This window comes from Acidimicrobiales bacterium (assembly GCA_033344915.1).
GTDB lineage: Bacteria > Actinomycetota > Acidimicrobiia > Acidimicrobiales > Aldehydirespiratoraceae > JAJRXC01.
Map to the genome: position 1 here is coordinate 1711486 of JAWPML010000001.1, position 55775 is coordinate 1767260.

The window sequence follows — 55775 nt, forward strand, 5'->3', positions numbered from 1 at the left end:
GGGCGTGAACGCCTTGCTCACGAGACGTCGCAGCCGCGTGTGGTCCGGCGGGTCCATGCCGAGGATCGATTCGAACTCGTCGAAGTCCGAGTACTGGTCGACCAGCGCCGCCCTCTCCATGTCGTCGATGTTCGCGTTGCGGTCGTCGACGCTCATCTCCGGATCACGCAGGATCGCGAAGACATCGTCGTAGCGGAACAGCGCATACCCGCCGGTGAGCAGCGCGTGGACCGGATCGGCCTCGCGCATCTCGGCGAAGTGGGACCACGGATCGTCCGTGTATCCGTCCTGGAGCGGGTTGAAGAAGACGGCCGTCATGGCGCGACCGTAGCGCTAGCGTCCATCGCGGTGAACAGGATCCGAGCGACTGAGACAGATGACACACCGGAGGTGATCGCGCCCTGGGACGGTCGCCGGGTGCCCGTCACGCTGCTCGGCGGCTATCTCGGGGCCGGGAAGACGACGGTCGTCAACGCGGTGCTCGCCCACACCGATCGACCGATCGCGGTGCTCGTCAACGACGTCGGCGCGGTCAACGTCGACGCCTCACTCGTGCGCCGGCGCAACGGCGACACGATCGAACTCACCGACGGCTGCGTCTGTTGCAGCCTCGCCGGTGGCCTGGCTGCCGCCTTCGACGGGCTCCGGGCGCGGCCCGAGCCGCCCGACCACATCATCCTCGAGCTCAGCGGCGTGGCCGACCCCGCCCGTGTCGCGCCATGGGCGGACAGCGACGGGTTCCGGCTCGACGGGATCGCCGTCCTCGTCGACGCCGAACAGTTCCTCGACCGGCTCGACGACCCGGCCACCGGACCCCCGGTCGCCACCCAGGCCGCCGCCGCCGACCTCTTCGTGCTGAGCAAGCTCGATCTCGCCGATGCCGACCAAGCGGCGCAGACGCGTGCCCGCTTGGCGGCCGATCATCCGGGTGTGCCGGTCCTCGCGGCCGAGGACGCGATCGCGACGGCGTCGTTTCTCGACCTCGGGACGCGACGCCCCGGTGGCGTCGCCGACACACCGATGCCGGCCCTGTTCGACGCCCACGACGTCGACGTCCGTCCGGTGCCGCGGCCGATCGAGCGGGCGGACTACGAGGCGATGATCGCCGCACTTCCCGATGACGTCTTGCGAGCGAAGGGCATCGCCGAGACGCCGGACGGCACCCGTCTCCTCGCCCAGGTCGTCGGGCGGCGCCGGGTGGTCACCGAACTGCCGCAGGCCGAGTCGCAGGAACCGACCGGCCTGGTCGTGATCACCGCTCGGCGGTGAGATCCTCCCGCCACGGCTCGCCGGGCGGGCCGTCGGCGAGGATCGCGGCGAGCAGATCCGCCAGCGTGGTCGGGTAGACGGGTTCGTCGAGGGCCCGGAGCTCGTCGACGCCGAGCCAGCGCATCTCGTCGATCACGGACAGCTCCAGCTCCTCCAGCAACCGAGGCGCCGGCTCGAACTCGGCGTCGACCTCCACCAGGAAGACGGTCTCGGTCTGGCGGTACCGCTCCCCGGCCAGCGGGAACTCGTTGACCCGCTCCATGACGACCGGGCCCAGATGCGCCACGTCGATGCCGAGCTCCTCGGCGAGCTCCCGCTTGGTGCCGGCGTCGAGCGACTCGCCGGGGTCGAGGCCACCACCGGGTGTGAACCAGAACCCGCCCCGTTCGGTGTCGGCCGGGTCGGTGCCGCGGATGAGCAGGATCCGCCCCGTCGGTGCGAGCACGAGGGCCCGACCGGCGCGCCGTTCGATCACGCGAGCGGCTCGATCACGCGAGCGCCTCGCGGAGCCGGTCGAGGAAGACGAGCTGTCCCTTCACCAGCTTGACCGCAGCGGTGTCGAGATCGAACCATTCGGCCCGGTCGATCTCGGCCACGGTGACTATTCGGCCCGTCCCACGGGGCCACTCCATCTCGAAGGTGTTGCTCGAGATCGACGAGGCGTCGAAGTCGCCGGCCCGAGCGAAGATGTGGTTGGTCTTGCGTCCTGCCTTCGCGGCGCCGAGGTCGAGCGTCTCCCCGGCGGGCGGCGGCGAGCCCATCTCCTCGGTGAACTCGCGTTCGGCGACGGCGAGGAGATCGTGGTCGCCCGGCTCTCGCAACCCCTTCGGGATCGACCAGCCGTGTTCGTCCTTCTTCGCCCAGAACGGCCCGCCCATGTGCCCGATGAGGACTTCCGGCCCTGCCGGGCCGGCGCGGTGCAGCAGGAGGCCTGCGCTCAGCTGTTGAGCGGTTTCATGAACGACCACAGGTGCCCCTCACCGTCATGGGCACCGTACTCGCGGTACCCGTACGGCTGATCGACGGGCCCCATGGAGGCGGTGACGCCGGAGGTGTCGGCCAGTTCGCCGATCTTGTGCATCGGCTCGGCGGTGGGGCTCATGGGAGCGACGGTAGGGCCTCACGTCGCGTGAGGTGCAAGCACTTCTTTCACGCGGGCGCGGATCGCGGGCACCGTCTCCGCCTCGAACCACGGATTCGCCCCCAGCCAGCGCACGTTGCGCGGCGATGGATGGGGCATCACCACCCGGTCCGGCAGGAACGCCTCCCACCGGCGCACGGTCTCGGTCAACGACGCCGATCGATCCGGCAGGTAGCGGGCCTGGGCGTACTGCCCGATGATCACCTGCAGTCGGTCCTCGGGGAGATGGGCCAGCAGTCGCTCGTGCCACAGCGGCGCACATTCCGGGCGGGGTGGCAGGTCGCCGGACCGGCCCTTTCCCGGGTAGCAGAACCCCATCGGGATCAGCGCCACGCGGTCCGGATCGTAGAACTCGTCCTCGCTCAGCCCGAGCCAGCCCCGCAGCCGGACGCCGCTGGGGTCGTCCCACGGCACCCCCGACTCGTGGACGCGGCGGCCCGGCGCCTGTCCGATGATCACGACCGACGCGTGCGACCCCACCTGCACGATCGGGCGGGGGCCCGCTTCGAGCGATGCCTCGCAGACGCGACACGCCCGCACCTCCTCGAGGAGGTGGGAGAGGCTCGTCACCCGTCCGTGGCGTCGATGTCCTCGCGACGACCGTCGGCGTGGATCGCGAAGCGCCCGGCATCGGCACCATGGTTCGGCGCCGGCGACGGCCAGGGCCAGCCGCCGAACTGGGTTGCCTGGTAGTCGCGGTAGGCGTCCTGGATCTCGTCGTCCGTGGTCATCACGAACGGCCCGTAGCGGGCCACGGGCTCGTCGAGTGGCCGCCCCTGCAACAACATCATGTCGATCCCGCCCTCACCGGCGACGATCTCGAGTTCGACGGACGCGTCGACGTGAGCGCCCGTGCCGGCGTCGAGCCGCGTGCCGGCGATCGTGACCGTCGATCCCTCGAACGCGTAGAGCACCCGTTGGGTGCGCGAGCCCGGTGCCGCCGGCAGCGTCCACCGGGCATCCGGCTCCATGTGGAGGTGCCAGATCGCCACGTCCGCTTCGGCCTTCGCCGCCCACGAGTCGGGAGGCGGGGCCGGCGGCTCGGCGTCCGACCGGCGGCCGGCGATCACCGTGATCTCCGTGCGCCTCCTGGCAACGTCCTTCTCGATCACCCGGGGCGTGCGATCGCTCCACAGCATCGTGAAATACGGATCGACCATCTTGTCGGCCGCGGGGAGGTTCAGCCAGATCTGGAAGAGCTCGAGTGGGTTGGGCTCGTCGGTGCGCACGAGGGGGAACATCTCGGCGTGTTGCACGCCGGCGCCCGCGGTCATCCACTGGGTGTCGCCCTCACCGAAGCGGGCGGTCGCCCCGAGCGAGTCCGCATGGTCGACGTAGCCCTGACGCACGTAGGTGATCGTCTCGAAGCCACGGTGAGGATGTTGCGGGAAGCCCGGCACGTCGGACCCGTGGTACATGCTCCATCCGTCCGTGCCGGAGAAGTCGTGACCGATCGAACGACCGGCCAGCGAGGCCTCCGGGCCGAGCGAGCCGTCGCCCCGAGGATACATGTCGTGATGATGGGCGACGAACAGGAACGGATCGATCGTCGGCCACTGGGGACCCAGCGGAAAGGTCTGCCGGATCGGTGAAGTCATGGGACAAGCGTAGAGGGAGTAGACAGGAGCCGATGACGAGCGAGACCATCATCGTCCGCGAGCCGTTGACCGGCCCGGCCGCTTGGCGCGGCGCCGAGCTGTCGCGCGACGACTACGTCTACGAACTGACCGACGCCGAACTCGCCGGGATCGACCGGCTGCGCACCATGCTCGGCCCGACGGTCGACAGCCTGGGCGCGATCGCACCGGAGTCCACTCCCACGCCCGAGTTCGCGGATGCCATCGCCGTGTGGCTCGATCGCTTGGAGAACGGCGTGGGGTTCGTCGTCATCCGCGGACTCGACCTCGAAGGCTGGACCCCACGCGAGGCCGGTCTCGTCTACTACGCGCTCGGACGTCAGCTGGGCGTGCCGGTGAAGCAGAACGACCGCGGTCATCTCCTCGGCCATGTCCGCGACACCGGAAAGGACATCTTCACCGACCCGAGCGCTCGGGGCTACCAGGTCCGCATCGCGCTGCCGTTCCACACCGACACATCGACCGACCTCCTCGCCCTGCTCTGCTACCGGACGGCGAAGGAAGGCGGCGACAGCGCACTCGCGCCACTGCAGACGATCTACAACGAGGTCCTCCATCGGCGACCGGACCTGATCGACACCTTCTATGAGCCCTTCCGCTTCGACTGCCGTGACGACGAGCACCCGGACGGCGGGCCGTTCTACACCCGCGTCCTGGCCTCGGTCGGCCGCGACGGCCGCCTGTCGCTGCGTCACAACTCGGGCTACGCCCGTAGCGCCGCCCACCGATTCGAGGACTGTCCCGAGCTCACACCGCGACAGGACGAACTGCTGAGCCTCGTCGATCAACTCGCGTCCGACCCCGAGATCCACGTCCGCTTCCGCCTGACGGAAGGCGACATCGTGCTCGTCAACAACTATGTCGTCGCCCATTCCCGCACCGCGTTCGAGGACCACGACGACGAGGATCGAAAGCGGCACCTCATGCGACTGTGGTTGGTGCTCCACGAGGGACGGCCACTGGCGCCCGAGTTCGACAACCGGGCCGGATTGATGACGACGGCCGACATCCACGAGGACGGACTCGCTCCCGCCTGACGGTCGTCCGGAAGGTCAACCGAGCACGGCCTCCTCGACCGGGCCGTAGAGCAGCCCGGCCAGCTGGTTGCCGACCACCGAGGAGTCCTCGATCACCATGTAGGCGCCGAACCCGTCGTCGAGCTGTAGCCAGCTCACGGCGCCGTACGCGCCCGGGTCGGTGATCCGGCCCGCCGCCGCGTCGGTCCACCAACCCATCCCGTAGCCGACGGGCGAGTCGTAGACGCGTCCGGTGCGGTTCTCGTGCATCTGCGCGAGCGCGTCCGGCGAGAGCACCTGGGTGTCGCCGCACATGCCGTCGCGCAGGTGCATCAACAGCAGCTCGGCGTAGTCGCGGGCGGTCGTGTAGACGCCGCCCTCCATGTTCGGATTGTCCGTCGGCGGGAGCAGCGAGAGGTCGCCGTCCCAGTCGGGGTACTCGAACGACGCCCCCAGGGGCACCCACGGGCTCGTGTAGCCGAAGTTCTCGAGGCCACAGGGCTCGACATAGATCTCGTCGACCAGCTCGTTCCACGACTTGCCGGACGCGAGCTCGGCGACCGCGCCGGCCACCTGCCATTGTCCGCCGCCGTAGCGGAACTCCGTGTCGGGCGGGACGGTGTCCTCATCGTCGATGGTGGTGGTCAGCAGCGTCTCCGCGCACGCCTGGAGTGTGGTGGCGAAGTTGTACTGACAGAGGAAGTCCGCACCTCCGTCCAACGCACCGGCGAGTCCGACGAGCCCCGAGCTGTTCGACACGAGCTGGGCGGCCGTGATGTCGGGGTGATCGGCGGCCCACGGGGCCAGGTCCGCGATCGGGGCGTCCACGTCGAGGGCGCCCTCGTCGTCGAGGTGCATGAGGACGCCGGCGCTCACCATCTTCGACGTCGACATGATCAGCGACACGCGGTCCTCGCTGAACTCGCCCCAGTAGTCCTCGTGGATGATGCCCTCGTCACGCTCGACGACGATGAGGCCGGCCCCGTTCAGATCGTTCTCGGCAAGGAACGACTCGACGATCGGCGAGATCGCCGAGAAGTCCCGCGCCGACGGTTCCGGCTCCGGTTCGGGTTCCGGTTCGGGGTCGGCGTCGGGGTCGGGGTCCGGCTCGGGTTCGGGTTCCGGTTCGGCTTCCGTGCCGTCGTCGGCGGCGGCACCGTCGTCGGCCGGTGATGCGTCGTTGCCATCCCCGCCGTCGTCGCCGCAGGCGGCAGCGATCAGGGTGAGGACGGCGAGAAGGGCGAGCAGACGACGCATCCGGTCAACGGTAGCGGTGGGCGCCTCGCTGATCGAAGTGAGATCCGGTCGGGGGTCTCAGACCTTGCGCCACACCGAGACGTGTCGCTCGCTCGCCTCGGTGAAAGGCTCGCGTCGCCAGCCCTCCCATCGGTCCACGAGCTCCAGACCCGCCAACCTCGCCATCAGGTCGAGTTCGGACGGGAAGACGTAGCGGAAGGGCGCGTGCTGGACGAGGACACCGTCGTCGGTCTCGACATGGTGGTGGGACTCGAGGATCTGGTTGGGGATGTCCACATAGACGTCGAACCCGGTGTGGCCGCCGCCGTGGTCGAACACCGCGCCCGTTCCCCCGGCGGCAGTCGGCGCAGGTCGGGCACGCCGACCTCGATCACGAAGTGGCCGCCGGATTCGAGATGGGCGGCCGCATTGCGGAAGCACGCGACCTGAGCGTCCTGCGTCGTCAGGTTGCTGATCGTGCTGAACACCAGGAACACCAACCCGAACGGACCGTCGACGGTGGTCGTGGCGAAGTCACCGATCTCGACGTCGATCTCGGCGCCGCCCGGCTTCTCCCGCAGCTTGTCGACCATGGCCGGCGACAGGTCGATGCCGGCGACACGGACGCCGCGCCCGGCGAGCGGCAGCGCGACGCGTCCCGTGCCGATGCCGAGCTCGAGTGCCGGCCGGCCCGCGGCGAGGTCGGCGAGGAAGTCGACGGTCGGACCCAGATCGTCCTCGTGGAACCGACGCGCGATCGCGGCGTCGTATCCGGCGGCGATGTCCGCGCCGAAGTGGTCCGTCGGCGTCTCGTCCATCGACGGAGCCTAAGCCAGCACGAGCGCGGCCCAGTCACCGTTTTCGCGCCGATCGACCTCGCGGAGCGGACGCAGGAAGTCGGCCACCGGGTCGCACTGGGCCGGCGAGATCCCGCTGACGGCGAGCCACCCACCGGCCGCGGTGTGGCCGACGAGTCGGTCGGCGAGCGCCACGATGCCCTCGCGGGCGATGTTGGCGAGGACGACGTCGAACCCGGCGGACGGCACCGGCATGTCGACCATCGCGGTGACCCGCTCGGCGAGTCCGTTGGCCGCGGCGTTGCGCGCCGTCGCGTCGACGGCCTCGGGCTTCAGATCGACACCGACGACGCGATCGGCGCCGAGGCAGGCGGCCGCCAGGGCGAGGATCCCGCTCCCGCATCCGACATCGAGGACGCGCTCGCCGCCGTCGATGCGGTCCACCAGCAGCTCGAGCAGCATCCTCGTCGTCGGATGATGGCCGCTGCCGAAGCCACCCGGTCCGAGTTCGATCGTGGCGGCCGTGTCGGGCGTCGGGTGCTCGGTCCAGGCCAAGCGCACCGCGAGTCGATCACCGATGGTCACGGGCTCGGTTGCCGCGTGCCATGCCCGCAGCGCCGCGCCCCCGTCCGGTCGAGCGACGGCGCTCAGTCCCTCGGCCCGCAACGCGGCTGCCGCAGCCTCGTCACTGCCCGAGTCGAGCCGGGCGAACAGCAGGCAGCGACCGGGATCCGGTTCGAGCACGCGCTCGACGGCGACGCCGAGCGACGAGGCCGCCGCGGTCGCAGCGTCCAACCCCGTCGGCGTCGTGGCGATGACGATCAGCGGCGCTTCACCGTGACCGGCAGCTTGGTGTAGCCGTGGACGAACGAGGAGAACGTGCGCTCCGGCTCCTCCTGCACCTCGATCCGCTCGAAGCGCTGAAGCGCTTCCTCCCAGAGGATGCGGAGTTGGAGCTCCGCGAGGCGGCTCCCCATGCAGAAGTGGATGCCGTAGCCGAACGACAGGTGCCGGTCGGCGTTGGGCCGCTCGAGGTCGATCGCCTCGGCGTTGTCGAAGACGTCCTCGTCACGATTGGCGCTGATGTACCACATCAGGACCTGGTCGTTCTCCAGGATCTGCTTGCCGCCCAGCTCGGTGTCGCGGGTGGCCGTGCGCCGCATGTAGGGCAGCGGGGTCTGCCAGCGGATGATCTCCGGCACCATCCGGGGCACGAGGCCCGGGTCGGCGATCAGCTTGTCGTACTGGTCGGGGTACTGGTTCAGGCCGTAGACGCTGCCCGACATCGTGTTGCGGGTGGTGTCGTTGCCGCCGACGATCAGCAGGAGGAGGTTGCCGAGGTGCGCCATCGTGGGCATGTCCTTGGTGGCCTCGCCGTTCGCGAGCATCGACACGAGGTCGAACCCGGGGTTCTTGCGCCGCTCGGCCCACAATCCTTCGAAGTAGGCGACACATTCCATCAGCTCGGTGATCTTCTGCTGCTGGGTCTCGACCACGCCGCCGGGCTCGGGCACGGCGAAGACGATGTCCGACCAACGGGTGAGCTTGCGGCGATCCTCCAGCGGAAAGTCGAAGAGCGTCGCGAGCATGAGGGTCGTCAGCTCGATCGACACGGTGTCGACCCAGTCGAAGGTCTCCCCCTCGGGCAGCGAGTCGAGCACCTTGATCGTGCGCTCGCGGATCTCGGGCTCGACGTTCTTCAGGTTGCTGGGCGCCGACACGCTGCGCACCGTCTTGCGCTGATCGGTGTGCGTGGGCGGATCCATCGCGATGAACGAGGTCACCCGCTGCAACATCGCGTCGACTTCGGGGCTCGGCTTGAGGCCGAGGTTGATTCCCCGCGCCGACGAGTAGGTCTGCCAGTCGCCGTCGACGGCGCGCACGTCGTCGTATTTGGTGATCGACCAGTAGCGGCCGGCCGTGGAGATCTCGTTCAGGTGAACGGGATCCTCGGCCCGGAGACGGGCGAAGTGGTCGCTCCAGCGGTCCTCCTTGTAGAGGTGCGGGTTCGCCGGGTTGATGTCCGCGATGTCGAGCTCCGCGGCCGCGGGCACGTCTCGGCCGAGGTCGGCCATCTCCATCTCGGGTGTGTAGATGTTCGGGTTGAAGTCGGCCGTGTCCGGCGCCCCGGCGGTCTCGGTCGTTTCCGTCATGTCGCTCCTCGATCGGTGGCCAGTCTGCCTGATCGCTAGGCTGAGCGACACCCGCCCACGGAGGCACCCATGACCTGGACCAAGGCGATCGTCACCGGAGCATCGAGCGGGATCGGTGAGGCAATCGCCCGCCGGCTCGCCGACGACGGCACCCACGTCGTGCTCGTGGCTCGCACCAAGGACCGGCTCGACTCGCTCGCCGGCGAACTCGGCGGGACCGAGCGCGCGACGGTCCACGTCGCCGACCTCGGTGAGCCCCGCGATGTCGCGGAGGTGGCGCAGCTGATCGACACGGATCCCGAGATCGACCTGGTGGTGAACAACGCGGGCTTCGGCACCACGGGGCCCGTCGCCGAATCGGAACTCGACGGACAGCTCGGCCAGATCGACGTCAACGTCCGCTGCCTGACCCAGCTCAGCCACGCGGCCGCGCAGGCGATGGCCCCGAGAGGCCGCGGCGCGATCCTCAACGTGTCATCGGTGGCCGGCTACTCGGCGACGCCGAACTCGGCGGTCTACGCCGCGACGAAGGCGTTCGTCACCTCGTTCAGCCAGTCGCTGCACTCCGAGCTCAAGCGCAGCGGCGTCCACGTCGCGTGCATCGCGCCGGGGTTCACCCGCACGGAGTTCCAGGACCGGGCCGACTACGACGCGTCGAAGCTCCCGGACTTCCTGTGGCAGACCGCCGACGAGGTCGCGGAGATCGCGCTCGATGCCGCCGCGAAGAACAAGGCCCTCGTGGTGCCCGGCGCACTCAACAAGATGATGGTGGGCAGCGTGAAGCCGCTGCCGTCCTCCGTGCAGCGCCGCATCGCCGCCGCATTCGGCAGCTGACCCGGACGACTCGAATTCCGCCCGGGGCGGCGCACCCGGTACGGTCGGCCGCATGAGCGCAAGCAACCGCCAGATCGTCGAGCGATACTGGGATGCCCACTTCCGTCGCGACTGGGACGCAATGGCGACCTTCTACGCCGCCGACTGCCACTACACCGACGTCGGCCTCGACCCCACCGGGGCCACCGGACCCGAGGAGATCGTGCTGCGGCTTCGGCTCGGCATCGAACCCCTGTCGGGCTACTACCACTACCCGAAGCACATGGTCGCCGAGGGCGACGTGGTGATCACCGAACACATGGAGCAGTGGCAGTTCGAGAGCGGCGAGGTGATCGACCACCCGTTCACGTCCGTCATGGAGGTCCGCAACGGCCTGATCGTGCGCTGGCACGACTACTCCCACCTCGGCAACCTGCTCGATCAGGCGCCCCAGTGGTGGCTCGAACACATCGCCGCCGGGTGGCGCTGAGCGCACTCAGCGCTCGAACACGTACTCGCTCGTGATGGTCACATCGGTCTGATCCATCTCCAGCATCCTGGCCACGGTGTCGACCATGCGGCCGATGTTCGCCTGGAACCGCTCCTCGTCACCCACCGCGTCGAAGAACACATACGGGTCACTCATCGCCTCGATGGGGAACGCCTCCTCGACGATCGCGGCCCACGGCTGGGGCGGGCCCGACAGTTGGCGCACGATCTCGTTGCGCACGTACTGAAACGTCGACTGCGTCTCGATCGCGCAGGGGCGCTGCTCCTCGTGCCAGATGCGGAGGAACTCGTCGGCGTCGAGGCCGGCCTTGCGGACGATGCCCGTGACCTGGACCATTCCCGGCGTCCGCTCCCCCAGCGGTGCCAGCCGATCGGTGTTGACGATCGGACGAGATTCCACCACGAGGAACGCCGCCAGGTCCGCGGCCACGCCGCTCAGGACCGCCTCGATCGGTCCGCGGTCCTCGCTGCACTCGACCCAGTAGGACACCATGGCCGACTTCGGAGGCGGCGCCGGATTCATCCGCAACGAATCACCGTCGACATCATCGTCCTCGACACAGATGGTGAGCTTTCGCGCCCCGAGTTCGATGAGCCGGGCGGAGCGGCCCAACAACGCGTCGGCATGCTCCTGTTTGCCCTGTCCGTCCGATTTCCACAACACGGTCACGATCTTCTCCATGCGCCGCATCGGAGCACAGATCACGGCGCCGTGCCCGACCGGCGAAATTGACGACGGATCCGCCGGACGGCGAGGCTCGTCGCCGCGCACGAGACCCGCGGGAGGCCGCACCCATGAACATCCGACGCTCCCGACTCCGCGTGACCCTCCTCGCCGTCGTCCTCTTCGCAGCGGCGTGCAATCAGCCGATCGAGATCGTCGGCGAGGGCGACGTGATCTCGACCAGCGGCACCCGCGACTGCACGCTGGCCGACCACACCGCCGGCTCGACCAACTGCACGGAGAACGCGATCGTCGGCGCCTACGACGAGACCTACACCGGCGTGGCGGCGTCCGGATGGCACTTCCATCGCTGGGCCAACTACTGCCCGGACGCGACGGACAACACCTGCAGTTTCGATGTGGAGGCGGACATCATCACCGCCGCGCAGGGGATGACGGTGCCGCCCCTGGTCGCCATCTTCCGGCCGGATGTCATCACGGGATTCGACTCCCTGTTCATCGGACACAGCTTCTTCGTCCCCTTCGCCTACGGCATGTCGTCGCACGCCCCGGACGCCGGCTTCACGGATCACACCCAGGACGTCGTCTTCTCCGGCGGCTCGAGCGGCGCACCCGAAGCGCTCTGGAACAACACGACGAAGCGCAACGAGATCCAGGCGATCCTCGACACCGGCGACGTCGAGCTGTTCGGGATGACGTATCACCCGAGCTATCCGTCGCTGGACGGCTATCGCCTGTGGGTCGACTACGCCCTCGACCAGAACCCGGACACCCGATTCTTCGTCGCGCTCCCCTGGCTGACGAACCCGGGCTCGTTCACCGCCAGCGAGTTCGGCATCATCTGGCACGCGGCCGAAGTGGCGATCAACCACGACATCATCGACAACCTCCGGGCCGAGAACCCCGGCGTCGACTTCTACGGCATTCCCTACGGTCAGGCGGCCGTGGAGCTCTACGAGCTCTACGACGCGGGGGAGCTGCCGGATGTCGACAGTCTCGTCAGCGGATCCGGCGACGCCATCTTCCGCGATTCCTTCGGCCACGCCGATGACATCCTCGAGGAGCTGGGTCGACTCGTCTGGCTCCGGGCCATCTACGACGTCGACCTCTCGACCTACGACTACGACCCCGGCTACACCGTCGACCTCCTCGCCCTCGCCGATGCGATCATGGACGAGCACGACCCGGCGTACGACGCGCCCTAGTCAGGCGTCGCCGAGGAGGGGGTACAGTCGCCGAAATGAGCGGCCTCCCTCTCGAGCCGAGCGCAGCCGATCGCGACGAACTCAGCCGCGGGGTCCTCGAGTTCCTCCACCGGTGGATCGACGAACGGGACGGGGCACCGGCGTCGTGGCCCGAGCCCGACGGCGCGCTCCTCGACTCGCTGCTGCAGGCGCCGACCGACGACGGGGTTCCGCTCGACCAGCTGCTCGACGCAATCGGGCGGGCGGCCGACACCGGGTTCGACACCGCCGGCGGGGCGATGCTGTCGTACATCCCGAGCGGTGGCATCTACACCGCCGCCCTCGGTGGCCTCCTCGGTGCCGTCACGAACCAGTACACCGGCGGTGCCCATGCCAGCCCGGGGATGACCGCGATCGAGGAGTCCGTGGTCCGCTGGATGGTCGAGCTCTTCGGCCTTCCGACGACGGGCGGTGGCGTGTTGCTGTCCGGTGGCTCGATCGCGAACCAGGTCGCGGTCGTGACCGCCCGCTCCCGGCTCGGCGACGACTTCCGCGACGGCGTCGTCTACTGCTCGACGCGCACGCACCACTCGGTCGAGAAGGCCGCCCGCATCGCCGGCATCAACACGGACCGGATCCGCCTGATCGCGTCCGACGAGAACCGCCGGCTCGAGATGGACGCCCTCGCACGGCAGGTGGCCCAGGACAGAGCCGACGGACTCCGTCCGATGCTGATCGTCGCGAACGCAGGGACGACGGACACCGGCGCCATCGACCCCCTCGACGCGTGCGCGGACATCGCGGCGGAGTCCGGCGCGTGGTTCCACGCCGACGCGGCCTACGGCGGCTTCTTCCAGTTGACCGAGCGCGGCCGAACCCGCATGCGCGGCATCGAACGGGCCGATTCGATCACCGTCGACGCCCACAAGTCGCTCTTCCTGCCGTTCGGCGTCGGGGGTCTGCTGGTGCGCGAGCGCGCCACCGTGGTCGAGGCACACCAGGGACGGGGGGCCTACATGCAGGACGTCCCGTCGACCGACCTGCCGCACTACATGGAGATGGGCCCGGAGCTCACCCGACCGAACCGTGGCCTCCAGGTCTGGCTCGCGCTCAACCTGCACGGCATCCAACGCTTCCGCGACGAGCTCGATCGGATGCTCGATCTCGCCGAGCATGCCGCCATCCGCCTGGCGTCGATCCCCGGGGTCGACGTGCTCGACGACCCGGAGCTCTCCGTGGTCGCATTCCGAGCGTCGTCCGGCGACGACGCCACCCGGCGGCTGCTCGATGTGCTCGTCACGTCCCGGGAGGTGCACGTGTCGAGCACGACGATCGACGGTCGGGTCTACGTCCGCCTCGCCTTCCTGAGCCAGCGCACGACCACGGCGATCGTCGATCGCGCCATCGACATCATCGCCTCGGCGTCGGCTGATTGAGGTTCGGCTCGACTCCCAGCCAGTCCAGCGCGCCCCGGGCCGCCGCGACGCCGGTGCTGAAGGAGCCCTGGAGCAGGTAGCCGCCGGTCACGGCCTCCCAGTCGAGCATCTCGCCGGCGACGAAGCAGCCGGGAAGCCGGGTGAGCATCAGGCGATCGTCGATCTCGTCGAACGACACGCCTCCGGCCGTGGAGATCGCCCGGTCGATGGGCATGAGGGCCGAGACGGTCAAGAGAACATGCTTCGCCAACCTGGCCACGCGATTCGGTTCGGTCGGCAACTCGTTGCCGGTGGCTTCGCGCATGAGTCCGACCGCGACCGGAGCGAAGCCGGCGCGACGCAGCCATGTCGAGCGGGAGTCCTTGGCCCGTTTCCGCTCGACGAGTCGTCGGGTCAGCGCCTCGACGGTGAGGTCGGGTTGGAGGTCGATCACGAGCGTCGCTCCGGCAGCGTCGCCGGCCAGCGCCGCACGAAGGGCCGTCGACTGGGCATAGATCGGCCCGCCCTCCAGCCCCGTGGTGGTGACGACCGGATCACCGCGTACCGGGTCGACGCCGATGGAGTCGGCGCCCGTCGAGACCGCCACGTTCTTCACCGGCGTGCCTGCGAAGCGCGCCGCGAACTCGGCGGTCCACGGCACATCGACACCACAGTTGGCCGCCGCCAGGGGCACGACATCCACGCCGCGGCGCGCGAACTCGTCCACCCAGCCACCATCGGATCCCACCCGCGGCCAGCTCGCGCCGCCGAGCGCGATCACGACCACGTCGGCGGCGACCTCGACGGTGGAACCATCAGCCCGGATGAACCGGGCGGTGGTCGGCGACGGATTCCCGTCCCCGTCGTCGGCCCACCCCGACCATCGGTGGTCGCCTCGGATCTCCACACCAAACTCGGCGAGTCGCCCCAGCCACGCGCGCAGCAGCGGTGCCGCCCGGAACGACTCGGGAAACACCCGCCCGCTCGAACCGACGAAGGTGGGCTCGCCCAGCCCGACACACCAGGCGCGCAGATCATCGGGCGTGAAGCCCCGGATCAACGGCTCGAGCCGGCCCCTACGAGCTCCGAACCGATCGAGGAGGGAATCGATCGGCTCGCTGTGGGTGATGTTCAGTCCGCTCCGTCCGGCGAGGAGGAACTTCCGCCCGACCGACCGTTTGTGGTCGTAGACGGTGACCGCCAGCCCCGCCCCGGCGAGCACCTCCGCGGCAATCAGCCCGGCGGGACCGCCACCGACGACGACAGCCCGGCGGCGGGGCGTCGACACGCTCACCCGGGCGTGCCTCGAGCCCATCGGCGGGCCCACTCATCGAGTGGCGCGAGTGCGTCGCCGAGGCCCTCGCCCACACCCGTCAGGGCGTAGTCCCCTCGATCGTCCTTCTCGATCAGTCCCGCCTCGGAGAGCTCTCGCAGCCGGTCGTAGAGGACGCTCGACGACATCTCATCGCATCGTTCCTTCAGCGCTCGCGCCCCCAGCGGGCCCGATCGCAGCTCCCACAGGACGCGCAGCGCCCATCGCCGGCCGAGCAGGTCCATCGCCGCCATGACCGGCCGGCCGGAAGACGAGCCGCGGACCGGCTCGCCCGGCCTCGGCACGCTGCTCTCACCCATCAGGAACTCGCTTTCGTTTCGTTATTCGAAACGCTATCGTCCGGACGACGGAGTTTCGAATAACGAAACATAGCCGAACTGGAGACACCCCGACATGACAGCCCCGCGAGTCGACCCCCTCACCCCGCCCTTCGATCCCGAGGTCGGCGCACAGCTCGAGCAGATGATGCCGCCCGGTGTGGCACCCATCGCCCTGTTCCGCACGTTCGCCCACAACCTGCCGATGACCCAGGCCATGAGTAGCTGGGGCAGCTACGAGTTGTCCCGACACCTCTCGCTCACGATGCGCCAGCGAGAGCTCGTGATCGACCGCGTCACCGCCCGATGTGGCTGCGAATACGAATGGGGCGTGCATGTCGCCTTTTTCGCCGACCGGGTCGGACTGACGCCGGTGCAGCTGCGGTCGATCACCCATGGCTCACCCGACGACGCGTGTTGGGAACCCGAGGAGGCGGTCCTCCTCCGTGCCGTCGACGAACTCCACGATCTCGCGAGCATCAGCGATGCGACCTGGGCGGACCTCTCGGCGTCGCTCACCGTCGAGCAGATCCTCGATTGCCTGCTGCTCGCGGGCTGGTACCACGCCATCAGCTTCGCCGCGAACGGGGCCCGTGTCCCGCTCGAAGAAGGCGCGCCCCGATTCGACGACTGTCGATGAGCTCAGGAGCCCTCGGCGGGATCTTCTGCGTCGGCGGCGCGGGCGGTCGGGCCGTCGGCGTCGCCGAGGGCGTCGGCCAGACGATCGACCGTGCCGTCGTCCAGGTTGGCGTAGACGAGATCCGAACCGGTGAAGCGCCGCGCCTCACCGACGAGCGCCTCCTCGTCGAGGTCGGTCGCGAGCAGGGCGACGATCGCGGAGCCGGGGAGCACGGTTTCCTTGAACCAGGCCACCCACTCGTCGGAGATGCCGAGATCGACGACCTTCGCGACGAGCGCCCCGGCTCCGGCGCCGGCCGCGATCCCGGTGACCCAGCCGATCGGGCCGCCGACGAGGAGACCGATCAGGCCCGCCCACACCGCGCCGGACAGCGCAGTACGACCGCCCTGGGGGTCGGTGGTTTCCACGACACGCGTCGTGCCGTCCTCGTTCTTGGTGATGAGCACCCGGTCCACCAACACCAGGTCACCGCGCGCGGCGAGGCCGAGCGCGGCAGTCATGAACTCCTGCGCTCGGTAGATGTCGGGGAACGCGATCCCGACCAGGGTCTGCGGGGTCGCGTCAGTCTCTTCGTCAGCCATCGCGTGCACGATAGGCGACGACCGTCCGGTTCCGGCCGAGGCCGGTGGGGACCTCCGCAACGGGGCGCATGCGAACGCGCCCGGTTGCGGATGGGTCCAGCCGTTGTTCAGATGGCGCGGACGTTCAGGGCTTCGTCGCCCTTGCGGCCGGGTCCGACCTCGAACTCGACCCGCTGGCCTTCCTCGAGGGACTTGAAGCCGTCACCGGCGATGTTGGAGAAGTGGACGAACACGTCGGCGTCTCCCTCGCGTTCGATGAAGCCGAAGCCCTTGTCGTTGTTGAAGAACTTGACGGTTCCTTGCATATTTCTTCCTTTGTTTGCGAGCCCGACATCGTGTCGGGCCCGTCTGGAGATGTTGCCCCGCTCCGGCGCGGCGGTGAGCCGCTCGGTGTCGGGGTCGATGATCTGGTGGTCGAGGCCGACGTCGCGCTGCATGCGGCGCACGTCCTTCGCCTGGTCGGGCTGGACCAGCGACACGACCACACCGCCTCGGCCGCCGCGGGCGGTTCGGCCGGAGCGGTGGATGTAGGCCTTGTGGTCGGCGGGCGGGTCGTAGTGGATGACCGATGCGACCTCGTCGATGTGGATGCCACGAGCCGCGACATCGGTGGCGACCAGCGCCTGCGTCCGACCTTCGCCGAACTCCGCGAGGGCGCGGTTGCGCTGGCTCTGGTTGCGTCCGCCATGGATGGCGGCGGCGCCGACGCCGGCGCGTCCGAGCTGCTTCTTGAGCCGATCGGCGCCGTGACGGGTGCGACAGAACACGATCGCCGGCCAGGCCGCGTTGATCGCGTCGGCCGTGACCCGGGAACGGTCGCTCTGCTCGACCTTCCAGAAATGGTGGTCCGCGGCGGTGATGTCGGGAGTCTCCTCACCGACCTCGTGGCGGATCGGGTCGACCTGGTACCGGCGGGTCAGCTCGGCGACGTCGCCGTCGAGCGTCGCCGAGAACAGCAGTGTCTGCCGGTCCGACGCGGTCTGGTCGAGGATCCGACGCACGGCCGGCATGAATCCCATGTCGGCCATCCGATCGGCCTCGTCGAGCACGACCCGTTCGACGGCGTCGAGACGCACGTCGCCCTGTTGGATCAGGTCCTCGAGACGACCGGGGCAGGCGACGAGGATGTCGACGCCGGAGCGCAGCGCGCTGCGTTGCTTGCCGTAGCCGACGCCGCCGTAGACCACCGCGACGCGGGTGCGACCGGCGAACACCTCCAGCTCGGAGGCGATCTGATCGGCGAGCTCGCGGGTCGGGGCGAGCACCAGACTCCGCGGGCGACGCGGTTCTGCTCGTTCAGCGAGAGCCACGAGGGGCACACCGAACGCCAGGGTCTTGCCCGACCCGGTCGGGGCACGGCCGCAGACGTCGCGGCCGGCGAGCGTGTCCTCGATCGTTGCCGCCTGGATCTCGAACGGTTCGGTGATGCCGTTGCGCGCGAGTGCGGCGCAGATCGGCTCGGGCACGCCCAGTCGGGCGAAGGTCTTCGTCATGGGGGTCTCCTCGCCCGCGAAGCAATGGCGGACGAAATCAGGGTTCGGGCGCCTCGGCGTTTTCGACGAGGTCGGGATCAACTCGGGGTGGCTCACTTGACTGGAAGAACCACGCCGGTCTGCGAACCCACGGGTGGACATCCCACCCGGGCAGCCCCCACCCTACCCCCGATGGAGCCGAGACCCTCGCCGGTCGCCGCTCGGGCGCGCCACCGCCATCGCCTCGCGCTCGGCCCCCGACCTCACGGAGCGGTCAGCGGCGGGAGGATCTCCTCCCAGAGATCGGCACGGACCCGAAGCGTCCCTGTGCTCACCGAGGTGAATTCGTCGCCGGGCCAGGGCATGACGGACATGATGCCGTACGCGTCCTCGAACCGCCCCGTTCCGCCGTCGATCACCCAGTTGGCGACGAGCGGCGTCGCAACGGAGCACAGCGGATTGCGGAGGCGGAAGAAGGCCTCGTCGCCGGAGAGCGTGGTCATGCTCCCCGACGCCTCGTACACGACCGGATTGCCGATGCTGCCGTCGCTGCCCGTGCAGGACTCATCGAGGTAGGTGGTCCGAGTCCCCGATTCCGCGTCGAGAGCCTGCCCGAGATGCGTGCCGTAGAGGGTTCCCGTCTGTTCGAACGAACAGACCTCACGATCCGGGTCGGAGGTGTCACAGTCCGCCTCCGTGTCCCCGAAGGACTCCCAGACGAACCCGGAGAAGAACGGCAGCTCGATGAAGTCCGCGCCCTCCGCCGTCGCAGGAGCTTGCGTCGTCGTCGGGGCTTCCGTTGTCGTCGGGACGTGCGTCTTCCTCGGGGCTTCCGTCGTCGTCGGCGCTTCGGTCGGCTCCGCTGATGGCGCGTCGTCTCCACAGCCGACCGCGAGCAACGCCAGAACGAGGAGTGCGAGCACGAGCAGTGCCGGGCCGCTGCGTGCCGCCTCCCGTCCACGTCGAAGCAGCAACCTCGGTTGATGATCCGTACGGTGCTTCATGCTTTCGACTCCTTGGTTGACGGCAGAGAAGTTCTCAGTCCTCGAGCACCGCGGCGACGGGAACCCTCGCGACGTCACGAACGCCGCTGAACTGGTCGGAGACGTCGCGGGGGCCGATCCAGAGGTCTTCGCCCACCAGGGCGAGCTCGCCCGAGACACCGAGTCCGTATCCGGCGTCGACCGTGTTGGTGTTGGTGTCGACCCGGAAGATCGTGGCGTCGAGAGCGACCAGCAATGAATCATCGACAAGCACGGCGGATCCTCCGCCGGCGGCGGTCTGGAGCGGAAGCGTTGCGACGACGCGATCCGTCGCGGGGTCGATGCGGGTCAGCGAGGCTCGAGCGACCACCCACACAGCGTCGTCGGTGACCACGACGTCGTAGATCTCCCGGGACATGTTCAGCCCCGACCCCTCGGTGCCCGAGAGGTCGAAGCTGACGACCACCCGGCCGGTCGCGGGGTCGACTCGATCGAGACGCTCACCGACCGCCACCCAACCGGGCGCCTGGCCGGCCAAGGCGGGGCTCGGCACCTCACCGGCCGCGATGATCGTGTTCGTCGCAGGGTCCACTCGCCACGGCATTCCTTCGCCCGGCCAGATCCAGAACGAGTCCGGCCCGGCAGTGACCCGGAATCGAGGGAGGCCGCCGACCCACGGTCCGGCACTGAGCACGGGACGGAAGTCGATGGAGGCCACGACCGCATCGGTCGCGGGATCGATCCGGTGGAGAAACCCGTCGCCCGTCGATGCCCAAACCGACCCGAAGGCGTCGATCACCTCCGACCACGGAGAATCGGACATGTTCAGCTCGCCGCCTCCCGGCGTGGGGATCGTGCCTCCCGGTACGTAGGGTAGCTCGATCGTCGCGACGGCCTCTTGCGTGGCGGCATCGAGCCGCAGGACGCGCGGTCCGACACCCTCGAGCGACGTCGGCTGAACCCACAGCGAATCGCCGACGGCAACGAAGCTCGCAACCGTGCCTACCTCCGGCGCGAGGGCGGCGGTCAGCGATTCAACGAGGTCCGGGCGACTCTCGACGCTCGTCAGCGAGAATGGCTCCTGGACCAGGCCCAGCGCAGCGGCACCATCGACAACCGCCGGTTCGACGAGCGGGACGGTCGTCGGCGACGAATCCGGCACGGTCGTCGACGTTGAAGTCGAGACGGTGGTGGTGGTGGTGACGGTGACGGTCGCGTCGGGGCCATCGATCGTGCGCGTGCTTCCGTCTTCATCGCCGGCGATCAGCCCGATCGCGACGCCCAAACCCACGATCGCCACAGCTGCGCCGAGCCCGGACGCCGCGAGACGGTTCTGTCGGCGACGACGGGCGCGCCGCGCGGGTGCCGTTCGATCGAGCGGGGGACCCGTGAGGCCGGTGGCCGTGAGCTCGAAGTGATCGCGGAGGCGTTGATCGAGGTTCGTCATCTGGCCGACCCCCCTTCCGGCCGTCCTTCGAGCTGGCGATTGAGCTCGTCGAGCGCGCGGCTGAGTCGGCTCTTCACTGTCCCCGGCGCGATCTCCAATGCTTCGGCCGTTTGCTCGACCGACCAGTCGTTGAAGTAGCGCAGAACCACGACCGCCCGGTGATCGTCGCTCAGCGTCTTCAGCGCTTCGGCGAGATCCGTGTCGACCGGTCGCTCATCGACGGCATCGGCCCGGGCCAACAACGGCGCCTTGTCCTTGGAGCGACGCCGCCGCCGCAACCACGACCTCGCCCAGTTCAGCCCGGTCCGGTACACCCAACCGGAAGGGTTCGAGCCATCACGGATCATGTCCCACCGCTCGTAGGCCCTCGCCATTGCCTCATCGGCAGCCTCGAACCCCAACGCCGCGTCGTCCAACATCAACGCGAGACCCCGGCCGATCGCGTCACGATTGGCCTCGTAGAACGGTTCGAACCCGGAACCGACCGAAACCGACACATCCTCAGCCGAGTCCGGAACGATCGTTCCCGATTCGCTCCCTCCCGGCTGACGCATCCAGATTCCTCACTCCCGCTTCCCCCGACATACGCCCAACGACCACCAAAGGTTCCGAAACTTCTCAGAGACGGCGCACCGAGCAACCGCCGATCAGGAGACCTCCGTTCCGTCTTTCAGGCTCTGCTGCTGACCAGCGGTTCTTCACGCGACCGTTGTCGCGTCGGGATCGGACCCGACTCGCTCCTGCATGCGCCAAGTCAGCCGCCGTGAGCGATGTCGATCAGCAACTGCGCGGTCTCGTCGGGCCTCGAGACGAACGGTGAGTGGTCCGTGTCGAGTACGACCGTCCGAGTCGCGTTCGACGCCATGGAACGCTGAGCCTCGATCGGGATCGCCTGGTCCTGCTCGCAGAGGACGTACGTCGAGGAAACCGATCGCCACGGCGCCCCGAGGCACGTTGCGCTGGTGCTCGACCCGTGCATCGGGCGCAGCCTCTCGATCGCCCGGTCCGCCAACCCCGCGGGGCACCGTTCGTAGAACGCCGCCACACCGTGAGCGGGATCGATGCTCGATGTGCCGTCCTCGTGGGTCCGGATGGCGTCCAACACCTTGGCGTGGGGAAGGTCCTCCACCCGACTCAACGAGTCGAAGATCGTCTCACCCCGATCGGGCATGAACGCACACAGGTAGACCAGATGGGCGAGATCAGACCGGCCCTCTCCGGCGCCGGAGATGACCAGCCCGCCGTAGCTGTGGCCGACGAGCACCTTCGGTCCGGCAACGCCGTCGAGGACGCTGCGGGTCACCGCGACGTCGTGCTCATGGCCGGTGAACGGAAGATCGACCTCGACGTGTGCCACGCCGCCGGCATCGAGAAGTGGCGTGACGTGTTCCCAACACCAGGAACCGTGCCATGCGCCGTGCACGAGCACGACCGTCACGTCGCCTGACTCGCGATTCAGGTCGTCCATCCGGTGATCCTAGACCGGCCGTCTCGGCCGATCTCTGCCATCATCGCCTCGGCCAATGACTGTTGGGAGCCTGTGTGAGCGAAGCTGTCGATTCCGCCGTCGCCTACAACCCCTACGACGTGGAGATCAACGCCGATCCGTATCCGGTGTTCCGCCGGCTGCGGACGGAGGCGCCGCTCTACTACGACGAGGAGTACGACTTCTTCGCCGTCAGCCGCTTCGAGGACGTCGAACGCGGCCTTCGGGACAACGTCAACCTGATCTCGGGCCGCGGCGCGATCCTCGAGTTGATCAAGGCCGACATCGACCTGCCTGCGGGCACGGTCATCTTCGAGGACCCCCCTGCGCACACGATCCACCGCAAGCTGATGTCGCGGATGTTCACTCCCAAGAAGGTGGCGGCACTCGAGCCGCAGATCCGCGAGTACTGCGCTCGCGCGCTCGACCCGCTCGTGGGCGGTGACCGGTTCGACTTCGTCAAGGACCTCGGCGATCAGATGCCCATGCGCTTCGCCGAGTACCTCGACTGGCGCGTCGAGCATCCCTCCGACGACATCATGACCAAAATGCTCACCGTCGAGTTCGAGGACGAGACCGGCACTGTTCGTCGTCTCCACCGTGACGAGCTGTTGACCTACATCACCGTCATCGCGGCGCCGGCAGTGAGACCACCACCCGGCTGATCAGCTGGATCGGCAAGGTCCTCGCCGATCATCCCGACCAGCGGGCCCAGATCGCCGGGGACCGCTCGCTCATCCCGACCACCGTCGAGGAGATCCTGCGCTTCGAGCCTCCCGCACCACATGCGGGCCGCTATGTCGCCCACGACATCGAGTTCCAGGGCCGAACCGTGCCGGCCGGCAGCGCCATGCTGTTGTGCTGCCCGGCGCCGCCAACCGCGACGAGCGGCGATGGGTCGACAGCGAACGCTTCGACATCCACCGCGAGTCGATCCCCCACATCGCGTTCGGCTACGGACCCCACTTCTGCCTCGGCGCGTCACTGGCCCGGATCGAAGGCCAGATAGCCCTCGACGAGGTCTTGCAGCGGTGGCCCGAATGGGACATCGACCTCGACAATGCCCACCTCTCTCCGACCTCCACCGTGCGAGGGTGGGAGAGCCTCCCGGCCGTCGTGCGCTGACGCGCCCGCGGTCAGATTGAGATCGCGGCTCGGGGTTCGGCGACGACGCGCTAGGGTCCGCCACGTGACGCGGCGGACCCTCGCTGCTCGTGAGGTTCGACGTCTCAACCGAACTCCGCACGCAAGGCGCCCAGGCCGGCCGAGTACACACCCTTCAGCAACTCGGCGACGTCCTCGATCGGGGCGCCGACCGGTTCGAAGCTGGCGGTCCACTCAACGACCGAACCGCTGCCCTCGGCATCGACCTGAATGGTCGACCGGTAGTCGCTGAGCGGCAGCGGGCTCTCGGTGATCGTGTACGTGAAGGCCCGGGAGGCTTCGTCGACCTGCTCGATGCGCTCATGGATCTCCGCGCCGTCCGCGAGGGTGCACTTGCGCATGTCGCCGTCGACGGGGCTCTCCGCAATGGCCGGGTGCCAGCTACTGATGCTGGCTGGGTCGCCGATCATCGACCAGACCGTGTCAGGGCTGGCGGGGACGTGGCTGGAGACAGTGACGGTATGCATGTCGGATTCCTCGTTGGTCAGGCTGCACTCGTGTGCGGCGGCTACCAACGTATGAATTCCCTCGTCCCCGCCACATCAGGGAAATCCCCCATTCCGGGATCATGCACAAAGCCCGTGCCGAACCGCGAAGGTCGCGGCGGCCCTGGATCGATCGCCGAGCTTGTCGTAGATCCGGCCCACGTGGCTTTCGACGGTCTTGACCGAGATGAACAGCTCGGCCGCGATCTCCTTGTTGGAGCACCCTCGCGCCAGGCAGCAGAGCACCTCCGCTTCACGGGCGGAGAGGTCGTGGGGCAGCTCCGCCCGAGCGACGCGACCGGTCGCCGCTTCGATCACGGCGCTCACGGCCCGTCCGTCGAGACGGCCCTCCTGCGCGTCGCGCTGGAGTTCGGCGATCGCGGTTGCCTCGTCCAGAGCCCGTCGCCATGGGCGCACCTCGCGCATCGCGTGATACGCGTCGCTGGCCGCGAGCAGCTGGCCACGAATGTCAGGAGCATCCAGACCGCGATGGTAGCCAGTGCCACCCGATCGTTCGTGGGCCGAGCTCGCGAGCGCCGCGTACGGGGCGAGCGCGGGCGAGCGGCGCAGAATCGAGTCCGTGAGGTAGGTGTGGGTCTCCACCCGCGATCGCTCTGCCCGGGTCAGCGGACCGGGCTTGTCCCAGATGGCGCTCGAGATTCCGACCTTGCCGACGTCGTGGAGGTAGCCCGCGACGCGAAGGCGTTGCTGGTCATCGGCCGTGAGCCCGGCGACTGCGGCGGCACTGGCGGCGAGGTTCGCGACGCCCTCGCTGTGGCCGAGGGTGTACGTCGATCGATGATCGACGTTGTGCGCACAGGCCCGGGCGACGTCGACAACGAGCCCGGCGTCGATGGTCAGGCCGCCCGGGGCCTCGTCGACGAAGATGTCGACGAGGGTGGTGCAGTCCATGCCGGCGACCAATTCTTCGGGGTCGGACATCACGACATCGCACAGCTCGGGATCGAATTGACGTCCGCACCGGGCGAGCACCTGGCCGAATGCGGAATCGAGGCCTGCGACCCGGCGGTGGAACTCGAACGCGGTCGTGAGGTGCAGCACCCTGGCTGCGAGGGTGAGGTCCTCCCCGCCGATGCCGAGCGGGAGTCCCTGGTCGTCGTATCTCTCGTACACCTGAGCAAGCGCGGCGATGACGCCGTCGGACATGCCGACGTCCTGCGCGAGCCGGGCGGCAAGGTCGCAATGACTCTTGCCGACGGCCCCCATCATTTCCGGCTGGGCGAGCATGTCGCCGATGGCTGACAGCGACGCCCGGCGGGCTTCGTCGGGTTGATCGAGCGCCATGTCGGCATCGAGATGGGCCAGAATGTCGTCCCGGTCGCCGAGATCGGCGAGCGACAGCGCCCGCTGATACCCGTGAACGTCGCCGAGACTCACGTCGACCGTTTCGTGGACGGCGACGGAACAGCCGATGAACCGCAGCAGGCTGGCGTAGAAGAGGTCGGCGCACTCGTGATCGGGCAACCCCAGGCGGCGACCGATCCGGCCCGCCAGCACGGCCGCCCGGATACCCGTCTCCTCCGGTGCACCCACACCCACGTCGGCTACCACCGACAGCGCGCCGAGTACCTCGGACATGTGAATCCGCTCGATCGCCATCGCCAGAACCATATGGACAACGACGGCGCCCGAGTCGCTGCAGTCCTCGAGCCGCGGACAGCAGCCGAGCCCGTCGTGATGATGCCTGGTCGCAAGGGTTGACCACCGGCCAATTGTCGCCAGCCGGGCGGCATCCTCACCTGCTCGCCAAGTCCCGGTTCTGGGTCGGGTACGGTTCGCCTGCTGTGCGCACCGGAGGCACCCATGGACTCGATCACCGCTGAATCGCTTCTCTTCGCCGCCGAGCAACGGACTGGCCTCGACGACTGGGGTGACGACTGGTTCCGGCAACCGCTCGCCGCGTGGGTCGAGGACCTCAATGGTGACGTCATCAACGAGGCGGGCCGTGACTTCTTCACGGAGCTGGCGGTCCGTGATCTCATGCGACGGCTCCGGGTGACCGACACCCTGGCCCGGCACCCCGAGATCGACCAGGTCACGATGCCGCCCATCGTGTACGTCGCCGGTGCCGTTCGCAGCGGCACAACCTTGTTCCACAACGCTCTCGCCCTTCACCGGCAGGCGAAGCCGTTGTTGCGCTGGGAGCTCATGGAGCCGGTTCCCCCGCCCGAGGCCGCCACCGCAGCCACCGATCCGCGGATCGCGAAGGTGCAGGCGTCGATCGACAAGCGTCGGGGCACGCCGCTCGAGGCGATGCACTGGGTCAACGCCGACGATCCCGAGGAGTGCCAGTGGGGCTTCATCGACTTCGTGTCGCTGTTGGCCGGGGCAGCCGGCGGATGCATGCGCTCCTGGCGGCACTTCGGCGACGAGGCATCGCACCTGCCGGTCTACGAGAACTACCGGCGCCTTGTGAAGCTGCTGCTGTGGAAGAACCCGCCTCCACCCGGCGGATTCCTCGTGCTCAAGGCCCCACAAGTCACCGCACACATCGACGAGTTCGCTCAGGTGTTCCCAGAAGCGAGATTCGTGGCGCCCGCCCGCGACCCATATCGGGTGGTCTCCTCGGCGCGGGCCATGGTGGGCGGCATCCTCGACGCCTTCCTCGCCGACGGCCAGAATCCGCCGAACCCCTTTGATCTCGACGATCTCCGCCCCACCCTCGAGGCGATGCTCGCATTCGACAAGACGGCAGACCTCCGCGTCGTCCCCTACCCCGAACTCGTCGCCGACCCTGGCAGCGCCGCAGTCGCCATCTTCGATGAGCTCGGCTTCCCCACCGATCCCGAACTCGGCACCCGCGTGAACGACTTCATCCTCGCTCAGCGACAAGGTGCCCGGGTCCGTCCACCTGACGACCTTCCCGAACCCAACATGTCCCACGAAGAGCTACACCTCGACCCCATGGTGATCGAGTTCTGCGAGCGCTTCGGCATTACGCCCGAGCACGACCGGCTCACCGGCGCCCACCCCTGAGGCGAAGGCGCGGCCGCGTGGCGAGAGGACGAGATAAGTCAGACGGTCGAACAGCCTCGGCCGCGTCGCCAAAACGTTGGCAGCCATCGCCGGACCGAGGACACTGGCCGAAACGGCGTCTCGCCGTGGATCGAGTGGCGTCCTTCAAACCCCGCCGCTCACCAGGGCTTCCTCATCGAACTGTTGTCATTTCGACAACGACGAGTGGGCCTTATAGGACAGCTTTCAAACCCCGATGGCGTTCCCCCGCTACGTGAGACAGGGGTGGTTGTCAGTTCATGCTGCTCGTGAGGCAGCGTAGGTCTCAGCGGGGGTGCGGTGCTCGAGCCCGGCCTGGTGCCGGGCTCGGTTGTAGAAGGTCTCGATGTAGTCGAACAGGATCGTGCGCAGTTCGGAGCGGGTGATCTGGCGCCAGTCGCCGTGAAGGTGTCGGATCTCGCGCTTGAGTGCGGCCCAGACCGACTCCATCGCTGCGTTGTCGAAGCAATCGCCGGTCGAGGAGTACGAGGCGCGCAGGCCCCAGTCGGCGAGACGGTTGGAGAACTCCACCGCGGTGTATTGGGCGCCTCGGTCGGCGTGGTGGATCAGCTCGGCGTCGGGGTCTCTGCGGGCGAGCGCCATGACGAGTGCGTTGACGACGAGGTCGGTGGTTTGGCGTTCGCCCATCGACCAGCCGGCGATCCCTCGATCGTGCAGATCGACGATCCCCGCGAGGAACAGCTTGCCATCGAGGCAGCCGAACTCGGTGATGTCGGCGACCCAGCGCAGGTCTGACGCCTCGGCGGTGAAGTCCCGCTCGAGGAGATCTCCGGCCGGTGCCGTGTTCGCGCCGCGCCGCCACTTCTTGCGGCTGTGCGCGCCGACGAGGCCGAGCTCGGCCATGATCCGCGCGACCCGCTTCTCGCCGACGCGAATGCCGGCTCGGCGGAGCTGACCCCAGACTCTCGGTGAGCCGTAGGTGCCGCGGGACTGCCGGTAGATGTCGACGATCTCGTTGGCCAGGTAGGCGTCGTCAACGAGCCGATCCGACACGGCGCCGCCGGTCCAGCGATAGTAGGTCGCCCTCGGCAGCTCGACGAGCTCGCAGAGCTTGTTCACGTGATGGTCCGCTCGATGGTCGTCAACGAACCAGCAGCGGGTCACCGGTTCGTCTCTCTCGCGAAATACTGCGCCGCCTTGCGAAGGATCTCCTTCTCCTCCTCGACCTCGACGACGCGTTTGCGGAGCCGGATCAGCTCCGCGCGTTCGTCCTCATCGAGGCCGCCCGCGTCACGAGCTTCGAACTCGTTGACCCAGGCGGCCAACGACCCATCGGCGATGCCGAGCGATCGCGCGATCTCGACTCGTGGCCGATCCGAGCGGCGATACAGCTGCACCGCCTCGCGACGGAACTCCTCAGGATATCGATGTGTGCCCATCGTGGACTCCTTCCCGGGAACAGTCTCCCAGGCTCAGATGCCTCACGAAACGGGGGAACTCCACGAACGGCTCGGCTAGGCCACCAGAGGGTTCAGCGATTCATCTCGGCGATGAAGTTTCCGAAGGTCGTGAGTCGTTCGGGACGCGCCTACATGACCACAGCGACGCTGTGTCGAGCCCGAGTCACTGCCACATAGAGGGAAGATCGAGCGGCGGGCTTGAGCTTGGTCAGGTCACCCGTCTCAACGAACTCCTTCATCGGATTCGTCGGGAAGATCAGAACGCGATCGAACGTGCTGCCCTTTGAGACTCCGATGTTGATCGCTGGCAGGCCGAGAGTGTCTCGGTCACGACGGGGCCGGAGCACGACTGGTCGGTGCTCCTCGAAGTACGAATGGACCTCAGACTCCGGAACGGTGACCACCCCATCATGGCCGGTGTCGTCGATGCCGACGGAGGTCGTCTGTGGCATGTCGGGGTAGAGCGAGTCTGCGTAGTCGCAGATTGACTGATGGCAACGAAAGCTCTCGGTTCGGTCAAGCCTGTGACAGACGTCGTCTCTCTCGTCGAGCCACGTGACCATGCCCATGCCGCGATACTTCTTGTTCTTGTTCGCCGGGTAGGTGGCGTAGGTGTGCTGGCGAGGGTCCCCTACGAGAAGCACGTTCGTGTCCGCCCCGAGCAGCATGTCCAGCACCTCCAGGTCCCAACCGGCTAGGTCCTGCAATTCGTCCACAAAAACCGCGCTGTAGATCCCCGACAGGCGCCTAGCGACGGCGCCCTGGGTAGCTACATCCGCCGTGACAACGAAGTCTGCAAGGTACTTCCGGTAGAGGTTGCCCTCCCCGTCGACGAAGTACTGCTCACCTGTGTCCTTCTTCGTAAACGGCAGGTGGTCGCCGTCGAAGTTGAGTCCGCTGAGAGCGTTGACTCGCCCGGTGACAGCCGACTGATACGGCTTCGCGCCGTGCGCAATCAGGAACGAGAACCATCCCATGAGATCGATGTTCGGGGGAACCGTCCCGCAGACCTCTTCAATCCTTCGCCTGATCTGATTGAGGTTCTCGTTGGTGTAGGTCGTGATCAGCACTCGCCCATCGAGTTCGAGCGCGGTATCGATGATCTGCTGCGTCTTTCGTGAGCCAGCGGCAGCGAGAATCCCGACGTTGGGTCCGTCAGCAAACATCCCTGATGTATCCCGGCATCTCGATAGTCGTAGCTGACTCATAGATCCGCAGCGCGCTCTCGGTCTTCGAGCCAGTCATCCCCTTGACGGCATCCTCCTTCGTGGCGTACTCCTCCCCGAGTGCGGTGTTAAGGACCTGAAGATCGTTCGAGTTGACGATGGCTGGTTCGAGGGTCCGCTCGTCTTCCGGGTTCGCGCCGTGATGCAAGGTGATCAGACCCTCGACGAGGTAGCCGTCGAACTTCGCTTGCATCTCTTCAGCGTTCTTGCCGTCGTTGTCTCTGACGGCCCAAGTGCGACGACGAAGACCGGCGGCAAGTTCCATGAATCGCTTGTGCGAGGTGCCGACTGAGATGACGTCGACCCCGTCGTCAAGGGGCTCTCTACCGTTCTTGTCGCGGTAGGCGCGCTGGACGACGAGTTCGTCCGAAGATCCTTCGACGAGGATCGCCCCGTCTGCCAGTACAAGCCGGAGCGTGTCGTGCCCTGGGAGCCGCTTGAAGAATGAGACAGTCTCTACGGAGAGATCGGTGACCCGGGTCGCTGCACCCGTTGGACCGAGCAAGATCGCACCATCGAGCCCGAGCTTGTTCAAGACGTATGCGCTGTGAGTTGCGATGATCACCTGCTTGCCTTCGCACTGGGCTGCAATGCGCGGCAGGAGCGCTCGAAGCTTGGCGAAGGACAGATGCGTCTCTGGCTCCTCGATCATGACGATCTGCTTGTCTTCGGCATGGCGTCCGATCGCAAGGAGTGTCTTGACGGCGTTCTGATCACCCTTGCCGATGTACTGGAAGGGAAGGCTGTCGAGGTGAGCAACCAGGCTGCTCTCCCAGGTGTACCGCTGCGAAATATCAATGCTGAGACTCAGCTCGCGGTCGGTGAGTTCACCGTTGTCCTCGCGAAGCCGCTCGTTGATCGTCTTGACGGATTCCTTGTCGTCGAACTCTTCGCGAAGGCTGCGGTACTCGCGAGACAGCTCGACCCGTTCCTTCGGCTCCAGCTGGGTCCGGATGATGTGTTGAAGATGATAGTCGACACCTGACTGCAGGCGGATCGACGCAGGGTCGATGACCGCAACCGCAGCCGGCAAGCTGCGCCGCGTGACCGCGGAGCCGGAGAACCCAAGCCAGTCGATGCGGTAGTACTCGGTGGGTACGAGGCGTACTTTGTCCGGCTCCTCGACGAAGCTGTCGTACTCCTCCTGGTAGTCGGGATTGAAGGTCGCCTGGAGTCGGACCCCGCATGCGTCCTCACCGTCGAGGTTGTTCGAACCGCGAAGAACCTCTGCCTCTTCGGCTCCGTCGCCGAGATAGACCTCGATAATCATCTTCGGCGGCGTCGCTGGGTCTCCCGCTTGGAGCGCCTCGACGAACTCCTTGGTCGCGTCCTGGTTGAACAGGTATGGCGAGAGTCCTTCGTGGAGCCCTCGACCATTCAGACGGCCGGTCAGCGCAAGGTTGATTGCCTCGATGACAGTCGACTTTCCCGTGTCGTTGTTCCCGACCAGGATGTTCAGTCCATCATTCAGCTCTAGCTCGAACTCCTTGAAGCGCCGGTAGTTCTGGATCTTGACCTTGGTGATCACTGGCTCCCTCCCCAGTCCTCAGCTGCAAGGGGTGCCCTGTTCAGCGCGTCGCGTCGTGCCCGCCAATCAGGCAGCAGCTGGTCCATGAGCTTCGTGAAGCGGTCGCCGTGATTGCGTTCGATGAGGTGAGCCATCTCGTGAACGACGATGTACTCCAGGCAGTCGGGGTGTTTGGTGGCGAGTTCGAGGTTGAACCAGATGTGGCCCGACTCCCGGTTGCACGAGCCCCACTTGGTCTTCATGCGCCGGATACTCCAACGGGATACCTGGCGTCCGACCTTGGGCTCCCACTCCGAGATGAGCGAAGGCAGACGTTCACGGAGCTGCTCTCGGTGCCAGCGGCCAAGAAGGTCACGCCGTGCCTCGGCATCGAGTTCGGGCGGCACGTAGAGGACCAAGCGGTCGCCATCGATCTCGACGTGGGCTCGGCCGGATCGCTCGACAATCTTGAGTCGGTGGCGGACGCCCCACACGTAGTGGGACTCTCCGGTGACCATCTCGCGCTCCGACTGGCGCAAGGCTGCTTCGAGTTGCTCACGCTGTCGCCTGATCCAGGGGAGCTTCTGGATGACGGCGAGGCGGACGTTGTCGTCGTCCAGCTGTCGCGGGGCGGAGACTCGGACTCGTCCGAGGGGTGGGTAGACACCGATGTGGAGGTTCTTGATGTCCTTGTAGGTGACGTCAATGTCGATCCCTCGGATGGTGAGGTAGGCGCTAGCTGTACTCATGTCGCGCCTTCACGAGTTCGAACAGATCGTTCAATTCGTCGAAGTCATCGGGGATGGCGGCAACGATCGCTCGCTTCACGACCCGTTCCTTCATTGGGTGACCGACCCATGAGTCGGGCTTGCTTGTCATCACGGCGTGATCTACCTGGTGAGCGAGGTCGGAATCCGTTCCCAAGAAGTCGACGAGTGCTCGCTGAGCACCATTCTTGGCCCAGTCGGGGTACTCGGTGTCCGACTCTCCTTTGCCGACCTTGGCTGCGTGTTCGAGGAGCTGGGCGAGGTATGCCTGATAATCGAGAGAGCCTTGGCGCCGCTGTTCAAGGATGGCGTCGAGCAGCTCTGACATGCGGTCGTAGTACTTCGGGTTCAGCGGTCGTTCGTCGATGATGACCTTGCGGACATTGTTGGCGATGGTCTCAGCTACAGCCTCGGGGTCCTTCTTGATCCGCTTGGGAAGCTTGTCAACGGCACCGGCACCCATGTCCACGATGAGCTGGATAAGGCCTGCGTCGCCGAAGTCGGAGATGATCTCGGAGGGATCAGCGCTGATGTACGTGTCGAGCAAACGCCGCATGCCAGCCTCGTACTGCTTGAAGTCGACGTTCTCGCCGGCACCGAGCTTCACTTCGTCGCGAACGCTGGCGTAGTGCACCACCTCGTCCTTGATGGCCGAAGCTTCGGTTCCGGTGTATCCAGCGTCCTCCATCTCGTTGGCGAGGTTGGCGTAGGTCCGGGTCAGGGCAGCGACCGATTTGTACAGCTCGACCCGCTTCGGTTCGTTGGCCTTGAGCTGTTCGGCGTTGCCCTGCTCGGCTGCGCAGAAGTACTGCTGATACTGCAGCGTGTTCTTGGGCGGCTCGACCGGTTCGCAAAGTGCGCGGATCCGTTCGAGGGCTTCGTCGAGGTCTTCACGGGCCTTGTCGAATCGGTCGGTGAGTAGTCCGTCGATGTCGTCTCGTTCGTAGCCGTCGAGGGCACCGCTGGTGTAGTCGGTGATTGCTGATTCGAGTGAGTTGAACAGGTCGCGGTAGTCGACGATGTAGCCGTAGTCCTTGTCGTCGCCGTCGAGGCGGTTGACTCGGCAGATGGCCTGGAACAGTCCATGGTCCTGCATCTTCTTGTCGATGTAGAGATACGTGGCGCTGGGAGCGTCGAAGCCAGTGAGGAGTTTGTCGACCACGATCAGCAGGCGCATCTGGCCTGGGTGCTCGATGAACCTCTCCTTGACTTCCTTCTCGAAGCGCTCGACCTTGTTCACTGCGTCGTCGGCAGATTCATTGAAGTGGTCGGCGAGCATCTGACGGTAGATCTCGTATTGGCGGAGCCGTTCGGTGGCGCCCTCGCCAGAGTCCTCTTTGGAGATGTCACCGGCCTGCGGGTTGTACGAGGTGACGATGGCGCACTTGCCTTTGAAGCCAGCCTGGCAGAACAGGTCGTAGAACTTGCACGCCTGGTAGATGCTCGATCCGACGAGGATCGCGTTGCCTCTGCCGTCCATCAGGCGTGGCTTGGTTTCCATGTCGAAGAGGATGTCGTCGACGATCTGGCGAGCACGTGGCTCGGAGCTGACCACCTTCTGCATCGTGCCCCAGCGTTTCTTTAGCTCGGCCTTCGACAGGTCGGTCATGCCCTTGGTCTTGGCCTCGAACCAGGCGTCGACCTTCGCTGGCGACGTGAGATCCTGGTCGACGGTCCGTGCTTCGTAGCGCAGGTCGAGGACGACGCCGTCTTCGACTGCCTCGTCGAATTTGTAGGTGTGGATGAACGACCCGAAGGTCTCGATGCTCGTTTCCTTGTCCCGCTTCAGCAGGGGCGTGCCTGTGAAGCCGATGAACATGGCCTCAGGGAGAAGCTCCTTCATGGCAGCGTGCATCTTCCCGGACTGCGTGCGGTGAGCCTCGTCGACGAAGACGAAGACGTTGCCCTTGGCACGGAAGTCTGCAGGGAGCCTGGCCTTCAACTCAGCGATGAAACCCTGTTCGGCCTCGTCTCGGTCCGCCTCCTCCTCGGATCCACGGAACTTGTGGATCAACGAGCCGATCAGCCATGGCTCGCTCTGATTCAGAGTTGCGAGGAGGTCTGAGCCGGAGGTGGTCCGGTAGATCTCCTCGTTGACCCCGTTGAAGACTCCCTCGATCTGCTCATCAAGTTCCGTGCGATCCGTGATTAACAGAACCCTCGAATCGCTCTGGTTCTCACGGATCCACTTCGCTAGCCACACCATCGTCAGGGACTTACCCGAGCCCTGAGTGTGCCAGATGATGCCGCCCTCACGACTGGCCACGCGATCCTGCGCCGCCTTAACGCCGAAGTACTGGTTGTGGCGGCAGATCTTCTTTGTTCCTGAGTCGAAGACGAGGAAGTCGTGCACTAGTTCGAGTAGGCGCTCCTTCGAGCACAACTGCAGCAGCGAGCGATCGAGTGGTTCGCCAACGTCGCTGTCCTCCTTCCACTCCAGCCAGTACTTCTCCGGAGTGTCGATCACGCCGTAGCGGAGACCCTCGACGTCGTTGCCGGCCATCACAAGCTGAACGGTGGTGAAGAATTGGCGAATGAACTCTGGTCGCTGGTTGCCGATGGTCTGCCGGATGCCCTCCGACACGGCTACCTTCGACCTCTTCAGCTCGATCGTGCCGAAGGCGATGCCGTTCACGTAGAGCACTAGGTCCGGGCGCTTCGTGTGCTCGCCCAGGACGGTGACCTCCTCAGCGATACCGAAGTGGTTCGCCTCGGGATTCGCCCAGTCAATCAGCCACAGTGTCTCCGTCTGCTCACCGACACCCGGCCTGACCTTCACCCCGTAGCGAAGTAGCCGGTAGACGTCGTGGCTTGCCTCATAGAGGTCTCGACCCCCGCCGAGCGAGGCATCGCTCCTCAGACGGTCCAGTGCCCGGGTGATCAGTTTGTCGTCGTACCCACGAGCCTTCAGGTTCGCCGTGAGCAGCCCTACCTCGACGTTCGCGTTGTCCGCTCGGTGCTCCCAGTTGCCGAGGTATTCGTAACCGAGGCCATCGCGAAACAGCTCGACTACCCGGTCTTGTGCCTTCTTCTCAAGTTGACCGACGTCGCTCACGCTGTGACCTCCTCAACGGGGAGGCGGGTGCGACCGCTGAGCAGTTCCTGCACCATTCCGTGCCTGACACTCTTCGCCTTCGCGATTCTCTTTCGGAGAAGATCTACCTCTGCCTCAGCGTCGCTGAGTGTTGTTCCAATCGCCTCCTGCTCACGCTCACCGGGGACTCGTACCTCGATAGCAGCCACCTGGGCGGGGTGAATTCGAGCATGGCTGCCGGTTGTGCCTGTGGCCAGCAACTTCATGCGCGAGACAACTGCATTCGACTTCATGAGCCACTTCAGATACAAGCGGCTATTCCCAGGCTGCGGCGTCAGCACTACGAACTCCGTCGAAGCGATTGAGTCAATACCAATCCGCTCGGGCGCCCAGATTCGTGGAATACGCGGATTCAACTTAGACACCAAGACAGCACCGGTTGGCACTACGAACTTGATGCTGTCGATCTCCGAGCCGGGTTGAATGACTGGGGTCTCCGCCTCGTCGAAAGCCGGAAGGCTGAAGTGGTGAAACCACTTCCCTCGATCTAGTCGGGGATCGACTATTCGGCGGTGCTGATCTGTGAGGTCACCCACGGTCGCGGTGCGCCAACGTTCAGTGAAGCCAGGGAGACGAGTCTCACCGGTGAGAAGTTGCTGCATCATGCCTTGCTTGATCGCCTGATTTTTGGTGATGAGGCGGTCGATGGCTGCGATGAGCTGATCCAGATCCTGGAGGCGCGAGGCGATCTCCCGCTGCTCGGTCGGGGACGGCAAAGCGACAACGAAGCTGTTCAGACTTCCATTGGTGATCTGGTTGATCGTTGCACCTAGATGCTCGTCGATTTGGCGCTTGAAGTCATCGGACTTAAAGAAGTACTGTAGGAACGGATTCGAGTCCGCGCGGTACACGGCCATGAAGGCACCGAAAGTCTGCCCGACAACCCGCCGATCGAGAATGACGCTCTTCCCGATCAGTCGGCGACTGCCGTTCCGGACGCAGATGAGGATGTCGTTCTCCCGTACTCTGATCCTTTCTGGGATTGCGCAGTCGACGTAGACGTTGTCGTCGAACGCAAGCGAGCCGTCTTGGATGTTGGAAGAGCGTAGGACAAGTGTGCCGGAAGATTTGACGTCGTCAGGACGGTACGTGAGACCGATTAGGCTCTGTCCGATCTCGCCGAGCTGCACTCTTGGCCAGTCAGCGGCAGCAGTCATCGAGACACCCCCATATCGGCGAGATGCGCAATAACCTTGGCTTCTAGCTTCTCCAGTTCGGTGTCGAGGTCTCCAACCGTTTCGGCATAGCGCTCTCCAAGTTGCTGGATGCGGGCGACGAGGTTGAGGGTCAGGGCGTTGACTTCGCCGGCGACACGGTTTCGGATAGTGGCTGCCCACTTGTCGTCGAGCACGAGGGCCTGGACGTCGGCCTCGCTGAGGTCGCCGTACTTCTTGAGAGTGGCGGTGCCGAGTTCGGCCTGGGCTTCTTTGGCGGTCCTCCTAGCGGCTGTCTCAGCGTCGTAGAGCTCGATGACGTGCTGCAGCGCTTTGATCTCGTCAGGATCGGGGTCGGCCTCGCGCTTGGCTTCGCGTAGGCGGGCCACGGCGAGCGCCTTGCTGATCTTGTCGTCATCCATCGCTTCGGCGAGAAGCCCTTCCTCAACGGCGTGCTCCTCGACGTACCCCTCAACCGCCTGGCTAGTGGCTTCGACCTTTCCGTTCAGCTCGTCCACGCGGGCCTGGTCATCGGAGAAGTAGCGGGCAACGACGAGGCCCGGCGGGACGAGGTCCATCTTGTACTTGGTCTTGCTGCGGCCGGTACCGATCTCGAGGTCAGGGGTCTCAGAGAGCTTGCGGTCCTTGTCCTCGATGGTCGGTCGCGGGCGAGATGCGTTGACCCATCCTTCGTGCATGACGAGGAAGACATCGTCGTGCATGACGGTGTGCCAGTAGGTCATGAGCTGCTCGTAAACGTTGTACTCGTCAAGCAGCGGCAAGGGCTTGAACCGGGCGAGCAGGTCGTCGCTGATGGTGGCGATGAGGTCGTTGGGACGGGTGTCGGGGTTGATGGCCCGCAGACTCGGCCGGTGAGCGACGTAGCAGTCGTCGGTCAGAGCGCGGGCTTCGTCAGTGAACTTGCCGAACTCGGTCGAGTCGAGCACGCCCTGTTGCACTTCGCTCACGTCGACGGCGAGGTCGACGTAGCCGGGCCGGTTGGGCTTGAAGATCTGCGAGCGGAGCTGTGGGAAGGCGTCCCAGTAGTCGCTGAGGGCATCGATGTCGCGCTCGGGGATGCCGCCATGGAGGTGGGCGTGGAGGTCCTGGATGTCCTCAGGCTCGGACGCGTCGATGTAGCGCGGGATGTTGAGGCTGAAGTCGTTCTTGGGATCGGCAATCTCGCTCATCGGAACCATGCGCGAGTAGCGGTCGAGTTCGGCTTGCTTGGTGAAGACGTCGACGATCTTGTGGATGTCCTGGCTGCGCAGTCGGTTCTTGGCGCCATCCTTCCTAAACCCCTTGGACGCGTCGATCATGAACACGCCGGAGCGGGCCTGGGCGTTCTCCTTGTCGAGCACAACGATGCAGGCGGGGATGCCGGTGCCATAGAACAGGTTCGGTGGCAGGCCGATGACGCCCTTGATGTAGCCGCGCTGGAGTAGCGCCTTGCGAATATCGGCTTCCTTGTTGCCGCGGAAGAGCACCCCATGGGGCAGGATCACGGCGGCCTTGCCGGTGCTCTTGAGCGACTTGAGCGCATGCAGGAGAAAGGCATAGTCGCCGTTCTTGGCTGGCGGCATGCCGAACTCGAAGCGTCCGAAGTCGTTCTCCAGGCCGTTGCCCCACGACTTGATGGAGAACGGCGGGTTCATGACGAGGTAGTCGAAGGTCTTGAGCTGCGCCCCGCTGGTGAACTGCGGGCTAGTGATGGTGTCGCCCTTGCGCAGGTCGGCGATCTCGTTGCCGTGGAGGATCATGTTCATCTTGGCCAGCGCCCAGGTGGCGTTGTCCTTCTCCTGGCCGTAGATCGTCATGCCGCGCGGGGCTTCGGCGGCGGCCTTGAGGAGCAGTGAGCCTGACCCGCATGTGGGGTCGTAGACGGTCTGGTCCTGACGCGTGTCCTTGCCGATACCAACGACCTTGGCAAGGATTCGGGAAACCTCTGCAGGCGTGTAGAACTGCCCCTTGCTCTTGCCGGACTCCGTGGCGAAGTGCCGCATCAGGTACTCGTAAGCGTCGCCGAGTAGGTCGTCACCCTCGGCACGGCTACCCCTGAAGTCGAGATCGCTGAAGATCGCTACAAGCTTGGAGAGGCGGTCTTGCATCTCCTTTCCACGGCCGAGCTTCTCCTCGTCGTTGAAGTCGGCTTGGTCGATGACCTTCTCCAGGCCGTTCGCTTCAGCGAGTTTGGCGATGATCTTGTTGATCTTGTCGCCGATCTCCTTGTCGCCTCTGAGAGCAAGCATGTCATCGAACGATCCGCCTGCTGGAACGTCGATCAGGCTTTGGGGATCCGCCTTGGCCTTGTCCGAGACATATTTAACAAAGAGAAGCGTGAGGATGTAGTCCTTGTACTGGGACGCATCCATACCTCCTCTGAGTTCGTCGCAGCTCTTCCATAAAGAGCTATATAGATCTGATTTCCTTATAACCATTTATCTTCCATTCTACGACATTTGCTGCATTTAGTCAGCAGTTCAATTCTCACCGATTCGGCCTCTCAAGCTTTCCTTGCGCATAGAGCAGCCGAAGCCGATTCGCCGTCTCGGAAGACAACCCGCCGCTCCATCCTGCCAGCTTGATCAGCCCCTCGACCTTGAACTCGACATCTCCCTGCTCGATGTCCTCTCCGTACTCGTCGAGCCAACCGTGCACGAGAGTGAGGAGGCGTGCCAGTTCCCACTGAGCGGCCTGCACGAACTCCTGAACCTCAGCTTCGTCTTCGCCAGCATCGAGGTGGCGCTGCACAGCGATGATCTCGGCTCGATAGCCGTAGACCGCTGACCAGATTCGCGAGAGGGCCTCCTCCCGCTCGGTGAATGAACTTTCGGTGAGCACCGGTGTGTCTTCGTGGGCAGCAATCTCAGGTCGCCGGCCCTCTGTCCGGGGCGTGTAGCGGAGGTTCTGCTGCTCGATTGCGAACGCCATCTCGTCCAGGATCGTGGGCTCGATGTGTTTGCGGATGTGGTCGGGGTGTCTTTCCACGACCTCGCCGGCCGTCTCGCGCCGAAACGTGAGCGTCGTGCCCCGAAGTCCTCGATCGGCGCCGAAAATGATGCGCGCGATTCGTCCCCGGTCGCTGTCGCCGTAGTCCCGTAGTAGCTGTCGCAGAAGTCGGTCGAGGGCAGTCACCCGGCTCGCTATCTGATCAGGATGCTGTGCGTGGGCGATCACGACACGCTGATGAGGGAGGAGTTCGCCGACGGTCTCTGGAGTCACCGGAAGGCCGTGCCGGAGAACCGCCCGTAGGGCCTTCCTGATCTCGTCGGGCTCCGTAGTCAGAGCCGGCAGTTCTCCCATACCCAGAAATTACCCAGTTCTGACCCTTTCGGCCGTGACACCAGTTCGTGGCCTCCTCAGATCACCGAGCAGGAGACACCTGCCGGAAGATGAGAGGAGACCCGAAATGGGTGACTTGATGAGGTGGGCAGATGGGCAAGGCGTGGAGCCTCTGCCCGCTGCCCGACTGACCCGGTTCGAGCAGCGGCAGCACGGACGGTCGCTGACTCGGCTGGAACACAAGGCCGACCTGCAGACGCGTGCGGTCGAGTTGGAGGCCGATATCGGCCAGGCCAAGGTGCACGCCGTCGCCAACGTCGGCAATGCCGCCATGACGGCGCAGGCGTTGATCAGCGGGCGTGAGCGCCTGCTGGTGGAGGCTGAGCCGGCTGCGATCCACGGTGTGGCCTACGTGAGCCAGAAGCTCACCCTGGCCTTGGGCGCCGTGGTCGACGACACGCTACGGGAGGTCACGAAGTGATCGAGCTGGTCCTCCTGCTGGGGCTCGTTCTCCTTGTGGTCGGCCTGCTGGTTGTGGCCTCCAACTCCGCAGTCGACGACGCACGCTCGTCGATGGAGGAGGCCGCTCGTCGTGAGCGTCACCGAATCGTCCGGGCGCAGACCCAGGCGGAGAACGAGATCAACCGACTCACCCACGCCGCCTTCGAGGAGATGGTCGAGGAAGTCGATCGGGCTCGACGGGAGGCGGACTCATGAACGCCTTCACGATCGAGAACCTGCAGACCATCTTGCTCCTTACGCTCGTATTGCACACCTACGGTCCGAAGCTGCGACGTCTGGTCCGACGAGCGCGGGCTCGTCGAGCCCATCGTCAGCTGGTGGCCCAGGATGCCCACGCACGCTGTGTCGACGTCCGCGATCGAGCCGACGTCGCAGCGCACGTTGTATCCGATGAGGTGAAGCGTCGCCTCTGGCTGATCCGCTCTGGTCCGAACGATGTGGCGTGACCCGAATCCTCGGCAGAGTTGGGCGGAGTGGGTGGTCGGCTGGATCTTCACGCTCTTGCTGCTGGCGTTTGCCGCCGAGGCGCTCGTCCAGATGGTCAAGCCGCTGTTGCCGTGGATCGGCCTTGGCGTCTTGGTCTTCGTGAGCTTGTCGTTGTGGCTGCGGCGACGTGAGCGCTGGTGACCTCGGCCTTCGTGGCACCTGTTCCGGTCGGTGTTGTGGAATGCGCAATCTCGTTGACCGCTGCGTAAACGCAGTGTTTCAATATGAGGGCTGCGCAAACGCAGCACCGGCCGGAATCAACACAGAAAGGAGGGAGCAATGAACGAACCACAGCGGAAGGTCCGCATTCGGCCCATCAAACGAAGCGAGCCCGATCTGCGCCGACTCGCACGGGCGCTCATCGAGCTGGCCACGACACAGAACGAGAAGAAGAGGTCGAACGAGAGGAAGGCCGCATGACCGCCCTCTTCAGATCCTCCACACCACCACTCAGCTGGTACCGGATCGACTTCGGCCGTGAACTCGATGTCGACGACGTCCACCGACTCATCATCTCTGTGCTCGGCGATCGTCAGCTCGGCCTCGTGATCATCGAGGTCGAGAACCGCAAGGGCAGCCTCAGCTATCGGATCGGTGCCCACAGCTCACGCATCGTGCAGCTGATCGAGTCCGCGGTTGCCGGCAGCATCGTGACGGAGATAACCAGGTCGGTGCCAGCCGACGGCCTGGCCGCCTGCCTGCGCATCAGCACGAAGCGTAGACCGATCCGGGTCGATGACCCCGAGGCATCCACCATGAGGATCCTCGGAGCGCTCGCCACCACCAATGCAGCCGTCGTCCACCAGATCGTGATCGACCGCCGACTCCGACCAAACGCGATCCCGAATCGGCTGGAGACGCTCCAAGCGGAGACCTGGCCACGAGCACTGCTCGAAGCGGCCACCACCGGCACCTCACGAGTCGACACCGAAGCTCGCCGAGCGCTCACCGACAAGGAGAGCCTGCCGGGGGGCTCGACAACAGTCAGGGTCATCGCAACTGGCCGATCGGCCCGCCAGGCACTCTCCAGCTACGAGGCAGCGCTCCGATCGCTCGAATCACCTGGTGTACGGATCCGCCTCGCCCGAGACGACTGGAATGCAGCTCGCGCGGCTCGTCCATCACGTCGACCGACGCCGCTCAACAGCGACGAGATCGTGAACCTGCTCGCCTGGCCGTATGGCGACAGGGACTACATCGGCCTCGACCGGGGAGGGTCACGCCTCACCGCAGTGACTCAGCCTGAGCGATTCGATCGGGTACTGGCCGTGGCATCCCACCCGGGCCGGCCAATCTCGATCGGACAGTCGGCGGCCGATGGTCTCCGCCATACCCACGTCCTCGGACCGACCGGGGTCGGCAAGTCCACCCTGCTGCTGAACATGATCCTCCAGGACATCGAAGCCGGCCGAGGTGCCGTCGTCCTTGACCCCAAAGGCGACCTAATCGACGATGTCCTCGCTCGACTCCAGGATCGCCATCTCGACCGAATGGTCGTGCTCGACGCCGCTCGCAGCGACCACGTCGTGGGGTTCAACCCGCTCAAGTCCCGGCACGCCGAACTCGCTGTCGACGGCATCCTCCACGTCTTTCATCAGCTCTACGCAGACTCGTGGGGACCACGAACCCAGGACATCCTCCACTCGTCGCTCCTCACCGTCGTCGACTCCGAGGCGGCCTCGATCTGCCACATCCCGCAACTCCTCGTGGATGACCGGTTCCGCCGCAGGCTCCTCGCCGAGAAGTCGCAACCGACCGCCGTTCGTTTCTTTTGGAACTGGTACGAGAACCTGTCCGACGCCGAGCGCGGCGCCGTGATCGCCCCGGTCATGAACAAGCTCCGGCCGTTCCTGTTGCGCAGCTCGCTCCGTGCGCTGCTTGGTCAGGTCGAGCCAGCCTTCGACCCCAAGACGATCTTCACCGAGCGACGAGTGCTCCTGGTGCCGCTGCGCAAGGGGCTCGTGGGAGCCGAGGCGGCGAATCTTCTGGGTTCGCTGATCGTCGCCCGCATTTGGCAACTCGCCCAGGAGCGCAGCGAGATCGACTCGTCCCGACGGCACCCGGTGTTCGTCTACCTCGACGAGTTCCAGGATTACCTGCATCTGCCGACCGACCTCGCCGACGTTCTCGCCCAGGCCCGAGGTCTCGGCCTCGGACTCGTGCTCGCTCACCAGCATCTCGGGCAGCTGACCACATCGGTGCGAGACGCTGTGCTTGCCAACGCCCAGAGCCGGATCTGCTTCCGGCTCAGCCCGGACGACGCCACTCGTATCGCCCGAAGCGCTGGCGTGCTCGACGCCGATGACTTCACCCGCTTGGGCAAGTACGAGGTCTACGCCAGCATCCTCACCGACGGCTCACCGACACCATTCGCTTCGGCGAGGACTGCAGCTCCCCGGCGACCATTGCGTGATCCGTCCGCAATAGGGCGTGATCTCGCTCGGCGGTGGGGCCGAGCACCAGGGGATGTCGACGAGCAGCTGAACCGTCTGACCAACTCACCATCCGATGAAGACGAGCAACTCGGCCGGAGAAGGCGAGGTCAGCCATGAGCGCTGTACCGATCGCTCTACCGACCGTGTCGAGTGGCGGCCGACGCATCGCCCGAATCGGCAAGGCCAACCCACCAATAGCGGAGCCGACACTTATCACTCAGGGGGCTCCCTCATGAGTCGTCGTGTCGGCCGCCGCCAGCTCGAACAACTCGGGGACCAGCTCAGCCCCCGGGACCTCGCGGTTCTCGGAAGCACCCGTCGATTCCGCCTTGTGACAGGTGATCAGCTTCGCCGGCTCCACTTCCGGGATCACGCAACACCGGAGACCGGCGCCCGAGTCGCACGGCGTGTCCTCAGTCGGCTCGCCGGTCACGGACTGCTCGTCCGCCTCGAACGACGGATCGGCGGCATCCGGGCCGGATCGGCGGGTCACATCTACGCCCTCAGCTCGCTCGGACACCGAGCACTCGGGACCGAGATCCGCAAACGGACAACCGAACCGAGCTTCACGTTCGTCAAGCACACGCTCGCCATCACCGAGCTTTCGACGACCCTGATTGAACTCGACGCCGCCGATCAGATCGACCTGCTCGAACTCCAGCCCGAACCGGCTGCCTGGCGCACTCATCGAGCTGGACTCGTCGAGAACATCTTGAAGCCCGACCTCTTCGTCCAGGTCGCCGACGACGAGTACGAGCTGAGCTGGTTCATCGAGATCGACTGCGGCACCGAATCCCGACCGACAATCCAGCGCAAGTGCCACGCCTACGCCGACTACCGGCGAACTGGCGCCGAGCAAGAACGCCACGGCGTCTTCCCGCTGGTCCTGTGGATCGCTCCCGACGAACGTCGACGCGCACAGCTGGAGCAGGCCATCACAGGTGATCGCCGGATCGACCCTGACCTCTTCGTCGTCACGACGTCGAACAAGGCGACCGAGGTCATCACCGACACAGGCCGCCAGCCATGACCGTCACAGCCCCCGAGCAAGATGGTCGCCAGATCTCTCGCCGCCCGAGACGCCAACAGGAAGGAGGGCAGCCACCAACACCAAACCTAAACAGGAGACCCCAACCCATGGAAGGAACCCATGAACAACACGAACACCTGAACCACGAGCCCGAGCCCCGCATCTATGCCGCCTCGCTCGCCGACTACAACAACGGCAACCTGCACGGCCGCTGGATCGACGCCAACCAAGGCCCCGACGACCTCCACGCGGAGATCGCCGACATGCTCAGCACCTCGAAGCTCCCCGGCGCCGAAGAGTGGGCGATCCACGACTACGAGGGCTTCGGCAGCTTCCGCCTCTCGGAGTACGAAAGTATCGACACCGTCGCCCGCATTGCCCAGGGCATCGCCGAGCACGGCACCGTCTTCGCCCACTGGGTCGACCACGTCGGCACCACCGACACCGACTCCCTCGACCACTTCGACGAGCACTACCTCGGCGCCTGGGACAGCCTCAGCGACTACGCCGAACAACTCCTCGACGACCTCGGCGTCGACCCCGACCACCTCGTCCCCGGCTGGCTGAGCCCGTACCTCACCATCGACTACGAGCAGCTCGGCTACGACATGGCCACCGACCTCTACGTGTCCGAGGACGGTTCTGAGACCCACCTCTTTCAACCGTGATCAACCGTCGACGTTGTGAATTCCACACTGCGCAAACGCAGCAGATCGTGTTACGATAGAAGCACTGTAAGCAGGAGACCCCGCATGGAGCCTGAGCAAGCCAAACGGCTCGGCACGTACCTGAGGGAAGCTCGCCAGGCGAAGGGCCTTTCCGCCCGCCAGCTCGGCGACCTCACCGACATCAACGACGCCACCATCGTCCGCTTCGAGAACGGCAGCTTCACCGCACCCGCACCCGACAAGCTGGCCCGCATTGCCGAAGCACTCGACCTCTCGATCGCCGACGTGTTCGCCCTCGCCGAGTACTCCTCGCCGAGCGAACTGCCCAACTTCACGCCCTACCTGCGCACCAAGTATCGGGACCTACCCGAAGACGCCGTCGTGCAGATCGAGAAGTACGTCGCCCGTCTCGCTAAGAAGCACGGCGTCGCCCTCGACGGTCCCGCTCCCGGCGAAGACGAAAGCCCATGAACTAACCAATCGAAAGGAGGAGCCCTATGCCAACGTCGAACATCAACATCAACTACCGAGGCACGCTGGCCCTCCTGCGCGGGCTGGTTCCACACCGAAGAGTGAACCAGCGGGAAGCCTTTCAGGTAGCCGAGCTACAGGCCGCCCGCCTGCGTCAGCACCTCGGCATCGACGACGCTCGCTTCCCGACCGAAGCACTCGACCTGCCTCGCATCCGTGTCGAGTACGACGCCGACCTCCCCAGCAGTGGCATGACCTTCTGGAACGGGTCGACCTGGGTGATCGTCATCAACTCCACCGAGGCTCCGACCCGGCAACGGTTCAGCCTGGTGCACGAGTTCAAGCACATCGTCGACCACACAACCAAGCATCGCCTGTACGGGCCTGACGCCCGACGCCACGACCCGCCTGCGGAACGAGCTGCTGACTACTTCGCAGCCTGCGTCCTCATGCCGAAGCTCTACGTGAAGCGCCACTGGGGCCAAGGCCCTCGGACGCTGACTCCGATGGCCAAGACCTTCGATGTCTCACCAGCAGCGATGAAGTACCGACTCGACCAGCTCGGCCTGCTTGGTGAAGCGCAGCGCTGCCGCTGGAGCCGACACGCCTACCGGCGAGTCCTCCCACGAACCCTGGAGCTGGCCGCATGAACGAGCAACCGACCGCCGTCATCTACTTGCGGGTTTCCACAAAGGAACAGGCCGAGCGAGGTGGCGACGGCGAAGGCTTCTCCATCCCTGCTCAACGTGAGGCTTGCCGCCGCAAGGCAGAGGCCCTCGGAGCAGTCGTCATTGAAGAGTTTGTCGATCGAGGCGAGAGCGCACGCTCCAGTGCCCGACCCGAACTCCAGAGGATGCTTGGCCACCTCATCGAGGAACCGGCCACCTACGTGATCGTCCACAAGATCGACCGACTCGCTCGTAATCGAGCCGACGATGTCGAGATCAACCTCGTGATCCAGAAGGCCGGCGCCACTCTCGTCAGCTGCACCGAGAGCATCGACGAAACTCCGAGCGGCATCCTGCTGCACGGCATCATGAGTTCGATCGCCGAGTTCTACTCGGCCAACCTCGCCAACGAGGTCAAGAAGGGATCGCTCCAGAAGGCCAAGACCGGCGGCACCGTCGGCAAGGCCCCGACCGGCTACCTCAACGTCCGCAAGATCGAGAACGGCCGAGAGGTCCGCACCGTCGAGATAGACCCTGTTCGAGGCCCGCTTATGAAGTACGCCTTCGAGCGCTACGCCAAGGACGACATCAACCTACGAGACCTCCTGGCCGACCTGACCGAGCGGGGGCTCGACACCACGCCCGGCCCGAAGACGCCGAGCAAGCCACTGCGCCTATCGCACTTCCACCGCCTGCTCACGCACCCGTATTACAAGGGGCTCGTCCGGTACAAGGGCATCACCTATCCGGGCAACCACGAAGCGCTCGTCTCTGAGGCGACCTGGGAGAAGGTCCAGGAGACACTCCAGGCCAAGGGTCGAGCCGGCGAGAAGCAGCGCAAGCACCCGCACTACCTCAAGGGCACCGTCTACTGCGGCAACTGCGGATCCCGATTGCTCGTGTCCAACAACCGAGGCCGGCGAGGCAAGGTCTATCCGTACTTCATCTGCCTCGGCCGCCAGCAGAAGCGCACCGAGTGCTCACAGCGTGCCGTTCTGATCGAGACCATCGAGCAGCAGGTAGAGAACCACTACGAGACAGTTCAGCCGTCGACCGATCTGCTCGACGAGCTTCGTGACCTCATCCTCGACGAGATGCTCCTGCAGCAGACCGCAGCCGAACAGGAGCAACACGTCCAGGAACGCAGGAAAACCCAGCTGCTCGACGAGCAGGCCAAGCTGCTCCAAGCCCACTACGCCGAAGCCGTGCCACTCGAACTCATGAAGAAGGAACAGAAGCGCATCGAGGCCGAGCTGGCCGCCATCGACGAGCGACTTCGGGCGACCTCTCTGCACTTCGAGGAGGTCGAGGCCAACCTGAACCAGGCCCTCGCCCTCGCCGAGAACTGGGCAGCCGCATACCGAGATGCCGGCCCGACGATCCGACGACAGATGAACCAGGCCATCTTCAAGAAGATCTACGTCGACGACGAGGGTGGAGTCACCAGCGAGTTCAGCGAACCCTTCGAACTGCTACTCAGCTCGGAGGTCATCGAAGCCGCTCGTGACCACGCCCAGGTGCTCGACGCCGATCCTGACTTCATCGAGCGAGAGCTGGAAGCTCTCTACCAGGAGTGGAGCGAGGAGCGAGAACTGGTTGGCGTAGGGGTCGGAAACGAACAAACCCCGACGCTTCCGCGACGGGGTTTGAAATACGACATTTTGGTGGGCGCAGAGGGACTCGAACCCCCGACATCTTCCTTGTAAGGGAAGCGCTCTAGCCAACTGAGCTATGCGCCCGGAGATGACGAGCGTACCGGTGACGCTGTCAGCGCGGGTCGGGGTTCCTGGGCTCGAGCCAGCGGCTCACGACCCGGCGGGCGCGGGTGCGACGGCGTTCGAGGGCGGGCGCGACGGACTCGGTGACCGGTTCGCTCAGGAGGGCCGGCGGGTCGTTGCGCGGGGCCGCGGGTGGGCGACGGCGACCGGCGGTCTGCTTGAGATCGCGCACCTGCTCGCGCAGGAACTCGTTCTCCGTCTCGGCCTTGGCGGCCCGCTCGCGGGCGTCGGCCAGTTGCTGGCCCGCGTCGTGGAGGTTGCCGAGCTGATCGAGGATGCGGGTCCACGTGTCGAGGGGGACGACCATGGTCCCCGCCTCGTCGTCGGGGCCGAGCGTCGGCGCCTTCGGCTCCGGGGCCGGCGCTTCCCGTGGCTTGCGCCCGGAGGGGTCCACGGCGTCGGCGATCCCCTTCCACACGCCGGACGACGTCCGCGCCATGTCGCCTGCCATCTCACGTAGTCCCATGGCAGGCAACGTATCCGCTGCGCAGCGGCGCCACTCGTGGACCAGACTTCACGGATGCGCACGGCAGAACAGATGAACGAGTTCTTCGGCCCACTTGCACCGGGCCTGCACGGCGTGGTGTTCGACGAGAACGAGCCGGACCGGGTGATCGGCCACATCGACGTGGTCGACAACCTCATCGCGGGCACCGGATTCCTCTTCGCCCCGGCCATCATCTCGCTCGCCGACACCCTGTGCGCGGCCGGGTGTGGGAACAACATCCCCGAGGGCCACAGCTTCACGACGATCGAGCTGAAGACGAACTTCCTGTCGAGCGCCCGGGTCGGCGAGCGCGTCGTCGCCGTCGCGACGCCGGCCCACCTCGGGCGCCAGACCCACGTGTGGGACGTCGAGGTCACGAACGAGGCCACAGGTCGCACGATGGCGCTGTTCCGCTGCACCCAGATGGTGCTCGCACCGAGAGGCTGACGTGCTCGACGACGGGCAACTCGCCGCGCTCGAGCAGCGCGGACATGTCCTGCTAGCCGGCTTCGTGGATCCCGAGGGCGTCGCCGCGATGCAGGACGCCGTCTGGTCCTTCCTGCACGGCCGGGGCATCGAGCCCGACCGCCCCGCCGACTGGCCCCCGAAGATCGACAAGCTGCAACCGCTCCGCAAGGCAGGCGCCTTCGACCCGTTCCTGCGCCCCGAACTGGACCGTCTGGCCGACCAGCTCATCGGTGCCGGACAGTGGAGCGATCTCGGCACCCGTCCGCAGGCGCTCGTGAGCCTTCCCGAGCCGGGACCGTGGACCCTCCCCCACCAGACCTGGCACTTCGATCTGCCGCCCCGGGGACCGACGGCCACCTGGGGTGCGGTGCGGTTCCTCGGGTTCGTCGACCGGGTGGCGCCACGGGGCGGCGGCACGCTGGTGGTCGAGGGTTCCCACCGGCTGGTTCGCCGGCTCGTCGAGGCATCGCCCGATGCCGACGCCGGCCACGGCGCGGACGCCCGCAAGGTGCTGCGACGCCATCCGTGGTTCGCCGCGCTCAACGACTCGACTGCGTCGCCCGAGCACCTGTTGGAGGGGGCAGAGGTCGACGGTGTCGACGTCCGGGTCGTCGAACTCACCGGCGACGCGGGCGACCTCGTCGTGATGCACCCGTGGCTGATGCACAACATCGCGATGAACTGCTCGGAGCGCCCCCGGATGATGATGAGCTACACGCGCTACGGGAAGTACGCCTCGATGTCGGACCGGTAGAGCTCGGCGACGCGGGATCGCATCGTCGGTGTCAGAAGTTCCTCCGACGCCGGCCACTCGCCGCCGGCGCGGGCCTGTGCGGCGCCGTGCCGCTGATCGGGGCCGGAGCCCGGCGCCACCGACCCGGGGGAACGGCGGCCCTCGACGAGCGCGACCCACTCGTCGTCACGCAGGCCGATCGGACCGAAGCCCCGAGATGCGTCGACGGCGGCGAGCGCGTCGAACAGATCGTCGTCGCCGAGCCGGATCAGGTGCGTCGGTCGGAGATGACGCTCGACGGGGTGGCGCTGGAGCCGGTCGTGCGGGTTGACGTCGCGAGGTTTCAGGTCGGCGAGCAGGTCGAGGTACTCGGCGAAGCTGTATCCGGCGTGCTCGTCGACGGCCCGACCGAGTCGGCGGGCCATCGTCGCGTCGTAGTAGCCCTGGCGCAGGGCATGGCGATACGAGCTGACGGCCCGCCGGTGGGGATCACGCACGACCTTCACCACCGTGTAGCTGCGGAGATCATCGGCCAGGGCGCGACCGAACGCGGCCGACGGATAGTGGACCCGCTGGCGGTAACGGTGAGGATCCGGCGAGAACGCTCGAGCCTCGGCCCGCACGCCGGTCACCGTCCAGAACCAGATCGCGAGCGTCGACGACGCGACCTTGGGCGTCCACAGCACCATCAGCCGACGGTCCCGGTCGAGCAACGGCGTCGGATCCCGTTGGGCCGCGTAGCGCAGCGCCCGCGCTGGCGAACGCCGGGCCTGGACCCGAGCGAGTTGCCGACGCCCGTGCCGACGCACGATCCGCTCCATGTCGGCTCTGCTGCGCACGTCGGGATGCTAGGTCGGGGTGCTAAGCGGGCACGACCTTCGAGATCGAGCCGCCGCGGGAGATGGCGTAGACCTCGCCGTGGAGATCCTGGACGAACGACGTGACGGACCCACCCGGCACGTCGACGTCGAACCAGATCGCGCCGCCGCTGAACTCATCGTTGAACCCGCGCAGTTCCGGCTCCTTGAAATCGGCCCAGAGGTAGGTGCCGTTCAGCCCGACGATGTCGTCGCCCCGGTAGACGAAGCCGCCGGTGATCGAGCCACCTTCGTCGCCGTTGGTCGTGTACTCGTAGGTGGGGCCGACATGATCGGCGATCGGGGGGTCGGACGGTTCGTGGTGATACGTGCCCTCCCAGGTGTCCCAGCCGAGATTCGCGCCCAGCCCGCCACCGAGATGGGCTTCGAGGCGGGTGAACTCCTCGCGGCGGTCCTGGCCGACGTCGGCCACCCACAGGTCACCGGTCTCGGTGTCGAACGAGAACTTCCACGGGTTGCGCACGCCGACCGCGAAGATCTGGTCGTAGCCGGGCGTGCCGCCGTGGAACGGGTTGGACTCCGGGTTCGTGTAGCCGGGCCCGCCGGACGGGTCGACGCGCAGGATCTTCCCGAGGAGCGTGTTGAGGTCCTGGCCGTTCTCCTCGGGGTCGCCGCCCGATCCGCCGTCGCCGAACGACAGGTAGAGCAGGTCGTCCGGCCCGAAGGCGAGATGTCCGCCGTTGTGGTTCGTGTACGGCTGCTCGACGTCGAACAACTCGTCGGCCGCGCCCGTGGGCACACCGCCGACGAGCGCGTACTCGAGCACGATCGAACGATGCGCCTGGCTCCCGCCGGACGCCGTGAACGACAGGTAGATGTGGCCGCCGTCGGGCGACACGGCCACGCCGAGCAGCCCGCACTCACCGCATCCCGGGAGGCTGTAGCCGGCCGGGATCGACCACACCTCGGTCGCCCCGGCGCCCCAGTCGGGATCACCGGCGCCGGTCGCAGGGACCCGTAGCAGGCGTCCGCCCTGCTCGGCGATGAAGATCGACCCGTCGACGGGGTGCACCGCCGCGGCAACCGGCGATGAGAGGCCGGACAGCACCGTGTCGAACCCGAGGTCGAGATCAGCCGGATCGATGATCCCGTCGGCCTTCAGGTTGAGGCGGTACAGGAAGGTGACCGCCTCGGCCCGGGTGATCGATCGGTTCGGCTCGAACGTCGTCGGGCTCGTGCCCGTCGTGAGCGCCCGCCACTTCAACCAGTCGACCGCGTCCTCGTAGAACGAGTCGGCGACCACGTCGACGAAGCCGCTCGGCGGGGCGCCGCCGGGCTCGCCGGCCAGCCGGAAGAGGAACGTCGCGAACTCGGCGCGGGTGAGATCGCCGTCGGGCACATAGGTCGTCGTGGTGCGTCCCGTCGTGTGGCCCGCATCCCACAGCCAATCCACCGCGGCGGCGTAGAAGGACGGGCGCAGGATGTCGACGAAGGGCGCGAGCCCGGCGGCGCCCGGTTCGCAGACCATGCGCCACAGGAAGGTCGCGAACTGGGCCCGGCTCACCACCGCCGCCGGTGAGAAGTGCGTCGGGTCCGTGCCCTCGGTGATGTCGTTGAGCGCCGCCCACCCGACGGCGTTCGAGTAGAACTCGCCCGGCGCGACGTCGACGAAGCTGTGCGGACCGACCGCGTTCACGATGCACGGTCCGGGCTCGTAGCCGTCGACGGATCCGGCGCTCGCGGGTGGTGCCAGGGCCAGGCCCGCGGCGAGAAGGGCGAACGCGACGAGCCAGTGCCTCATGGGCGGTGACGGTACCGCCCGGGCTTCACCTGTTGCGGTCGCGCCAGACCCTCACCCGCGAGTCACCCTCATCCGCTCGGTGCACCAGGTCGAGGAGAAAGCTCGTCTCCGGTTCGAGATCCGGCAGATCGTCCGCGCCGTGCCAGGCGATCCCGTCGAGCTCCGGCGTGGTGACGACCAACGAGTCGGGGTCGACGGCCCCGTCGAGCTCGACGCGGTACGCGGTCTCCAGCCGCCGGTAGGTCGAATCGATGATGACCATCGGCTCGCCGACGAGGCGGACGGTGGCGCCGACCTCCTCCCCCATCTCCCGGATGACGGCCGTGCCGGGATCCTCGCCGCGGTCGACCAGACCGCCCGGCAGCGTCCACCCCTCGCGATAGACGGGCTTCACGAAGAGGAACCGGCCGTCGTCGCGCTGGAGGACCGCCACCGCACCGGCGGTCCACGAGGGTCGTAGCGCCCGGATCAGCGTGCGGCGAAACGGGCGGGGCAGAAGTCCGAACGCCCGAAAGAGCGATCGTCGCACGGGGGTCGATCCGGTCATGGGCGGACCCTAACCCGGGTGCCTACGCGTGACAGGTGGGTCCGACACACGCCGCGAGTTCTTCCAGTCTCGCCTGGAGGACCGCGGTCGTGGCGGCGTGGTCGATGACCCCCTGCGGCGTCGCGAGGAGATTGTCGAGCTGGAACGGATCCAAGGCCATGTCGTAGAGCTCGTACTCGTGGACCTCGCCGCCGTACCACTCGACGTACAGCCAGTCGGCGGTGCGCAGCGCCCGGTAGGTGGGCACCCGGATCGTGATCTCCTGCTCGATCGCGTTCTGTACGTCGGCGAGCGTGTGCAGATCAGTCCCCGGCCCGTGGGTCCCACGGAACTCGAGCAGCTGATCGGTCCGCCAAGTCGGTGATCCGGTGAACAGCGGCACGAGGGACTCGCCGTCGAGGTCGTCGTACGGCGCAAGCGCGAGGTCGAGCAGCGTCGGGGCGATGTCGACGTGGCTCACGAAACGGTCGTCGACCGCGACCGGCACGCCCGGGCCGGCGATCGCGAGAGGAATCCGGATCGACTCCTCGTACGGCGCCTGCTTCTGGGGTATGCGGTGGGAGCCGAGGTTGTATCCGTTGTCGCTGAGGAAGATCAGAACCGTGTTGTCGAGTTCGTCGTTCGCCTGGAGCTTCGCGACCACCGCGGCGACCGCTTCGTCGACGGCGAGCAGCGAACCCATCCGGTTCTGGTACTCGGTGTCGAACGCGGCCAGTTCGACCGCGTCGTATTGGTCGAGACCGTCGCGGATCCACGTCGGCTTGTCGGAGACGTCCGCTTCGTCGAAGTTCGGCCGCAGCGGAAGCGGATCGCTCGCCCACTGGTGGGCGGCGTGGCGCGGCGCGGGTTCGAGCGGCGCGTGCGGGGCGGTGACCGCCAGGAACATCATGAACCGCTGGTTGTCCCGCTCCTCCGTCTCGTCCAGATAGTCGAGCGCATGACCCAACAGCACATCGGTCACGTAGTGCTGGGGCTGGGTACCGTGGGCGACGAGCGTGCCGTTGTCGTTCGCCAGGTAGTAGTAGCCGCTGAGGGCGTTGAGGCCGAGTCCGAACCAGTCGTCCCATCCGGGGGGCAGGTCGGTCAGGTTGAGCTCGTAGCCGTTCAGGTACTTGCCGATCAGGGACGTCGAATAGCCCTGCGCCTGGAGCCTCGTGGCGAAGGTGTCGAGCTCGGCCGCGTCACGAAACGCCATGTAGCTGCCGTCCGGAGGCGAGTTGTCCCACACGCCCGTGTTGTGCGGATAGTTCCCCGTCAGGATCGACGCGCGGGCAGGGCAACAGACGGGGTCGGGTGCGAACGCGTTCGTGAAGTTCATGCCGGCGTCGGCGATCAGCGCCTTCGTCTGGGGTAGCGCGTCCCAGAACGGCATCGTCGTCTCGTCGAGATCGTCGACCATCACGATCACGAAGTTCGGTCGATTCTGGGTCAGGACGAACTCGCGGCGTTCGACCGTGGTGCCGTCCACGGACGCCCGCGCGCTGACCATGTGAACGCCGTCGATCAGCGCCGTCGTGTCGAAGATGTGCTCGAAGGGTGCGGTCGCGTCGGTGACCCACGCCCCCAGATTGATCCGGAAGTCGATCGCCGTCGGGGCGATCTCGACACCGGTCGCCGTCACCGTCAGGTCGCCGCTGACCGGATCGACCTGGTCGTAGGACAGCGAGATGTCGGGGACCGGCTCGCCCACGGGAGGCTCCGGGTCCACCAGCGTGCAACCCGCCCTCATCAACCCCATCGACACGAGCAACGCACCGACTTTGAGAGCGACCATCTGCGCCCCTTCCGAGTGCTGCGAAAGGTACCGCAGCCCCCCGTCCTTGTCGATGGGTCGATGCCGGGAATCAGGGCGATATTCGCACCCTCACTCCACGTTGACGACGCCCGTCATCTCGGGATGGAGTACACAGAAAAGCTCGTACTGACCCGGGGCATCGAACGCGACCTCGAACGCCTGTCCGGTGCCGAGCACGCCCGAGTCGAATGCGCCGCTCGGCTCGATGAACGAGCCGGCAGTGACCGTGTGCGGGACGGAGTCCGAGTTGGCGAATCGGACGGTCTCGCCGACGCCGACCGTGACGTCACCGAAGCTGAAGTTCAGGATCTGGGCGGACTCGATCCCCGGGCCGATCTGCGACGTGCGTTCGTCGAGCAGCGTGTCCGGGTCCGACAGCGGCCACACCGACGGGTTGAACATCGAGAACACGCCGGATTCGGCCTCGAAGCCGTCGGCCACGTAGGCGTGCATCATCCAGCTGGAGATGATCGGGAGGAACTGACCACCCTGCTCCCGACAAACCGATGCTGTCGTCGCGGCTCGGCCTCCCTCTCCGACGGCGTCGTTGTCGACGCCGAGCTGCCCCGCCTCCTCGGCGCGGGAAATGCAGGTGTTGTAGTGGATGTGCCAGTTGTCGATCGGGCCCGCAAAACCGTCGGGGTGATCGGGCGTGAGCGACACGTTGAAGACCGCGCCGACCGGCACGTAGCCGTCCTCACCGGTCCACTCTCCGTTGCGACAGTCGCCGATCTCACCGGCGCCGAGGCCGAGCCCGTCCTCGCTCGCGAAGAGCACCATCTGCGGCCGACTCGGATCGAAGGTCCGCGACTCGAGACCGTCGATCATGTGGATGCCCATGTTGGCGATCTGGTTGGTGCTCTTCCAGAGTCCGGCGGCGCAGGCGTCGTCGAGGTCCTCGTACTTGTGGATGGCTTCGTTCACCGCATCGAGCTGCTCGACGAGCGTGCCCAGCGTCTCCCGGTCCATGCCGAGATAGGCCGGAACCTCGTCACCGCTCTCGTAGAGCGCCTTCAGCTCCTGGTACGAGCAGTCCTTCGCCTCTTCCTGACAGCGGGTCTGGTAGCCGAGGGGCCCCTCGATCAGCGACGGCACGACCTCGCCGCCGGCCTGCGTGTACACATAGCGCGAGTAGCCGTAGGCCCCGATCGGGGACTCCGGGGGTTGGGGCGGCAGGTCACGATCGAAGTCCGGCTGTTCCAGGGTCGCGGCGACCGCTTCGTAGTCCTCGAGGCCGGGCAGACCGGACGGCTGACCGTCGTCGCCACCGGTGCCATCGTCGCTGTTCGCGGTCGTGGTGGTCGTCGTGGCGTCGTCGGGCGTCGCGTCCCCGGCCCCGTCGTCACCACAGGCTCCGGCGATGACGGCAAGAACGACGAGCACGATGGCGATGCGGCGCATGGGACCTCCTCAGGTCGCGGGTGCCAACGCTACTGCGCCGACCCCGCCGATTTCCGCAGCCCCAGGAGCTCGTCCAACAGCGAGGGCGGCGCAGCGACCGGCGCGCGTCGCGCCGCGTGGTCGAGCACGACCAGCTCGCGTCCCTCCGCGTCGACCACCTCGATGCCCGCCTCGCGGCAGATCAGGAGCGCGCCGGCGTAGTCCCACACGCCGAGCCCACCGTGGAAGTCGACATAGCCGCGGAACCGGCCGTCCGCGACCGCACAGAGATCCAGCGCCGCCGCCCCCATGCAGCGGAACCATCCGATGCCGTGGGGCGGGACGCCGTTGACGACGGTCGTCCCGTGGCCGGCCGCGTCGGCGGATCGATCAGCGAGCGCGACGCCATCGCGGCGCGCCCCGCCGCTGCGGATCGCGTCGTAGCGCTCGCCGTTGCC

59 protein-coding genes, 1 tRNA gene and 1 pseudogene (2 of these 61 only partly in view) are annotated in these 55775 nt (G+C 66.4%); 20 read left to right on the forward strand and 41 right to left on the reverse strand.

Features of this window, described 5'->3' with window-relative positions; translation table 11 throughout:
* Positions 1–318 carry the 5' portion of a cytochrome P450 gene (locus R8F63_08250; GenBank protein MDW3218594.1) on the reverse strand. It extends 888 nt beyond the left edge of the window, so only the first 318 of its 1206 coding nucleotides appear in the window; its start codon is at positions 316–318; the stop codon falls past the left edge of the window.
* A gap of 30 nt (positions 319–348) precedes the next feature.
* On the opposite strand from R8F63_08250, the gene R8F63_08255 reads away from it, so the two are divergent.
* Positions 349–1269, forward strand: coding sequence for a CobW family GTP-binding protein (locus R8F63_08255; protein MDW3218595.1), 921 nt, complete (start codon positions 349–351; stop codon positions 1267–1269).
* Here R8F63_08255 and R8F63_08260 read toward each other — a convergent pair.
* From R8F63_08260 to R8F63_08280, 5 genes are read right to left on the reverse strand one after another with little or no spacing between them, the layout of a single operon-like run.
* Positions 1253–1744, reverse strand: coding sequence for an NUDIX domain-containing protein (locus R8F63_08260; protein ID MDW3218596.1), 492 nt, complete (start codon positions 1742–1744; stop codon positions 1253–1255). The genes R8F63_08255 and R8F63_08260 overlap by 17 nt on opposite strands.
* Positions 1745–1757: 13 nt before the next feature.
* Entirely contained in the window at positions 1758–2237 is a 480-nt protein-coding gene (locus R8F63_08265) for an NUDIX domain-containing protein (protein MDW3218597.1), read from the reverse strand.
* Complete coding sequence (locus tag R8F63_08270; GenBank protein ID MDW3218598.1) at positions 2207–2371, reverse strand: hypothetical protein; 165 nt, start codon at positions 2369–2371, stop codon at positions 2207–2209. Before R8F63_08270 ends, R8F63_08265 begins: the two co-directional genes overlap by 31 nt.
* An 18-nt stretch (positions 2372–2389) precedes the next feature.
* Positions 2390–2980, reverse strand: a complete 591-nt coding sequence (locus R8F63_08275; GenBank protein ID MDW3218599.1) for a uracil-DNA glycosylase family protein — start codon at positions 2978–2980, stop codon at positions 2390–2392.
* Positions 2977–4008: a pirin family protein gene (locus tag R8F63_08280; GenBank protein ID MDW3218600.1), complete on the reverse strand. Its 1032-nt coding sequence runs from the start codon at positions 4006–4008 to the stop codon at positions 2977–2979. Before R8F63_08280 ends, R8F63_08275 begins: the two co-directional genes overlap by 4 nt.
* A 32-nt stretch (positions 4009–4040) precedes the next feature.
* On the opposite strand from R8F63_08280, the gene R8F63_08285 reads away from it, so the two are divergent.
* Positions 4041–5084 carry a TauD/TfdA family dioxygenase gene (locus R8F63_08285; GenBank protein MDW3218601.1) on the forward strand — a complete coding sequence of 348 codons (1044 nt, stop codon included), beginning with the start codon at positions 4041–4043 and terminating at the stop codon, positions 5082–5084.
* A gap of 15 nt (positions 5085–5099) precedes the next feature.
* Here R8F63_08285 and R8F63_08290 read toward each other — a convergent pair whose 3' ends face one another.
* The 4 genes from R8F63_08290 to R8F63_08305 all read right to left on the reverse strand — a co-directional run bounded on the left by R8F63_08290 (position 5100) and on the right by R8F63_08305 (position 9249).
* Positions 5100–6320 (reverse strand): serine hydrolase, encoded by a 1221-nt coding sequence (locus tag R8F63_08290; GenBank protein MDW3218602.1) that lies wholly within the window; start codon positions 6318–6320, stop codon positions 5100–5102.
* Between the two features lie 164 nt (positions 6321–6484).
* Complete coding sequence (locus R8F63_08295) at positions 6485–7117, reverse strand: class I SAM-dependent methyltransferase (protein ID MDW3218603.1); 633 nt, start codon at positions 7115–7117, stop codon at positions 6485–6487.
* 9 nt (positions 7118–7126) lie between these two features.
* Positions 7127–7891: a 50S ribosomal protein L11 methyltransferase gene (locus R8F63_08300; GenBank protein ID MDW3218604.1), complete on the reverse strand. Its 765-nt coding sequence runs from the start codon at positions 7889–7891 to the stop codon at positions 7127–7129.
* Between the two features lie 26 nt (positions 7892–7917).
* Entirely contained in the window at positions 7918–9249 is a 1332-nt protein-coding gene (locus tag R8F63_08305) for a cytochrome P450 (protein ID MDW3218605.1), read from the reverse strand.
* Positions 9250–9318: 69 nt separating this feature from the next.
* On the opposite strand from R8F63_08305, the gene R8F63_08310 reads away from it, so the two are divergent.
* Positions 9319–10083 carry an SDR family oxidoreductase gene (locus R8F63_08310; protein MDW3218606.1) on the forward strand — a complete coding sequence of 255 codons (765 nt, stop codon included), beginning with the start codon at positions 9319–9321 and terminating at the stop codon, positions 10081–10083.
* 52 nt (positions 10084–10135) lie between these two features.
* Positions 10136–10552, forward strand: a complete 417-nt coding sequence (locus R8F63_08315) for a nuclear transport factor 2 family protein (GenBank protein ID MDW3218607.1) — start codon at positions 10136–10138, stop codon at positions 10550–10552.
* Between the two features lie 6 nt (positions 10553–10558).
* On the opposite strand, the gene R8F63_08320 is transcribed toward R8F63_08315, so the two are convergent.
* Positions 10559–11254 (reverse strand): EthD domain-containing protein, encoded by a 696-nt coding sequence (locus tag R8F63_08320; GenBank protein ID MDW3218608.1) that lies wholly within the window; start codon positions 11252–11254, stop codon positions 10559–10561.
* A 113-nt stretch (positions 11255–11367) separates the two neighbouring features.
* Here R8F63_08320 and R8F63_08325 point away from each other — a divergent pair, with 113 nt between their 5' ends.
* Positions 11368–12462 (forward strand): hypothetical protein, encoded by a 1095-nt coding sequence (locus tag R8F63_08325; GenBank protein ID MDW3218609.1) that lies wholly within the window; start codon positions 11368–11370, stop codon positions 12460–12462.
* 35 nt (positions 12463–12497) lie between these two features.
* Entirely contained in the window at positions 12498–13877 is a 1380-nt protein-coding gene (locus tag R8F63_08330) for an aminotransferase class V-fold PLP-dependent enzyme (protein ID MDW3218610.1), read from the forward strand.
* Here the strand turns inward: R8F63_08330 and R8F63_08335 are convergent.
* Positions 13852–15150, reverse strand: a complete 1299-nt coding sequence (locus R8F63_08335; protein ID MDW3218611.1) for a TIGR03862 family flavoprotein — start codon at positions 15148–15150, stop codon at positions 13852–13854. The genes R8F63_08330 and R8F63_08335 overlap by 26 nt on opposite strands.
* A complete protein-coding gene (locus R8F63_08340) occupies positions 15147–15488 on the reverse strand; it encodes a helix-turn-helix domain-containing protein (GenBank protein ID MDW3218612.1) in 342 nt (113 codons plus the stop codon). The genes R8F63_08335 and R8F63_08340 overlap by 4 nt, the downstream gene beginning before the upstream one ends.
* 94 nt (positions 15489–15582) lie before the next feature.
* On the opposite strand from R8F63_08340, the gene R8F63_08345 reads away from it, so the two are divergent.
* The gene (locus tag R8F63_08345; protein ID MDW3218613.1) at positions 15583–16146 is read left to right on the forward strand and encodes a carboxymuconolactone decarboxylase family protein; all 564 of its coding nucleotides are present in this window, start codon (positions 15583–15585) and stop codon (positions 16144–16146) included.
* Between the two features lie 2 nt (positions 16147–16148).
* Here the strand turns inward: R8F63_08345 and R8F63_08350 are convergent, their stop codons facing one another.
* From R8F63_08350 to R8F63_08380, 7 genes and pseudogenes are all read right to left on the reverse strand, one after another.
* On the reverse strand, positions 16149–16727 hold the full coding sequence (locus tag R8F63_08350) for a DUF1269 domain-containing protein (GenBank protein ID MDW3218614.1): 579 nt from the start codon (positions 16725–16727) through the stop codon (positions 16149–16151).
* A 107-nt stretch (positions 16728–16834) separates the two neighbouring features.
* Positions 16835–17032: a cold-shock protein gene (locus R8F63_08355; GenBank protein MDW3218615.1), complete on the reverse strand. Its 198-nt coding sequence runs from the start codon at positions 17030–17032 to the stop codon at positions 16835–16837.
* 201 nt (positions 17033–17233) lie between these two features.
* Positions 17234–18361, reverse strand: a pseudogene (locus tag R8F63_08360) (DEAD/DEAH box helicase).
* Positions 18362–18462: 101 nt separating this feature from the next.
* Positions 18463–19173: a hypothetical protein gene (locus R8F63_08365; GenBank protein MDW3218616.1), complete on the reverse strand. Its 711-nt coding sequence runs from the start codon at positions 19171–19173 to the stop codon at positions 18463–18465.
* Positions 19174–19237: 64 nt separating this feature from the next.
* Positions 19238–20629 (reverse strand): hypothetical protein, encoded by a 1392-nt coding sequence (locus tag R8F63_08370; protein MDW3218617.1) that lies wholly within the window; start codon positions 20627–20629, stop codon positions 19238–19240.
* Entirely contained in the window at positions 20626–21183 is a 558-nt protein-coding gene (locus R8F63_08375) for a sigma-70 family RNA polymerase sigma factor (GenBank protein MDW3218618.1), read from the reverse strand. Before R8F63_08375 ends, R8F63_08370 begins: the two co-directional genes overlap by 4 nt.
* Positions 21184–21383: 200 nt before the next feature.
* A complete protein-coding gene (locus tag R8F63_08380; GenBank protein ID MDW3218619.1) occupies positions 21384–22097 on the reverse strand; it encodes an alpha/beta hydrolase in 714 nt (237 codons plus the stop codon).
* 74 nt (positions 22098–22171) lie between these two features.
* On the opposite strand from R8F63_08380, the gene R8F63_08385 reads away from it, so the two are divergent.
* Entirely contained in the window at positions 22172–22780 is a 609-nt protein-coding gene (locus R8F63_08385; protein MDW3218620.1) for a hypothetical protein, read from the forward strand.
* Between the two features lie 193 nt (positions 22781–22973).
* A complete protein-coding gene (locus R8F63_08390; GenBank protein MDW3218621.1) occupies positions 22974–23240 on the forward strand; it encodes a cytochrome P450 in 267 nt (88 codons plus the stop codon).
* 104 nt (positions 23241–23344) lie between these two features.
* Here R8F63_08390 and R8F63_08395 read toward each other — a convergent pair whose 3' ends face one another.
* Together R8F63_08395 and R8F63_08400 are read right to left on the reverse strand one after the other, a co-directional pair.
* Positions 23345–23746 carry an SRPBCC family protein gene (locus R8F63_08395; GenBank protein ID MDW3218622.1) on the reverse strand — a complete coding sequence of 134 codons (402 nt, stop codon included), beginning with the start codon at positions 23744–23746 and terminating at the stop codon, positions 23345–23347.
* 99 nt (positions 23747–23845) lie between these two features.
* Positions 23846–25384, reverse strand: coding sequence for a LuxR C-terminal-related transcriptional regulator (locus R8F63_08400; GenBank protein MDW3218623.1), 1539 nt, complete (start codon positions 25382–25384; stop codon positions 23846–23848).
* Positions 25385–25588: 204 nt separating this feature from the next.
* On the opposite strand from R8F63_08400, the gene R8F63_08405 reads away from it, so the two are divergent.
* Positions 25589–26761, forward strand: a complete 1173-nt coding sequence (locus R8F63_08405; protein MDW3218624.1) for a sulfotransferase — start codon at positions 25589–25591, stop codon at positions 26759–26761.
* A 276-nt stretch (positions 26762–27037) separates the two neighbouring features.
* Here R8F63_08405 and R8F63_08410 read toward each other — a convergent pair whose 3' ends face one another.
* The 9 genes from R8F63_08410 to R8F63_08450 form a co-directional block, all read right to left on the reverse strand.
* Entirely contained in the window at positions 27038–27859 is an 822-nt protein-coding gene (locus R8F63_08410; protein MDW3218625.1) for an IS3 family transposase, read from the reverse strand.
* A gap of 41 nt (positions 27860–27900) precedes the next feature.
* A complete protein-coding gene (locus tag R8F63_08415; protein MDW3218626.1) occupies positions 27901–28179 on the reverse strand; it encodes a transposase in 279 nt (92 codons plus the stop codon).
* A gap of 149 nt (positions 28180–28328) precedes the next feature.
* Positions 28329–29366, reverse strand: a complete 1038-nt coding sequence (locus R8F63_08420) for a UvrD-helicase domain-containing protein (protein MDW3218627.1) — start codon at positions 29364–29366, stop codon at positions 28329–28331.
* Positions 29356–30954 (reverse strand): AAA family ATPase, encoded by a 1599-nt coding sequence (locus R8F63_08425; GenBank protein ID MDW3218628.1) that lies wholly within the window; start codon positions 30952–30954, stop codon positions 29356–29358. Before R8F63_08425 ends, R8F63_08420 begins: the two co-directional genes overlap by 11 nt.
* Positions 30951–31682, reverse strand: coding sequence for a SprT family zinc-dependent metalloprotease (locus R8F63_08430; protein MDW3218629.1), 732 nt, complete (start codon positions 31680–31682; stop codon positions 30951–30953). Before R8F63_08430 ends, R8F63_08425 begins: the two co-directional genes overlap by 4 nt.
* Positions 31669–34755 (reverse strand): HsdR family type I site-specific deoxyribonuclease, encoded by a 3087-nt coding sequence (locus tag R8F63_08435; protein ID MDW3218630.1) that lies wholly within the window; start codon positions 34753–34755, stop codon positions 31669–31671. Before R8F63_08435 ends, R8F63_08430 begins: the two co-directional genes overlap by 14 nt.
* Positions 34752–35951 carry a restriction endonuclease subunit S gene (locus tag R8F63_08440; protein MDW3218631.1) on the reverse strand — a complete coding sequence of 400 codons (1200 nt, stop codon included), beginning with the start codon at positions 35949–35951 and terminating at the stop codon, positions 34752–34754. The genes R8F63_08435 and R8F63_08440 overlap by 4 nt, the downstream gene beginning before the upstream one ends.
* The gene (locus tag R8F63_08445) at positions 35948–38386 is read right to left on the reverse strand and encodes a class I SAM-dependent DNA methyltransferase (GenBank protein MDW3218632.1); all 2439 of its coding nucleotides are present in this window, start codon (positions 38384–38386) and stop codon (positions 35948–35950) included. The genes R8F63_08440 and R8F63_08445 overlap by 4 nt, the downstream gene beginning before the upstream one ends.
* Before the next feature lie 49 nt (positions 38387–38435).
* Positions 38436–39251 carry a hypothetical protein gene (locus R8F63_08450; protein MDW3218633.1) on the reverse strand — a complete coding sequence of 272 codons (816 nt, stop codon included), beginning with the start codon at positions 39249–39251 and terminating at the stop codon, positions 38436–38438.
* A 142-nt stretch (positions 39252–39393) separates the two neighbouring features.
* Here R8F63_08450 and R8F63_08455 point away from each other — a divergent pair, with 142 nt between their 5' ends.
* From R8F63_08455 to R8F63_08490, 8 genes are all read left to right on the forward strand, one after another.
* On the forward strand, positions 39394–39711 hold the full coding sequence (locus tag R8F63_08455) for a hypothetical protein (GenBank protein MDW3218634.1): 318 nt from the start codon (positions 39394–39396) through the stop codon (positions 39709–39711).
* A complete protein-coding gene (locus R8F63_08460) occupies positions 39708–39947 on the forward strand; it encodes a hypothetical protein (protein MDW3218635.1) in 240 nt (79 codons plus the stop codon). Before R8F63_08455 ends, R8F63_08460 begins: the two co-directional genes overlap by 4 nt.
* A 282-nt stretch (positions 39948–40229) precedes the next feature.
* Positions 40230–40379: a hypothetical protein gene (locus R8F63_08465; GenBank protein ID MDW3218636.1), complete on the forward strand. Its 150-nt coding sequence runs from the start codon at positions 40230–40232 to the stop codon at positions 40377–40379.
* A 275-nt stretch (positions 40380–40654) separates the two neighbouring features.
* On the forward strand, positions 40655–42790 hold the full coding sequence (locus R8F63_08470) for a type IV secretion system DNA-binding domain-containing protein (GenBank protein ID MDW3218637.1): 2136 nt from the start codon (positions 40655–40657) through the stop codon (positions 42788–42790).
* 115 nt (positions 42791–42905) lie between these two features.
* Positions 42906–43703 (forward strand): replication-relaxation family protein, encoded by a 798-nt coding sequence (locus tag R8F63_08475; protein MDW3218638.1) that lies wholly within the window; start codon positions 42906–42908, stop codon positions 43701–43703.
* Positions 43704–43810: 107 nt separating this feature from the next.
* Positions 43811–44371 carry an antirestriction protein ArdA gene (locus R8F63_08480; GenBank protein MDW3218639.1) on the forward strand — a complete coding sequence of 187 codons (561 nt, stop codon included), beginning with the start codon at positions 43811–43813 and terminating at the stop codon, positions 44369–44371.
* 84 nt (positions 44372–44455) lie between these two features.
* Positions 44456–44842 carry a helix-turn-helix transcriptional regulator gene (locus tag R8F63_08485; protein ID MDW3218640.1) on the forward strand — a complete coding sequence of 129 codons (387 nt, stop codon included), beginning with the start codon at positions 44456–44458 and terminating at the stop codon, positions 44840–44842.
* 26 nt (positions 44843–44868) lie between these two features.
* Positions 44869–45492 (forward strand): ImmA/IrrE family metallo-endopeptidase, encoded by a 624-nt coding sequence (locus R8F63_08490; protein ID MDW3218641.1) that lies wholly within the window; start codon positions 44869–44871, stop codon positions 45490–45492.
* On the opposite strand, the gene R8F63_08495 is transcribed toward R8F63_08490, so the two are convergent.
* From R8F63_08495 to R8F63_08510, 4 genes are all read right to left on the reverse strand, one after another.
* Positions 45450–45872, reverse strand: coding sequence for a hypothetical protein (locus R8F63_08495; protein MDW3218642.1), 423 nt, complete (start codon positions 45870–45872; stop codon positions 45450–45452). The two genes, R8F63_08490 and R8F63_08495, sit on opposite strands and share 43 nt — an antisense overlap.
* A gap of 618 nt (positions 45873–46490) precedes the next feature.
* Positions 46491–46805 carry a hypothetical protein gene (locus R8F63_08500; GenBank protein ID MDW3218643.1) on the reverse strand — a complete coding sequence of 105 codons (315 nt, stop codon included), beginning with the start codon at positions 46803–46805 and terminating at the stop codon, positions 46491–46493.
* Between the two features lie 367 nt (positions 46806–47172).
* A tRNA-Val gene (locus tag R8F63_08505) sits at positions 47173–47249 on the reverse strand.
* A 28-nt stretch (positions 47250–47277) separates the two neighbouring features.
* Entirely contained in the window at positions 47278–47754 is a 477-nt protein-coding gene (locus tag R8F63_08510; protein ID MDW3218644.1) for a hypothetical protein, read from the reverse strand.
* A 54-nt stretch (positions 47755–47808) separates the two neighbouring features.
* Between R8F63_08510 and R8F63_08515 the strand changes: the two genes are divergently transcribed.
* Together R8F63_08515 and R8F63_08520 are read left to right on the forward strand one after the other, a co-directional pair.
* A complete protein-coding gene (locus R8F63_08515) occupies positions 47809–48222 on the forward strand; it encodes a PaaI family thioesterase (protein MDW3218645.1) in 414 nt (137 codons plus the stop codon).
* A gap of 1 nt (position 48223) precedes the next feature.
* Positions 48224–48997, forward strand: coding sequence for a phytanoyl-CoA dioxygenase family protein (locus R8F63_08520; protein MDW3218646.1), 774 nt, complete (start codon positions 48224–48226; stop codon positions 48995–48997).
* Here the strand turns inward: R8F63_08520 and R8F63_08525 are convergent.
* The 6 genes from R8F63_08525 to R8F63_08550 form a co-directional block, all read right to left on the reverse strand.
* The gene (locus R8F63_08525) at positions 48964–49815 is read right to left on the reverse strand and encodes a hypothetical protein (GenBank protein MDW3218647.1); all 852 of its coding nucleotides are present in this window, start codon (positions 49813–49815) and stop codon (positions 48964–48966) included. The genes R8F63_08520 and R8F63_08525 overlap by 34 nt on opposite strands.
* 22 nt (positions 49816–49837) lie before the next feature.
* Positions 49838–51595 (reverse strand): PQQ-dependent sugar dehydrogenase, encoded by a 1758-nt coding sequence (locus tag R8F63_08530; GenBank protein MDW3218648.1) that lies wholly within the window; start codon positions 51593–51595, stop codon positions 49838–49840.
* 25 nt (positions 51596–51620) lie between these two features.
* Entirely contained in the window at positions 51621–52142 is a 522-nt protein-coding gene (locus tag R8F63_08535; protein MDW3218649.1) for an NUDIX hydrolase, read from the reverse strand.
* A 22-nt stretch (positions 52143–52164) separates the two neighbouring features.
* Positions 52165–53916 (reverse strand): sulfatase-like hydrolase/transferase, encoded by a 1752-nt coding sequence (locus R8F63_08540; protein MDW3218650.1) that lies wholly within the window; start codon positions 53914–53916, stop codon positions 52165–52167.
* A 90-nt stretch (positions 53917–54006) separates the two neighbouring features.
* Positions 54007–55338 (reverse strand): plastocyanin/azurin family copper-binding protein, encoded by a 1332-nt coding sequence (locus tag R8F63_08545; protein ID MDW3218651.1) that lies wholly within the window; start codon positions 55336–55338, stop codon positions 54007–54009.
* A 29-nt stretch (positions 55339–55367) separates the two neighbouring features.
* On the reverse strand, positions 55368–55775 hold the 3' portion of the coding sequence (locus tag R8F63_08550) for an inositol monophosphatase family protein (protein MDW3218652.1). The gene runs 333 nt beyond the window's last position; only the last 408 of its 741 coding nucleotides appear in the window; its start codon lies beyond the right edge, outside the window; it ends in the stop codon at positions 55368–55370.

Bases quoted from the DNA above. Each gene is read 5' to 3' on its own strand.
- R8F63_08515 (MDW3218645.1), top strand. From the start codon at position 47,809: ATGCGCACGGCAGAACAGATGAACGAGTTCTTCGGCCCACTTGCACCG.
- R8F63_08430 (MDW3218629.1), bottom strand. From the start codon at position 31,682: ATGAGTACAGCTAGCGCCTACCTCACCATCCGAGGGATCGACATTGAC.
- R8F63_08330 (MDW3218610.1), top strand. From the start codon at position 12,498: ATGAGCGGCCTCCCTCTCGAGCCGAGCGCAGCCGATCGCGACGAACTC.
- R8F63_08380 (MDW3218619.1), bottom strand. From the start codon at position 22,097: ATGGACGACCTGAATCGCGAGTCAGGCGACGTGACGGTCGTGCTCGTG.
- R8F63_08540 (MDW3218650.1), bottom strand. From the start codon at position 53,916: ATGGTCGCTCTCAAAGTCGGTGCGTTGCTCGTGTCGATGGGGTTGATG.
- R8F63_08490 (MDW3218641.1), top strand. From the start codon at position 44,869: ATGCCAACGTCGAACATCAACATCAACTACCGAGGCACGCTGGCCCTC.
- R8F63_08280 (MDW3218600.1), bottom strand. From the start codon at position 4,008: ATGACTTCACCGATCCGGCAGACCTTTCCGCTGGGTCCCCAGTGGCCG.
- R8F63_08285 (MDW3218601.1), top strand. From the start codon at position 4,041: ATGACGAGCGAGACCATCATCGTCCGCGAGCCGTTGACCGGCCCGGCC.
- R8F63_08545 (MDW3218651.1), bottom strand. From the start codon at position 55,338: ATGCGCCGCATCGCCATCGTGCTCGTCGTTCTTGCCGTCATCGCCGGA.
- R8F63_08420 (MDW3218627.1), bottom strand. From the start codon at position 29,366: ATGTTTGCTGACGGACCCAACGTCGGGATTCTCGCTGCCGCTGGCTCA.
- R8F63_08440 (MDW3218631.1), bottom strand. From the start codon at position 35,951: ATGACTGCTGCCGCTGACTGGCCAAGAGTGCAGCTCGGCGAGATCGGA.
- R8F63_08445 (MDW3218632.1), bottom strand. From the start codon at position 38,386: ATGGTTATAAGGAAATCAGATCTATATAGCTCTTTATGGAAGAGCTGC.
- R8F63_08415 (MDW3218626.1), bottom strand. From the start codon at position 28,179: ATGGGCACACATCGATATCCTGAGGAGTTCCGTCGCGAGGCGGTGCAG.
- R8F63_08305 (MDW3218605.1), bottom strand. From the start codon at position 9,249: ATGACGGAAACGACCGAGACCGCCGGGGCGCCGGACACGGCCGACTTC.
- R8F63_08395 (MDW3218622.1), bottom strand. From the start codon at position 23,746: ATGCATACCGTCACTGTCTCCAGCCACGTCCCCGCCAGCCCTGACACG.
- R8F63_08450 (MDW3218633.1), bottom strand. From the start codon at position 39,251: ATGGGAGAACTGCCGGCTCTGACTACGGAGCCCGACGAGATCAGGAAG.
- R8F63_08480 (MDW3218639.1), top strand. From the start codon at position 43,811: ATGGAAGGAACCCATGAACAACACGAACACCTGAACCACGAGCCCGAG.
- R8F63_08405 (MDW3218624.1), top strand. From the start codon at position 25,589: ATGGACTCGATCACCGCTGAATCGCTTCTCTTCGCCGCCGAGCAACGG.
- R8F63_08475 (MDW3218638.1), top strand. From the start codon at position 42,906: ATGAGTCGTCGTGTCGGCCGCCGCCAGCTCGAACAACTCGGGGACCAG.
- R8F63_08485 (MDW3218640.1), top strand. From the start codon at position 44,456: ATGGAGCCTGAGCAAGCCAAACGGCTCGGCACGTACCTGAGGGAAGCT.
- R8F63_08375 (MDW3218618.1), bottom strand. From the start codon at position 21,183: ATGCGTCAGCCGGGAGGGAGCGAATCGGGAACGATCGTTCCGGACTCG.
- R8F63_08310 (MDW3218606.1), top strand. From the start codon at position 9,319: ATGACCTGGACCAAGGCGATCGTCACCGGAGCATCGAGCGGGATCGGT.
- R8F63_08370 (MDW3218617.1), bottom strand. From the start codon at position 20,629: ATGACGAACCTCGATCAACGCCTCCGCGATCACTTCGAGCTCACGGCC.
- R8F63_08270 (MDW3218598.1), bottom strand. From the start codon at position 2,371: ATGAGCCCCACCGCCGAGCCGATGCACAAGATCGGCGAACTGGCCGAC.
- R8F63_08345 (MDW3218613.1), top strand. From the start codon at position 15,583: ATGACAGCCCCGCGAGTCGACCCCCTCACCCCGCCCTTCGATCCCGAG.
- R8F63_08295 (MDW3218603.1), bottom strand. From the start codon at position 7,117: ATGGACGAGACGCCGACGGACCACTTCGGCGCGGACATCGCCGCCGGA.
- R8F63_08510 (MDW3218644.1), bottom strand. From the start codon at position 47,754: ATGGGACTACGTGAGATGGCAGGCGACATGGCGCGGACGTCGTCCGGC.
- R8F63_08355 (MDW3218615.1), bottom strand. From the start codon at position 17,032: ATGCAAGGAACCGTCAAGTTCTTCAACAACGACAAGGGCTTCGGCTTC.
- R8F63_08315 (MDW3218607.1), top strand. From the start codon at position 10,136: ATGAGCGCAAGCAACCGCCAGATCGTCGAGCGATACTGGGATGCCCAC.
- R8F63_08470 (MDW3218637.1), top strand. From the start codon at position 40,655: ATGACCGCCCTCTTCAGATCCTCCACACCACCACTCAGCTGGTACCGG.
- R8F63_08400 (MDW3218623.1), bottom strand. From the start codon at position 25,384: ATGGCGATCGAGCGGATTCACATGTCCGAGGTACTCGGCGCGCTGTCG.
- R8F63_08325 (MDW3218609.1), top strand. From the start codon at position 11,368: ATGAACATCCGACGCTCCCGACTCCGCGTGACCCTCCTCGCCGTCGTC.
- R8F63_08340 (MDW3218612.1), bottom strand. From the start codon at position 15,488: ATGGGTGAGAGCAGCGTGCCGAGGCCGGGCGAGCCGGTCCGCGGCTCG.
- R8F63_08290 (MDW3218602.1), bottom strand. From the start codon at position 6,320: ATGCGTCGTCTGCTCGCCCTTCTCGCCGTCCTCACCCTGATCGCTGCC.
- R8F63_08530 (MDW3218648.1), bottom strand. From the start codon at position 51,595: ATGAGGCACTGGCTCGTCGCGTTCGCCCTTCTCGCCGCGGGCCTGGCC.
- R8F63_08535 (MDW3218649.1), bottom strand. From the start codon at position 52,142: ATGACCGGATCGACCCCCGTGCGACGATCGCTCTTTCGGGCGTTCGGA.
- R8F63_08320 (MDW3218608.1), bottom strand. From the start codon at position 11,254: ATGGAGAAGATCGTGACCGTGTTGTGGAAATCGGACGGACAGGGCAAA.
- R8F63_08350 (MDW3218614.1), bottom strand. From the start codon at position 16,727: ATGGCTGACGAAGAGACTGACGCGACCCCGCAGACCCTGGTCGGGATC.